Origin of the sequence: Luteolibacter sp. (assembly GCF_039920825.1) — a bacterium.
GTDB lineage: Bacteria > Verrucomicrobiota > Verrucomicrobiia > Verrucomicrobiales > Akkermansiaceae > Luteolibacter.
In genome coordinates, this window is record NZ_JBDSCX010000016.1 from 57,672 (window position 1) to 115,342 (window position 57,671).

Genomic DNA, 57,671 nt, shown 5'->3' on the forward strand with positions numbered 1-57,671 from the left:
GCAGCCACGCTGTCGGTATCTCCACCGCAGGCGATGGCCTCGCTGACAATCGTGACGAAATCCCCGCGATGTCGCAGCCAGATGAATAGAACCATCGTCATCGTGTGAACCGCATATCCGGCCACACCCTTGGAAAATCCCATGCCATCCGCGAACTGCCTCACGCTCGATTCTTCCGCGAGAGCCTTCTCGATTTCTTCTATTGGATGATCCCATACCTCGGACACTCCCAACTCCTTCATGCATGTTAGAATCACATCCATCCTCAACTCTCCGTTGGCGGCGAACGCTGCGCAATCCGCAGCCATCATCGCCGCCTCCACTGCTTTGCGATCCGTGTGGGTCAAACGCGTGGAAGCCTCCACAAACGTCGCACGCCGCTGGCTGTCATTGGCGAAATAGACTCCAAGAATCGGCGCTCTCATCACGGGTCCGTTGCCAGCGGAACACACCCCATTGCCGCCGGGTGGAAATCCGATCCAAAGTTTGATGATCGCCTTGGCCGTGGCCAAACCAATCCCGGCGGGAAGACCCGCGAACCACCATTTCAGTTTCGCCGCCAGTCGCTTTTGAAATGCCTTCGGATCACCCCCGCATGACAGCAACGCCTGCGAGGCAAGAATCGTGTGCTCAGTGTCGTCACTGAGCATCCCGTGTCCGAAGAGAAACCGCTGCTCCAAAGGGCCTTTCCATCTCCTGGCGATGCGGACGCGGCTCATTCCCTCCGAAGGCAGTCCCAGTGAGTCGCCGAGAGCCGTTCCTAGCAGGGAGTGGGTGAGTCGGAGGTTCATGTGCATAAGGCTGGCGGATGAAAAAAGAATCACTCCTCAAAATCGATGAATGCCGCCGGAACAAAATCCGTGAGCCAGACTCCGTTGGTGGAAATGTAAAAGTCATGGCCCGCCACGTTCATCTCACGGGCCCGGACAGTCAGAATAACAGGCTGCCCGCGTCTTTTGCCCACCGTGTTCGCGACATCCAGCGAGACGCTGAGATGGACCTGGTGTCTTTGTCCTTTTTGGATTCCTCCCTCGCGGATGCTCGGAAGAAACCGGGCCACGGTTCCGTGATAGAGAATTTCTGGCGGAGGTGTCGGCTGATAGCCCAAATTCACTTCGACCGAATGCCCCTGATTGGCGCGGATCATTTCGCCATCGTCGCTGAAGGCGAATCGCTTCTTGTCATTGGTTTCCACGACCAGTTCCAAAGTTTCGAAATCAAGATGCTGTCCATGCTTGTTCATCGCGGCGATTAGTTCATCGACATTCGTCCAACCGTCCTCCGCAAGCGTGATGCCGATGGTTTCCGGCTGATGTCTGAGGACCAGACTGAGAAAGCGGCTGATCTTGGTAGTTTGTTGTGGATTCATTTCTTTGTAAAAGTTTGGATGACTTTGATTGGTCCGACGATGTGCCGGTTGAATTCGTCAAGTTCCTCAGCCGGTACCCAGAGTTCCTGGTGCATCTGGCCGCCCACCTGCTGGATTTCGTAACGCGAGAGGAATTCGCTATCGACGGCGAACTCCGTCACATAGCCTGATCCCGAATCGCGAACGTTCCATTCACGAGCGATCTGAATGGCGTAAGCTTCATTGGTGACCGGATAGAAAATCGGCTGGCCCGGCAGTCGTGGAGGAAATGCCTTCCATTCGCTGAGACGGATCAGTTCGAGTTCTTCGGGGCCAACCGGACGATAGAGAATTGTGGCATTCATGGGACTAGCAGTTTTTTGTAAAAGTCCAGACTGTGCGCCGAGAAACAGCAGAAGGTGACGACGATGGGATGAACGGATTGTTCCAAAAAATGTCCCACAGTAGCGACTGCGATCGCCGCAGCTTCTTCCACCGGATAGCCATAGACGCCGGTGCTGATGCAGGGAAACGCGATGCTGGAAAGTCCGTGTCGCGCCGCGAGTTCGAGCGAGGTGCGATAGCAGGACGCCAGCTTTTCGCTTTCCCCATGCAACCCGTCCTGCCAGACGGGGCCGACCGTGTGGATGACGTGGCGGGCAAGTAAGCGGTAGCCCTTTGTGATCTTGGCCTGTCCCGTCTTGCATCCGCCGAGCAAACGACATTCGTGAACAAGATCCGGTCCGGCCGCGCGATGGATCGCGCCATCCACGCCGCCTCCTCCAAGCAGGCTTGAGTTGGCGGCGTTTACGATCGCGTCCACATCGAGTGTGGTGATGTCGGCTTGAATGGCTTTCATGATTTTGTCCTATGGGTTGAGTTTTCAAGAAAATGGTTCGATGGATCTATCAAAGAGATTTTTCGCGAAGTCACAGATGAGATCCAAGAGGGCTATTTTCTTTCTCCAGTCCTCGGGAATCCCCTCGATCCCATAACAGGCGCCGGCGAATTGGCCATAAACCGCACCAGTCGTGTCCGCATCGTTTCCCAAATTAACGGCGAGCAATGCACCATCTCGGAAATTGTTGGTATGTTGGAAAGCCCACAGCGCGGCTTCCAACGATTGCACAACGTATCCCGAACCACAGATGTAGGGCGGTTGCTTCGTTTTGAACGAGCCTTCCGCGATGGCGGCGATCTCACTACAAAGATCCCCTTCATTCCACTTGCCCTTCGCGGGATGAAACTGCGGAGACAGCACGGTTTCCTTTTTAGCTCCATTCAACAAAGCTACCAAAATTCCTCCCATGTAGCGGCATGCGTCGATGCAGATGGTTGCCTGATGCGTTGTCCGAGAGCTTTCACCGGAGAGATGGATCGCCAGCTCGGGATCTTGGGAATAAAACAAGGGGACAGGCGCAAGGCGCATGATGGAGCCGTTCCCTGCATCGAGTTTGTGCGAAGGACCGCTGAAAGGATTTCGGCTGCTTTGAAAATCACCCAAAGCTCTTGAAACGGTCCCGCCGATATCGAAACAACAGCCATTCGAGCTGAGGTGCCCGTTTTTCATCCAGTCGAGGTAGCGCTCGCACTGATCCAGTGGATCGAATCCGGACTTGGCTAACAAGCTCTCCGCAAGGCAAAGGGCCATGGAAGTGTCGTCTGTCCATTGGCCGGGCTCCAAACTGAAAGGACCTCCGCCGACGATGTCGTCGATAGGTTCGAAACTTCCCGGGTTGCGAAATTCCAAAGTGGTTCCCAGCGCATCTCCGGCAGCCAAGCCGACAAGGCATCCGATGTGGCGACCCAGACGGGTGGAACTGGTGTTAGTTTTTTCCATTGATGTGTTGTTCGAGTTGTTCCAGTTCCAATTCAAATCCACCGCTGAGGATCGGCCAGCGGCAGCCGGTCTTCGGGTCGAGGTTCTGGTCGTCGAGGTGAAAGCTCGGGGCGTAGCGCTCGCGCTTCCATTGGTTGCGGGACCAGAGCTGGAAGAAGCGGGTGAGCCATTGGAAGAGTTGTAATTCTGGATATTCGGGGAAATCGTGTTGGAGCAGGATGAGAACATCGCCGGGTCCGCGCTTGTCGCGGATGGCGGCGCGTTCGATGGAATCGAGCACCGGATAGGGCATGAGGTCGCTTTCGTCAGTTTGTTCGGCACCGGCAGGGCGGAGTTCGGCGGTGGGTTGTTGTTGGTTGATCACGGAAAGCACCGGGATGTTAGCGTGGCCGTTTTCAAGCAGCGGGCCGTCGGTTTCCAGCCAGCGCAGCCATTTCCGGAGGAACGCTTTGTCGATGCCGGCGATGGGTGCGAGCGAACCGGAAGTGTCTCCATCCATGGTGGCGTAACCGACGCCCGCTTCGCTCCGGTTGCTTGTGGAAAGCAGCAGTGTGTTGGTTAGATTGGCGATCATCCAGATACCTGGCGAGCGAACGCGGGCCTGGATGTTTTGCAAAGCGATATCGTCCCGCTGCCAGTCGATTTCGCGCCCGATGGCTTTGCCGATGAGATCCAGATAGCCTTGATGCAATGTGGTGACATCGAGTTCGTGATGTTGCGGGCCGATCGCTTCCGCCAGAACAGCTGCGGCCTCGCGGGTGATTTCTCCGCTGTTTTCCGTAGCCTGATAGGCAGTGGTCAGGAGTTGGCGGGTGAGCTCGCGCGCGTCCTTCGTTGCCGTGATGAAATGGATTTTATTCACGGCCTCACCATCCTCCAGAACGAGGCGGGCCATCAGGTGGATCAGGCAGACTACAGCAGCGGAATCCGCACCGCCGCTGAGCGAAACGGTGAAACCGCAGGTGTGGCTTTTCCGCAGGTAGTCGAACAGCGCGAGGCTGACCGCGCGGGTGAATTCCTCTTCCTTGAGGGTCAGGGATTTCCCCCAGGCTTCGGTGACGGGGCGGGCGGAGTTTGTCGCTTCGGGCCAATTGAAATCCACGCGCAGGACCGCAGGGTGGTGGGCGTCAGGCAACTGGATGCGATGGCTGGCGGTGCGTGATTGGGCGAGGCGGGTGAGATCGAGATCCACCGTGGCGATGGTGACAAGATGATCGCGATAGGAAAACCTCGGACCTTCTGCCAGAAGCTCGCCCGCGCCGGCGATGAGAGTTTGTCCGTCGTAAATCGCACGACCCGCTTCGTTTCCTAGCAGATTGGAATAAACATAACTCACCCCGAAGGCTCGGGATCCTTCAATGACGAAGCGGCGGCGGATTTCACGTTTCCCGAAAGCAAAGTGACTGGCACTGGGATTGAGAATGATATCCACCGCTTGCGCCGCAAGATCTCCTCCCGGACGACGGGCGACCCAGGCGTCCTCACAGATTTCAAATCCCAGCCGGACACCGCCCACATCGATCACCAGATCTCCGATGGGGATTTCCTCGGCATTGTCAGGTGCATGGAAAACATCCCGGACCTGCAGCGGCCATGGCTTGAACCAGCGCGGCTCATAATGAATGCCATCGCCCGCGAGGTGGCGCTTGCAAACGAGTGCGACGAGTTTTCCATCCACTGCGAGACCTGCGGCGTTGAAAACCGTGTTGTGATGGAAAACCGGAAGTCCTAACGAAACGACGAGCCCACTCGTGTCCGGCAGAATTTCACGCAAGACGATCCATGCCTGCGCGTGGGTGTTCGGCGAGAGGAATGCGTCCTCGCATCCATAGCCGGCGATGCAAAGTTCCGGTAGGCAGACGATGACAGCACCCGCTGCGCGGGCATCGGAAATGGCCGCACGGATGTTTGCGGCGTTGGATCTCCACGCGAGCGGTGTTTGATTCAGCGCGGTGGCTGCGAGTGAAATGGTTTTCATCAGGGACGGGTTTTCCGGACGAGTTCGATTTTCTTCTGATGGAGTCCGGCTTCCAATCCTGCCGGGTAGTTGTGCGGATTTGCGAGGCGTCTGATGCTGGGATTGAGCGCGGCGAGTTGAGCGAGGCAACGGGCCCGTGAGTCAGCGAGCGTTGGCAATTCGCTAACAAGCCCGCCGTTCCGAAAAAGCGGTTGCAGCAAATCCTCGTGAGCCGTGCCAGCCGGGATCGTCGTGTGACGGAGTATTTCCGCAGGATCGACGATGCTGCATGGCTCGGGACAACCCTGCTCAGCGTCGTAAATCGCATCGGCGATGAATTGTCCATCGCGTGAGAAACGGCGGATCTGTTGGAGTCCGGGCGTGGAAACCTTGATGCCCTGTTCGCTCAGCTTGATGCGGGGTTGCCAGTTTCCGGCGTCGTTGCGGACGGCGGCGAGTTTGTAAACCCCGCCGAGAGCGGCTTGGTCGCCGCCAGTGACGAGCTTGGTGCCGACGCCCCATACGCTGATTTTCGCGCCCTGATGCTTCAGGCTTTCGATGATATTCTCATCGAGATCGTTCGACGCGACGATGGCTGCATCCGGGAAACCTCCTTCATCGAGAATGACGCGAGCCTGTTGGCTGAGCCAGGCAAGGTCGCCCGAATCCAACCTAATGCCTAGCAGGCGGTGACCGGTCTCACGCAGCTTGATGCCCATCTTCACCGCATTGCAAACGCCTTCCAGCGTGTCGTAGGTATCGACGAGGAACGTGCAGTTTCCCGGCAGCGCGGCGGCGTATTGTTCGAAGGCTTCGAGCTCGGTATCGAACGACATTACCCATGAATGCGCGTGGGTCCCCTTGACCGGTATACCGAAAACTTTTCCAGCCAGTACATTCGAGGTGGTTGCGCAGCCACCGATGTGTGCGGCGCGGCTGGCGGTTAGCGCTCCGTCCGGCCCTTGAGCGCGGCGCAGTCCCATTTCCAGCACCGGCTGGCCTTGTGCCGCCTGGCAAACGCGGGCGGCCTTGGTGGCGATGAGTGTTTGGAAATTGATGATGTTGAGCAGCGCCGTCTCTAGCAGCTGGCATTGCAGGATCGGACCTGTGATGCGTAGGATCGGTTGATGAGGAAAAACGAGTGTTCCTTCCGGCAGCGCATCGATGTTCACGCTGAGCCGGAGTTTTCCGAGGTAGCCGAGGAAATCGGGCACCAGCAACTGCGCGTTTTCCGAATCCCGAAGTGTGGCGAGATATTCCAGATCGTCTTCTTCGAATCGGAAACCCTTCAACCATTCCACGGCGCTGCCGAGACCTCCGGCGACCGCGTAGCCGCCTTTGAAAGGCAACGTGCGGAAAAAAAGATGGAACACGGCCTCCTGCTCGGACCGGCCGCTCGCATGATAGGCGGCCGCCATCGTGAGTTGATAGAGATCGGTTAAAAGCGGGTTGTTCGTGTTCATAGGTCGAAGATGAATCCCTTGCGGGTGAGTGCCTGGTATTTGCGCTGGTCGAAACGGAAAAGCTGCGCGGGACGTCGGGAGCCAACGGTGGTGGATTCGTCCAGCGCGACTAACAAATCGAGAGCGAGTAGTTTTTTGCGAAAATTGCGTTTATCGAGTTCCCTGCCGAGGATCGCTTCGTAAAGCGCTTGGAACTGCGAGAGCGTGAATTTTTTCGGCAACAGCTCGAAGCCGACCGGTTGCCAGCGAATTTTCCCTCTCAGCCGGTCGAGCGCGATTTTCAGAATCTCCTCATGGTCGAAAGCGAGTGATGGAGCGTTTTCCACTTCGAACCAAGCAGCCTCGGCGGCATCGGTCGCTGCGGCAGGAAGGTGATCGGCACGACGGACGAGGGCGAAATAAGCGACGCTGATCACCCGCTCGCGCGGGTCGCGTTCGATTTCGCCGAAGGTGTAAAGCTGCTCCTGATAGATCTCCCGGAGTCCGGTTTCCTCCTCCAACTCTCGACGGGCGGCCGCGTCCAACGTTTCATCGGGCAGGACGAATCCGCCGGGAAGCGCCCAGTGGTTTTTGAATGGCTCGATACCACGGCGAATCAACAGGACTTTAAGCGCGCCCTCGTCGAACCCGAATACGGCACAATCCACCGTGATCGCGGCACGCGGGTATTCGTAGGTGAAAGGCATGCACGGCTAATAAGTGTATAACATACACCTGTAAAGCCATCTTTTATAATTCAAGTTTCCCGATACTCTTTTACTCTAGCCACCGCCTTCACCGCGGCGGCGAGCAGGCACTCGTTGAGGGCGGGGTGGACGTAGATGGTTTCCGCGAGTTCGCGGACATCGTTTTTCAGTTTCATCACGGTGATGACCTGATGGATCAGCGTCGAGGACTCGGGGCCGACGAGGTGGCAGCCGAGGATCGAGTAGTCCTCCGGTGAAACTAACAATTTCACCCGTGGGTAGTCGATGCGCATGGCCATCGCCCGCGCGCTGGCGAGCCAGTCTTCGAAGACGGAGACGTAGGGAGTGCCGTTCTTTTTGAGTTGGTCTTCGGCAAATCCAACGGCCGCGACTTCAGGATGGGAAAATACGGCCCGGCCTAACGGAGTTTCGTCGATCGCGGCGGTTTCACCTTTAAGGAATTTTTCGCGGAGAAACTGGACTTCGAAAGCCGCGGCGTGCTGGAGCATGTAACGGCCGTTGATGTCGCCTGCGGCATAGATTCCGAGAACCGAGGTTTCGAGGTGTTCGTCGACCGGGATAAAGCCTCTCGCGTCGGTGGAGATTCCGGTTTGGTCCAATCCGACCATGTCGCTATTCGGAATGCGGCCGATGGCGAATAGCACGCGTTCTGCTTGGAATGTCTCTTCGCCAGCGGTGGTTTCGAAAGTTGCGGTGAACTGTCCGTCGGAATGGGTGAGGTGGCCTAGCTTCGAGTGGAAATGCGTTTGGACGTGTTTGCCGAATTCGGTTTGGAAAACCTCCTCGACCTGTGCGTCCTCCTTTCCTAACAAACGATTCTTGCGGGCGAACAGCGAGGTTTCCACTCCAAGCGCCGAGAAGAAGGCGGCCATCTCCGTGGCGATAACGCCGCCGCCGATGACGAGCAGGCTTTTCGGTGGTTCGTCATTGAGAGGGAAAAGGTTGTCGCTGGTCCACACCGGAAGGTTCGCGAACGGCGGAGGCGTGGGACGGGAACCCGTGGCGATGACAATTTTCTCCGCGGTCAACGTGCGTCCGGCGGCTTCGATTTGTTTGTGTCCGGTAAAACGTCCTTCACTGCGGATCAAGGTCACCCCCGCGTCAAGAACACGCTTTTCGTATCGACCGTCCACTCCACTGACGTAATGGTTCACGCTGTCGAAAATTTTCCGGAGATCCGCGCCTTTGTACTCGGCATTGATGAAATGCCTGCCCGCTTCCCTCGCATGGCGGGCTGCGTCAGCGAAACCGATGAGAAGCTTCGATGGCACGCAGCCGCGGTTCGGACAGGTGCCGCCTAACCGATCACGCTCGACGAGGGCGGTTTTCCATCCTTCCTTGGCCGCGGCGATTGCGAGATTCGCGGCACGGCCGCCGCCGAGCACGATGAGGTCGTAGATTTCGGTCATGGCAGCTTGTGGATCAGACTTTCGAGTTCTTCACGAAATATGAAATACGGATTACGAAAAGCCATGGAAATTCCCGAGGAAAGACGAAACACGCCGGGCCTGGGATTTGAAAGGACGGCAGGCTACGTCACCGCAAACCCATTCACTGAAGTCTCCTGATGTCGTCAAATTTAGGAGTTTTTAAGGTTGATCTTTATTATGCGATTTTATGCAATTTGTGTTCCTGAAACCTGCCATGAACCACTACAGAAACCGCCGAAATTTTCTTCTATCCGCTTTTGCCTTCTCGTCGCTTGCCGCAGCCGGCGAGTCTGTCATCGTACCCTGCGACCAACCGGTGAAGAGCAAAAAACGCGGAGTATGCGTCAACGAAGCCAGCGCCAAGGATTTCATGGCCCTCTCCCCCGGCGTCTCGTGGTATTACACGTGGCACTTCAAGGATACCAACCACGCTCCCGATGCGGCGAAAATCAAATTCCTGCCGATGGCCTGGGGCGACCGCCCTTCAGACCTTGCGGGCCTCGACGAATACCTGAAATCCAACAAGCCGTCCGCCGTCCTCGCCATCAACGAGCCGAACCTGAAGGGACAAGCATTCATCAGTCCCGAGGCCACGGCCGAACTCTATCAGAAAATCAAGGCGATTGCCGATCGTCACGGAGTTCCGGTGATCGGGCCGCACATGGCACTCGGTTCGGCGGAAGGCGACAGCATCACCGCAATGGATCCCATCGACAAAAAGAATGTGACCTACACCTTCATGACGCCGTTCCTCAAGGCGTTCCAGCACTTCGCCGGGAAAACCGAAATCCTCGCAGTGGCTGCCCACAGCTATGGGAACTTCGGAGAACTCAAGTGGATGATTGGAATGATGCACAAGGAATTCAACCGCCCGGTCTGGGTAACGGAGTTCAATAGCTGGCAAGCAAGCGACCCGAATGCGGAAATCGAGTATATGATCCAATCCGTGGATTTGATGGAGCGCGAACCGTATGTCCAGGGCTATGCCTGGTTCAAGGAGCGCGCGAAGGACAACGCCAAGATCAGCCTATTGGGAAAAGAGTCGGGAACTCTCACGGAACTGGGAAATCTCTACGTCAACATGCCGGTCCACGATCCTGACATTTTCTATCGCATGCCTGGCCGCATCCAGGCCGAGTCGTACACCACCGCGCAGGATCCGGAAATCGCCCGGACGAAGGACACCGACGGGCTGTTGGAAATGAAGGTGCTGGATTCCAAGTCGACGCTGGACTATCAGTTGTTCTGCGAGAGCGGCGGAACATTCCCCGCGAAGCTCCGGCTGGCCACCAGGGAAGGCGCGAAGATCGAGCTTCTTTCAGGCGAACGCGTGCTGGCCACCTTCACCGGGACTTCCACCGGTTGGCAGACTTTGAGCACATCAATCTCGCTTCCCGCCGGGAAATCGACAGTCCGGCTCCGCCCCGACAGCGCGGCTCGCTTGAACTGGATCGAGCTTGCCGGCAAATAGCCATTTGATCGACCAGGCAAGCCCGGGCTCGTCTCGGGCTTGCTTTCTTCTCATCGAATGGATGCCTACAGATTGTCCCGTCGCGCGAGGTGCCGATGAAAGACGATCGACCTCAGTTCATATGCTCTGGCGATTCGGGATTGTAGCGCAGCGGAGATAGCCGGAGGCAATCTGCCGTAGCTCGGGTTCAAACGCACAGTCAGCTTATCGATTCCCACATCACCTGCACTTTCATTCGCCGCGGCTGCTGCGACGGGTTGCGAGGTCTTCCCGCATTGTGGTGCAGATGTGCTCGTTCAACCCGTAGAGAAGGAAAAAGGCGGAGAGTAGTAACAACCCAACAGCAGGAATAAGGCTGACGAGTAATAGGATGCCGCGGATGGATTCAGGTGTCTGCTCGGCATTCGGAACATAACCGAAAGCCGAGATCAGGAATCCGGCAAACGCCGCGCCCACGCCCATGCCCGCCTTCTGCGCGCAAGTCGTGGCGGAAAAAACGACTCCCGTGGTGCGGACGTTATATTTCCATTCGTGGTAGTCCGCGGTGTCGGCAACGAGGGCCCAAAACAATGTGGCGTTGATGCCGGTGACGATCATCCCCAATATCATGAAGGCATACACTAGGGACGTCTGGTCGGGCTTGATCCAATAAAACGGAATCGCGGTCAGCGCCACCAATGCCAGGCTGGTGACGAACGACCATTTCTTGCCGATGGCCTTCACTGCATACTTGGTCATCATCGCACCGAAGATCATGGCCAGCCCGCTGACGAGAAAATACGTGCCGATACGATCGCCGTCCCATTTCAGATAGTTCTTGAGATAATAGATGTTCGCCGTGCCGCGAACGACGGCGAAGGTGATGTTAATGATGCCGGTGACGAACATCATGATCCAGTGGCGATTCAGGAAAAGCGTCTTGAGATCCTCCGTCAGCTTCGTCTTCTGGTCCGCCGGCGGATGGATGCGTTCAGTAGTAGTTAGAAACGAAATCAGAAAGAGCACCACGGCGATGGCACTGAAAAGCATGACGGTGCGTTGTGCCCCGAGCTGCTGGCTGCCGCTGCCGAATTTCACGATGAGAACCATGAAGGACGAGTTTGCGATGATGCCGCCGATCTGTGCGAGAGCCATCCGGTAGCTGTTGAGACTGGTGCGTTCCAGCGGATCATCCGTCATCACTCCGGACAGCGCTCCATAGGGAATGTTGATCGCGGAGTAGAGCAGCATCAACAGATTGTAGGTGACCCATGCCCAGACCAGTTTGCCCGCAGGACTGATATCGGGTGTGGTGAATGCCAAAACAAACACGATCGCCAGCGGCACGCTCAACCAAACCAGATAAGGACGAAAGCGGCCCCATCTGGACGTGGTGCGGTCGGCCATCGCGCCGATGAAAAAGTCCACCACGCCATCCGTACTGCGTGCGAACAACAGCATCGTTCCCGCCGCCGCAGCAGTGATACCGAAGATGTCCGTGTAATAGAACATGATGAAGTTCATCATGAGCGCCCACACGAAGTTGCTGGCGGTGTCTCCGAGGCCGTAGCCGACCTTTTCCTTGATGGATAGTTTCATGGGTTCAATGACGGACAATCCGGCTTTCGGAAATGATCACACTTAACCGAAGGATCCGGCCGGATCTTTCGAAAAGTTCCCGGCTTTCCGCAACCGGCAGATGCGATCCCGCGTGGCGGGTGGTGGCACCGTCATGCCACTCGACGGAGATGGACGGCGAGTGGCCGATCTGATAAAAAACCGGAACTTGGAACAACGTGAAGGCCAGTGTCCGCGCCACCAGATTCGAATGGTGGACCCCGCCATCAATTCCGACATGTTCGAAAACATGAGGAGCCGCGAAAAACTCGTCGGGCTTCAGCAGCGTGGGCTCGAAGGAGAGCGCGCCACCGGTGACCGAAACACCGAGTTCGCCCATCCGGGTGAGGATCTCTTCCTTCACCTGACCGGTCATCCCCGGCTGTTGCGCTCCCTGATGGCGAGGTGAATGGGAATAGGGATCGGTTGGAAACGCGCCGTAAGTCCGTGCGTCCTTGGTGAAACCAAGCCCGTTGCGGATCGCTTCATAATCCTCCGCCAGACCGGACGCCGCGGGGTTCCTGCGGGTTTCCTGAACGTGCAGCTCCTGCACAGCTAACAACAGCTTCGCTATCATGTGCCAGTAGATGCTGCCGAGTCCTTCGAAAGCAAACATCGCACCGCTGCGGCCGGTGAATGCGTGGTGGCGGAAGACCTCCTCCCACAGGGCGAGCACCGCTTCCCGGTCGCGGTTCACGGCGCTTTCCCACTCCGGATTGCGGGCGAGGCGGTCGAGGGTTTCACGTAGGTCCCGCTCGTTGGTTAGATCGGCGTTGAAATGTGCGTTGCCTTCCCCGTCGACTCTCACAAGGCTGTATTGGCCCGCCGCCACAAGGGTTGCAAGCAACGGGGCCGTCCGCTCCCAGCCAGTCGGCAGCATATTGCGGTCGAGGAAAGCGGCGACCTTCTTGTCCGGATAGAGCAGATAGCTGTTCTGATCCTCCCGATAGATCTCACTGCAGCGCATTCCGGTGAGGAGCTGGCTGGCTTCCTTCGGATCCAGCAGTCCGCTGCTGAGAGCTGCGACCTGGCCCTCCAACATGATCTGGAGGTGGCTGACAGTTGCGGACTCTCCGACAAGACCCAGCAGATTGTAGCTGTGGAACAAGCCGTCATCGCGGCGGTTCGCCACCAGTGTGACATCGATGGCTTTCAACGCGGCGGCGATAAAAGCACGGACCCGCGGGATTTTCAGACTGCCTTTGGCGAACGGCTTTCGCTGATAGACCTGCTTGCGATAAACCTCGCCCGCCCGGCCCAGAGCCACGACACATTTGAAACGTGCGGCATCATCCAGGTCGACCGCGGCATTCGGAAGAACGGATGAAAGCTTGTCCAACAGCTCGATCACCGGCTCTGAAACTGTCACAGCGTCCAGCGGACAGTGATCCAGAAGGGTATCGAGAAATCCGAGATAACGGCGGAGATAACAAACCGTGACGACCGACAATCCCCAACCGGCAAGCGCGTTGTTGGCATCGTTCCATTCGGGACGTTGGGTATTGAGCCAGATCCCTCCACCGGGCACGAAATTGCCCAGCTTCACTAACAGCGGAACGAGCAGTTTCTCGGCAAGGGTGACGTGCTCCGGTCTGCCATCCGCACCGGCGAGAAGCTTCCCGTCGCCGCCGATCTTCGACGCGCGGGCCATCAGATGTTCGTGAAGCGGTTCATTGAAATCGATGGAATGCCGAGGGTCGCGCATCAAGTCGTCGAGACCACGGATCTCGTAGGGCACGTTGGCATACGCATAGTGGCTGTCGTTGAGGGATGACGCCAGTTTTCCGGGCTGAAACCGCTCCTGCCCCTCCAACAGCCGGAGCAGATAGATAATCTGGTGATCGCCCCAGTAACCGATGTGGCTCCACGGGTCCTTGGGATTGTGGACCTCCCAATCGATGCCCTCGCGGGTGATGCGGTAGGGATTGTATCCGTCGGCTGTCGACGCGTTGAGGAACACCGAGATCATCGAGCCGAAGCACAGCGGATAGCTGTGGGCGAGCGTTTCCCAGTTTTGGAAAATATCCCGCCAGTTTCCGGAGTATCCGAGCAGCGGCTGGCCGTCGCCATCCTTGGTGTGGATTTCGAAGCGGTTCCACGGCCGGCTCGGATCACCATGGCGGCGGCTGAACGAGAGCGGAAGGTATTCGTTCGCAAGCCTGACGAGCTGCGGATCGCCGAAGTTGGCGGCCGCCTCTTCAAGCCGGGCCAGCGTGTCACGCTCGGGGAGTTTTGATAGATCCTGCTGGTGGCTCTCCAGCAACTGCGAGTTGCGGGATTTCAGATAGGCGATGAAATCGGTCCGCGTGAAATGATAGCCGTCCGCCAGAATGCCGCCGCGCATGCTGTTGAAAAGCACGTTGGCGAAATGATGGACGCTCGCGGCGCGATCCGCAGTCTGTTGGAGACCGTCTGCTCCCGCGATGCGCTTTTTCAGCCCTTCGAGATTGGCATTCATGTCCGCGCGTAGCCGGATGGCGAGCTGGGCCGGGTTTGCAAGAAGTTGTTTGAGTTCGACGACTCCGGCATGGTCGAGGGACCCGGCCGCCACGGCAAACCACTTGTAGCTACCGCTGCCCGCGAGTTTGAACTCGGTAGCGACCAGATGAGCCCCGAACTCGCCGCGCACTTCCTTCTCGGCGACGACGGCCTGCCCGCGACGGAACGGATTGAGCTGGCGATCGGATAGTAACAGAACCGGTTCGTGATGGCCGAGTGTCCACGCGCAGGTGACTCGCAGGGACTCGCAGGGTTCCGCGCGGTCGGTGATACCGCAGTTCAACGTGTAGATGCCAAGGCCCGTCCCCGGCACCACTTCATGGCGCATGTAAGCGGACGCGAGATAACTGTAACGGGCGTAAATGTCCTGAGTGACGCCAGCGGGAAGCAGGTGATGCCAACCGTCCAGCATCCGGATCGTGCGGGAGTTCTCATGCAGGTTCTCGAGCACGCATGAGCGGATCAGTCCGAATTTTTCACCGTTTTCAAGACTCCAGCGCAACCGCAGACCGAGGCGGTGATGGATTTCCTCAAACACCACTTTGGTACCGCAGGCGTGTTTGTAAAGATGGCGGCTCACGTCCGCATCCGCCGGCCCGTTAGACCATGGCACCCAGCTGTCGTTGTCGACGAGGATGACCGTCATCACTCCGGCGGCGCGCGGTTGGGCGAGAATCCTGTCGGCGGTCTGATAGGGAAAAATCGCCTGGTCGGGATTTCCACGTCCTGCGGTGAAACCGCCATTGCTGCCGACAAACAACCAGCCATCCGAATCCGAAACCACGCTCATCAGGAATGGCGGCATGCGGTCCACATCACGGATGCAGAGAAACGGTTCGCCATCGATCTGGACGAAATCCGGATCAGCCTGCCGGGTCCGGGTGGAAACGGATGAGTGGGGTGCGCTGGCTTTCTTGGTCGAGGTCGCTTCACTTGTGTGGCCCCTGGCCGGAGCGACGGAAGCGGCTTCGATAGATAGACTTTCAGGATTCAATTCGATGCAGGGTGTTAAATTGGAAGATGGGGGAATCTGGCGGAGCGTGTGTGCCAATCCATGCGGGCCGCAATTCGCTTAAAATCAAAGCTGACGAACTGAATGGGCTTAACGATGGAACGCATGTTCAACTGAATCTGATCTACGGAATTGTAATCTCCGCGGTGGTAGCCAGCAAGCGTATTTTTGCATAAAGTTGCACGCATTTTATCAAATAATCTTTGATGTAATCGGCAGATTTCCAGCGTTTTGGCTGAGCGAAATAGGCCGTCATTCGCAGGGTTTTTCAACGGGGTAAGGATGCTTGGAAACCTTCGCTGGTGAATCGGAGCGCTTCATAAGGCCTTTATTTTTTCGTTAGGGTGAAGGAATCGAAATTAACCCCTGCCTGGCCGTCGAGATGGACGGTCAGCACGTAAAGGCCGGGGACCAGTTTCACCTCGCCGAATGGGTCGAGCGTCTCCCAGACATGATAGACCTCGACTGCGGGCTGGAAGCCTGCCGTCGTGGGGATCTCAAGCGGCCCGGTGGAAGCCGCCGCTCCGGCATTCTCCAGCGGCTCGAGTGTAGCAGTGAGCATCGCTCCTTTGTTGCCTGCGGCACATTTCACTCCGAAGTTATAGGTTCCCGCTTCTTTAACTTCGACAGTGTACTTCCACCAATCGCCGACGTTCGTCCATCCGACATAGGCCCCGCCATCTTTCTCCTTCGCGCCTGCCGTGCTGACATGATCCGCGCCGATCGCCCCCAAGCCGATGCAATCACCTGTTGCACGCGCGGAACCCGGCTTGGGTGTGCCACGGCGGTTGTAGGCGACCCCGTTGGCGTTGCCCGGCGCGACATCGTGCCATTCCGCCTGGATGATGCCCGGAACCTGTTGCGGTTTTCCGCCGTAAGGCTTGCCGGTGTAGGCCGGCCCGGCGGCATGGGAAGTATTTGCGAGTCCCGCCATGCCCCAGAAGGCGGCGATCATGATTTGAAAAAGCGGCGGACGGGATGTTTTCGGAAGACTTGTCTTCATCGGGTAATCAGGGGTTGAGCTTGATTCTATAGAACGCCTTACCGGCTGGCGGCACGGTGTCGGTGAAGCTGGCCATGCCAGCGGTCCCGGGAAAGGACGAGTTCAGCACCTGCCACGAAGCCGCAAGATCGGTGCTGCGCTCGATCGTGAACGTCACGCCCACCGCGCTTGGCCACTGGATCACTCCTGCCGTGCTTCGGACGGCGGCAAACATCGAAGTGCCGCTGTTCGGGATGAGTCCGAGGCGAAACTCCGTTAGATTATTGGTGCCGTCGTTGTCAAAGTCTCCGGTAGCCGTCTGGTTGGTGTTGCCGAAATAAGTCATTTCCCAAGCGTCCGTCATCCCGTCTCCGTCCGCGTCAGGCGATGAAACCGAGGCCTCGATCACGAATACGAAACCGCCTACCTGGCCTTCGTTTGCGGCCCCCACCCCACCCGCTCCGTTCAGGGTTCCGGCAACCATCCCGTTGGCATCGGCCGTCGCCGTCCCAATCATCGTTAGATTGGCTTGCGTCGGATTGGTCCCGGGATTGCCAATCGTCTGAGCCTTCACGCCGCCCGCACCGCTGTCGCCGAAGACGACATAACCGCCATTGTTGTTTCCATCCCACGCCGCACAGGCATAGAGGCTGACCACCTGGCCGGAGTTCAATCCCGCCAGCGTGAAGGGATGTGTGTTCGCGTTGTTTCCGAAGGTGTAGAATCCCGAACGAGTCAGGGGTTGTGCGGTATCCCCGTTGTCGTAGGACGCCACGTGGGTGAATGTGAAGTCGTAGCCCGAAAGACCGATGTTGGTAATATTGATCATCGTGTCCTGCTGCTGGCCGGCGAAAGCGGGACTCCAGCCACTCACATAGCCGGTCCCGGAAGCGCCGTCGGTTTTGGCGAAATCGATGTAAAGCCGGGCCCGGTTGTCGAAGCTGGCACTGATGGTGTGGGGAGCGGTGACATTGGAAAATGTGTAACTTCCAACCGGGCCGACCGAGGAACCATCCACCTGCACGTCCACCACTTGATAGCCCGAGGCAGGCGTGAGAGTGAAACCCTGGGTGCCACCATAACCGACCGACGTCGCTCCGTTAGGACTGATGCTGCCGTTTGATCCGGCACTGGCGGTGATCATGAAAGTGTCGATGGCAAAGCTGGCACTGATGGTATGCCCTGCGGTGACGGAGGTGAATAAATAGCTGCTCACCGGGCCGACCGGATTGCCATCCACCAGGACATTGGCGACGTGGTAGCCCGTAGCGGGAGCAATGGCGAAGGCCTGGTTGACTCCCTGAAACACACTAGTCGCACCGCTCGGACTGATGGACCCGTTGGCACCCGCAGTGGCGGTGATGGTATGGCTGACCGTATCGACGGCAAAGCTGGCGCTGATCGTATGGCTGGCAACGACATTGGTAAACGTGTAACCACTCAACGCGCCGACCGAGACACCGTCCACCAGGACATCCGCCACGTGATATCCGCTGCTGGCGGTGAAGGTGAAATTCTGGCTATTGCCGGAAGTCACACCGACCACGCCACTCGGACTGATAGATCCATTGGCGCCCGCTGAGGCGGTAATGCTGCGGATCGGAGGAGCCTGGATTTCAAACACGAATGCTCCCACCTGCCCTTCCGCATAGCCCGTAGTGATCTTGTCGCGGCCGTAAAGCGCTCCGGACACCACACCGGTGGCATCGGCGGTGGCCGTTCCGATCGTAGTTAGATTCGCCAAGGTCGGACTGGTGCCGGGATCACCGATCGCCTGGCCTTTCACTCCGCCGGCACCACTGTTTCCGAAGACAACATAGCCTCCAGCTCCGGTGCCATCCCATGCAGAACAGGCGTAGAGAATGACCGACTGGCCCGGAATCAATCCGGTCAGCGCGAACGGATGGGTATTGCCGCTGTTTCCGTAAGTGTAGAATCCTCCTCGCGTCAGCGGCTGGGTGGCACTGGCCTTGTCGTAAGCCGCGACGTGGGCAAAGGTGAACCCCAGACTCGACCCGCCGACATTCGGGACATTGACCGATGTGTCCTGCTGGAGGGTCGCATACACCGGAGTCCAGCCGTTCGTGGTAACTCCATTACTCGGCGCGAAATCCAGATACAGCCTTGTCGTTAGGCTGTCGAAGCTGGCGGAAATGGAGTGATTCGCGGTGACATTGGTGAACGTATACGAGCCAACCGCGCCAACCGGGCTGCCGTCCACCAACACGTTCGAGATGTAATAGCCCGAAGCCGGCGTGAGGGTGTAACTCTGGTTCGCCCCGGAATTCACCACGGTTGTCCCGTTGGGGCTGATGCTTCCGTTGGTTCCCACGCTGGCCGTGAGCGTGTAGGTGTTGATGGCGAAGCTGGCACTGATGCTGTGGTTCGCCTGGACATTGGAAAAAGTATATCCGGTCACCGGGCCGATCGGATTACCGTCCACCAGGACATTCACGACGTGGTAGCCCGTGGAGGGAGTGATGGAGTAGGATTGGCTGTTCCCCTGTGTCACGCTTGTCGCACCGCTCGGACTAATGGAGCCGTTGGCTCCCGCGCTGGAGGTCAGCGTGTAGGTGATGGCATCGGCGGCGAAACTGGCGCTGATGGTGTGATTCGCCTGGATATTGGTGAACGTGTAAGCACTCACCGCACCCACCGAATTTCCGTCTACCAGGACATTCAGGACATGATAGCCGCTGTTGGCCGTCATGGTGTAACTCCGGCTGCTGCCAGCGGTCACACTGGCCAGCCCGCTCGGACTGATAGAGCCGTTGGCTCCCGCGACCGAGGAGATATACAAGCCTTCACCCGGGAGAGAGAAGGCGCTGGCCTCATTTGAAACGGCGCTTTCCCCGCCCGGATCGACTGCGGTCACTTTGTAAAAGTAAGTCTGTTGATCGATCACGCCGATGTCCGTAAATCCCGGGTCGGTGAGATTGGTGGCCATTGGCGTCGAGTTTTCACCGCCGGGAGAAATTCCCCGATAGACGTTGAACGTCAGATCGGCCGCATCCCCGTTGTAGGACGGCGGCGTCCAGTTCAGAGAGATCTGATGCGCGCCTCCGGCGGCAACCAGATCGGCAGGAGGAACAGTTAAGGTTGCCGTCGAGATCCCGGCGAAATCCGAATATCCGGCGATGTTCGAGGCAATGATGTGGAAGTCGTATTCCGTGCCCGGTGTCAGCCCCGTATTGTCGAAAGCGACAGTATTCGGAGGAAGACTCGGGGCGATCACAATGAAGGTCTGTTCCGGGGCCGCTCGAAGGATGCGGTAGTTGTCCTCATTGTCCGCATTGTCCGTCCAGGCCAGGTGAACCGAGGTCGTGGTGTTGCTCGAAGGATAGGCGCCAGTGGGTGTCAGCGGCGGCACAGGAGTCAGGAGGTGCGCCTCGTTGGAATAGGTGGAGTTGCTCGCGAAATTGGTGGCCGTCACGCGATAATAATAGTCGGTGTTAGGCACCAGGCCGCTGTCTGCAAAGGTCGTTACATTCGGCAGCACGGACCCGACGACCGCATAGGTTCCGCCGCTCCCCGCCTTGCGCTCGACATCAAAGCCGGTTTCGTTAGAAGAATGGTCCTGCCAGTTTAAATTGAGCTGCGTGCTGGCGGCGGCTGTCAGAGTCAGGTTGGTGGGCGCGCCCGGAGCGGTCCCCGAGTAGATCTGCGCCTGCGGGATCGCCTGCTTGACCGTGGATGCGCTCTCCCATGACAATTTCGCCACCGCTCCGCCTACATCTTCGTAGTAATCCATGACAAACGCATATTGCTGTCCGGCGGATAGAGTGATGGTTCCGGAGTTTTCGGTATTGCCGTGGTTGGTCCAGTTGTCCACCAGCACGACACCGTTGACCGTCAGACGAACGCCGTCGTCGGAGTTGGTGTAAAACGTATAGGTCTGACTGTATTGCGCCTGGATTTTACCGGTCCATCTCACGGAATAAGTGTCGATTCCGATCGGTGCGCCGGGTGATGTGTTGCCCCAATCGAAATTGATCGTCGGATCCACCCGCGTGAGGGCCGGAGAACCACTGAGATGCACACCTCCCACATCCATGAAATACGCGGCGGCAGCACCGTCACCATTTCCGTTAGGTGGAGCCTGCGGAGTCGTGATCCCGGCCACGTTCGAATAGGCCGAGTAGGAATTCGTATTGAAGGCATTGTGGGAACGGACGCGGTACTGATAACTGGTGGTCGCCAGCGTGGTGAAATCCGTGTAATCGGATGCATTGGCGCTCGCATTGACAATCTGCGTCCAATTGCTTCCGCCGTTGCTGGAGCGCTCGACTAGGAACGAATCCTCGTTGCTCGAATTATCCACCCAGCTCAGGGTCACTTGGTTGAAGGCAACCGCAACCGCCGCCATTCCGGAAGGTGCCGCTGGTCCCGCGGTGGGTGGCACCGGCGGACCGTAAACTGCTAGGAATCCCGAAGCACCGGTCCCCGATGTCCCTGCGAACACCTGGCCGTCGGCCACGGTGGGCACGGCGAATTTCGTGACCGCCCCCGGCAGTTTGTCGCGGTTGGCCGCCGCTGTGGCGCTCGTCCACAAACGGTTGGCGAGGTTGCCCGCGGTATAGGCGCGCAACTCGCTCGCTCCGCGGTCCAGCACCCATGCGATGCCGTTGTTAGTTCCATTGGCGCTGATGCTGACCGTTCCGTCAAGCGCTCCCATGTTGTCAGTCGTGTGGCTCGTGTAAGCGCTCGAAAACGCCGCGTTGCTGATCGAGTAGGCGCGCCCATCTCCGCCATAGCCGGGGAATGCGAAGAGAGTGCCGTTGAAAAACGCCGGGGTATTCACCACACCATTGATTCCAGTGGTCGCGGTCTTGCCCCACTCTTGGACAATGTGGTCGGTCGTGGGATCGAATTTCCCCATGTTGGCGCGATCCAGCAGATAGAAGGTGCCGTCCTTGCCGCCACCCACGGCGAGTTTGGGATGGACCGTGCTGCCGGCGGAATCAGGTAACAACACCACTCCACCCGAACCGAGATCGGCATCGCGACCATCGATGTCATGGTTGTTCAGCGGGGAGAAATAATCCGCCACCCGCATGCCCCAACCATTGGCGTTCTGGTTGGTAATGCCGCTGTATGGATCGTCGGTCAAACGCATGAAACAGTCGCCGTAGTTCGACTTGTTGGGAAATCCCTGGGCATCGAGGCCGGTTCCGTTGTTCTGTCCGTCGAAGGTGCCGTTGCCGGTAACAACATACAGATCCCCCACTTCATCGATAGCAGGAACACCGCCCGACATCCATATGCCGGCACCACTTCCGTTAGGGCTGGCATTGAGCGCACCCGTGAGATCGAGCGTCGCGGCGTCGTGACGCAGGACCCAGCCGTGATAAGGGCCGTTGTCACCGTGCGAAGCGGAGGCGATGTAGATGCTGCCATTCGCCAACACCAGACCGCAGCGGTTGAATTCCCGCATGGCATTGAAATAGACACGATTCTCGCCGCCAACGAGGATCGATCCCGCGCCATTGCCGAGACCGTTGCCGACGGTGTAGGGATCCGTGCCGGTGCCTGTATCGGTGGTTCGATAGGTATAAATGCCATTCGCATAAAGCGTGTCGGCGACGATCGCGCTGTCGAGCACCAGACCGCTTTGGCTGCTGATCTTGAAAAGCGTTTGGACGAAATGCGCGCCGGTGACGCCGGTCTTGGTTTGTTTGCTCTTGGTTAGAACATACAGGAATCCCTGGGCGACATCGATCACCGGTGTGGAGGTGATGCCGATTTCCGGTCCGAGGTCGGCGGAACCGCTTTCGCCCTGGGGCATCGGGATGATCGTATCCGTTCCCAGCAGATTCACCAACGGGTTGACAGTGTCGAGGAGAGTCGTGCGCCAGAGGATGTTGCCGCCGTTGGAATCGATGGCGTAAACGCTGTTGTGCTCCGTCGCGACATAGACGGTGTTGTGAATGCCGGGTTGGTTTCCTCCGGTGATGTTCACTCCACCGACATAGAGCGGCTGCGCGTAGATTTGCCCGTCCACCGGTGTGGAGAACTGTTTTTGAAATTGCGTGGTGTTCACGCTGCTGGGTGTGAGCAATGTCTCCCGCGCGTTCACTCCGTCGCTGGTGAACGTGTTGTGATACTGCGGCATGTCAGTGGAGGCGGGCATCGTCACGTTCACCGACACATCGCCACTCACCACACTCAATCCGCCCGCGTCGGCGACCGTTACGTGGAAGGCATAGGTGCCGGAAGCCGTGAAAAGGACCGTGGCCCTTTTCGTCGCGTTCGTGCCGTTGGCCACAAACGACACCGGAGCGGGCGGCGTGCCGGTGGTTGCCCAAGTGTAAGTTAGATTTTTTCCCTCTCCGTCATCCGCACCGGACGCACTGAGCAGCGTGCGGGTATCGGTAAACGTGGCAGGACTGGCGCTTGGAGCGACGGCCACTGTGGGGGCGGCATTTGGCAAGACCGAGACATTGCTGAAATTACTCGTATTCAACGTTCCGCTGACGTGCGAAGTCACTGCGAGTCCCACCAACGCGGGAGACGCCATCGCCACGGTTTGCGGCCGGTTGATCTGTGTCCATGAAACTCCGTCCGCACTGAAGAATGCGCAGAACAAATTACCCATGCGGGTCAGCTTCACCCATTTGGGAGCACCGATTCCTGTTAGTTTGGAACTCGAAGCTGTTCCACCCGGAGTCGCGCGCGACTGGAAAAGCACGCCGGATGACGGCGTCACCATCACACTGGCGAATGGCGATCCCGCCGCGGTCGAATCGCGGAACATCAGCCCGGCCTTCGCGGCGGTGTTCGTTGCCTCGACAACGGTCACCCGCGCGATGGCCACCGCGTTTCCAGTGACGGATTGCTCTGCGAAATTAAACTGATCCGCCGTGCCGCCAATATCGGTTCCGCCACCGGTGATCGTCCAAACACCCGTGCCGGAATCGAATTCACCCGTCCCCGTGGGACTCGGGCCGCCGATGTTCACATCCGTCCACCCGGCGGGCAGGGCGGCGGATGCCGGCATCGCGACCGCGAGCAGCAAAACCGCACCCAGCGACAGACTGGAGAGACGGCAGAAATCGGATAGGAGACGCATGTTTTGAAAATGTCAGATTTTTATTTTCCGAAGGAGGACATCAATTCACGAGAATTGATGTCCTCCTTCGAAAAAGGGAGGCCCGGCAGGCCTCCCTTGAACTGGTAAGTTCCGAGTCACTCCGATCGATTTCCAACCGACCGGAGCGATATCATTCGACCGGCAGGATCAAGGGTTGAGCTTGACCCGATAGTAAGCGTGACCGGCTGGCGGCTCGGGATCGGTGTAGCTCGCAGTGCCGGCGGTGCCGGGGAACGATGCTTCCAGAACCGTCCACGAACCGGCGGCAAGTGTGGTGCTGCGCTCGATGGAGAACGTCACTCCGACGGCGCTCGTCCACTGGATCAGACCGTCGTTGTTAAGGGACGCCGCAAACATCGAGGAGCCGCTGTTCGGGATGAGACCGAGACGGAATTCGGTGATGTTGTTGGTGCCATCGTGGTCGAAGTCACCGGTGGCGGTTTCGTTGGTACTGCCGAAGTAGGAGTTTTCCCAATTATCATCCATTCCATCGGCATCGACGTCCACGATCGGGGCCGCAGCCTCGAGGACGAAGACAAACCCACCCACCTGGCCTTCGGTTGCGGAATTCACGCCGCCGGCTCCTTGGAGGTTTCCGGTAACGGTTCCAGTGCCATCGGCCGTAGCCGTCCCGATCAGGGTCAGGTTCTCCAGAGTCGGATAGTACCCCGGATTGCCGAGGGTTTGAGCCCTCACTCCGGCGGCACCGCTATCGCCAAAGACGAGGGTCGCGCCACGTGCGTTTCCATCCCAGCCGGCGCAGGCATAGAGGTGGACGGCTTGCCCGGAGGCCAATCCTGTCAGGCCGAACGCGTGGGTATTGGTGATGCCGCCGTAGTTGAAGAATCCCGAACGGGTCAATGGCTGGCCGGAAGTGTTAGCATCCCAGCCGCTCACGTGATCCGCGGCGAATCCATAGGCGGAGCCGCCTACGTTGGCAACATTGACCATCGTATCCTGTGGCGCGGCACCTCCCACGCTGTTGCAGTAAACCGAAGTCCAGCCGCTTGTCGTGCCGCCACCGTTCTGGGCAAAGTCGAGGTAGAGCCTGGTACGATTGTCAAAGGTGGCGGCGATGGTGTGGTTCGTAACGACGTAGTCGAACGTGTAAGTTTCACTCGTGCCGACAGGGACACCGTCCACTTTCAGATCCGCGATGTAATAGCCGGATGCGGGTGTGATCGTGAAGCTCTGAGAACCGTCATAATCCACCGTAGTCACGCCGTTCGGACTGATAGATCCATGGGCGCCGGAGCTGGCGGTGATGGTGAAGGTGTCGATCGCGAAGCTTGCGCTGATGGTGTGGTTCGCCTGGACATTCGTGAACGTGTAACCGGTCACGGCACCGGCCGAGTTTCCGTCCACCAGAACATTCGCAACATGATAACCCACGTCGGGAGTGATGGAGTATGGTTGATTGACTCCTTGGAACACGCTCATCGGACCGCTCGGGTTGATGGTGCCGTTGAACCCTGCGCTGGCATTGAGGGTGTAGGATACCGTATTCACGGCGAAGGTGGCACTGATGGTGTGATCCACGAGAACATTCGAGAAGGTGTAGGAAGCCTGTGCTCCTACGGAATTTCCATCCACCAGGATGTCCATCACATGGTAACCGCTGTTAGCTGTAACGGTGAATTCCTGGCTGCTGCCGGAAGTCACACTGACCGCGCCGCTGGGAGAGATGGAACCGTGAGCACCCGCGCTGGCGGTGATCGTCCGGATCGGAGGAGCCTGAAGAGCGAATACGAAACCACCGATCTGTCCTTCGGATGCGGTGCCGACTCCGTTGGCTCCGTGCATGGTGCCGGAGACGATTCCGTTGGCATCGGTCGTTGCCGTTCCGATCAAAGTCAGGTTGTCCAGGGCCGGGCCATTGCCGGGAGAGCCGATCGTCTGGGCCTTCACTCCGGTAGCGCCGCTGTCACCGAAAACGACGTAGCCGCCCTTGGCGTTACCATCCCATGCGGCGCAGGCGTAGAGACCGACCACCTGCCCCGGAATCAATCCTGTAAGAGTGAATGGATGGGCGTTGGCAATATTTCCGAAATTGAAAAATCCGGAACGCGTCAGGGACTGGGCGGTATCGCCATTGTCATAGGATGCAACGTGGTCGAATGTGAAATTATAGCCCAGACCGCCGACACTGGTGATGCTGACCATCGTATCCGCCTGTTGGGTGGCGAAGGCGGGATTCCAGCCACTCGTGTAGGCACCGCCGGTTTTCGCAAGATCGAGATAGACCCTCGTCCGGTTGTCGAAGCTGGCGGTGATGGTATGGGTCGCGGTGACGGCGTCGAACGTGTAGGTCTCGATCGCTCCCAAATTGACGCCATCCACTTTCACATCAGCGATGTAGTAGCCCGAAGCAGGCGTGATGGTGAAGGTCGGAGAGTCGCCATAATTCACAGCCTGTCCGTTAGGACTGATGGTCCCGTTGGCACCCGCGGTGGCGGTGATGGCGTAGGTGTTGACCGCGAAGCTGGCGGCGATGGTGTGGCTTGCCGCGACATTTGAGAACGTGTAGGTGGCAACCGCGCCGACCGAGCTGCCGTCCACCAGCACGTCGGCAATGTGATAGCCGGTGTTGGCCGTGATGGTGAAGGGCAAATTAACCCCTCCAAACACGGTGACCGCACCGATGGGGCTGATGGAGCCGTTGGCGCCCGCGCTGGCGGTGATGGTGTAAGAGGTGGTATCGGCCGCGAAGCTGGCGGCGATGGTAGAGTTGGTGGCGACACCGCTGCTGAAGGTATAGCTGGTGACCGCTCCGACCGAAACACCGTTCACCAAGACATCCGCGACGTGGTAACCGCTGTCAGCCGTGATGGTGTAACTGGGAGTCGCGTCGGCATACGCGTTGCTCACGCCGCTCGCACTGATAGAGCCGTGGGTACCCGCACTGGCCGTGATCGTCTGGGTCGGGACAAACATGAAAGCGCCGACTTGGCCTTCCGCGTAGCCAGTTGTGATTTGATTTCGCCCGTAGAGAGCTCCGGAAACCATGCCGGTGCCATCCGCCGTTGCCGTCCCGATATAGGTCAGGTTGGCAACAGTCGGGCTGGTGCCGGGAGTGCCGACTGTCTGAGCCCGCACTCCGGCGGGAGCGTTGTCGCCATAGACGACATAGCCGCCAGCGCTATTTCCATCCCAAGCGGCGCACGCATAGAGTTTGACCGGGAGGTTGGGATTCAATCCCGTCACAGCGAATCCGTGGGCGTTACCCGAGTTTCCATAGGTATAGAAACCCGAACGCGTCAAAGGCTGGGCGGCACTGCCGTTGTCATAAGATGCCACGTTGGCAAACGCGAAACCGTATCCCGATCCACCGACGTTGGCGGCGTTCACCTGCGTGTTTTGTTGTTGAGGGACAAAAATCGGGTTCCAACCGGTGGCATAGTCGACGCCGGCGACTCCTGCGGGAGTTAAGGTTTTTGCGAAGTCCAGCTTGAGTATACCCGCCTGGACTTGCTGCGCGGATATGCCAAGAGCGGCGAAGATGGGAAACGCCAATGCGGCGTATTGCCAGGCCCGGGACGGCCCGGGAATCTGGCGGATGGAATGATTGTGGGATGGCGACATGGGGTTCATGATTCGGTTGATAGGTAGAGGGTCCGCAATAACCGGACGAAGGTTGGGTCTTGGAGTGGGCTAACCGGAGATGGTGAAACGGGATGGATCTTCAACTTTCGCGCGGAGTCGGAAACACGGTTCGGTTCGGCCGGGCTTTTCCAAATGGGTTTCGACGCGACAGTCGTGATTCAGGAAATAGAGGCGCAGATCCCTCATGGCAAGCGCCATTTTGCACAAATTTGCATTAATTTTTGAAAGGAATGAATAGAACGGAATTTTTGGAAAATAGCAGGGACAAGCCGTCACCCCGCGTGCGGCTTCACCGTGAAATCGACGAACCGGTTTTCAGGGACGTGTGACCTTGAGCCGCATGAAACGGTGCCCCCCGGGAGCCGCCGGCATGGGCACGGTATCGAAAACCGTGACGTTTCGTGAGGGATTGTCGCCGCCGTCGTATGGGACTGACGCGCTATTCCAAATTTCCGCCCAGCTCGCTAAATTGCCGGTGGCCTCGACCCGGTAGGTAACGTCCGTGGCGATCCGTTGGCGGTTGAAAGTGAGAGTGAGGAAGGTGCCGGATGTCGCAGGCCCGGGCAATCCGGTGGTCGACGACTTCGCCGGATCAAGTCCTAACGCATATTTCATGAGATTCGAGATGCCGTCGTGCATGGGCGTCGCCGTATCGCCGGCCAGCGGATCATTCGGGTCGATCGTGCCGAAATGGGCCTGCCGCCAGTTCTGAAGCGGGCTGAGCGGCATTGCGGATGCCTCCGACGAATCGGGGCTTTCTCCCCCGCCGTTCAACGCCGAAACGACGTAGTAGCAGACAGTCCCGTTAGTTACTCCCGGATCGACAAAATTGCCGGATGTCGAAGTGCCGATGCCGGTGTAAGGCCCGCCACTGGCCGCGGCGCGTTTGATCTTGTAGCTGGTTGCACCGGACGAAGTATTCCAAGCCAAGGCTACCTGCCCGCTGCCGGAAGTGGCGGCCAATCCCGTCGGTGCAGGGGACAGCGCTTGCAGAATCTCGATTCCACAACAGAGGGCATTGTCCTTCACATTGGAAAATTGAACGACCACTTGGCCACCGGCATTAACCGCCGTGCTGAACTCCTGGATATTTGCCATGAATTTGGCACCGCTAACAGCGAAGATGTCGAAATTCGTCAGCACCGACGTGCCATTGATCGCAACATTGAACAGACGCGAGTTGGCAGCGGTGAAATATGTTTCCGCAAAATGCAGACGCACATTGCAGTTTGTTCCCGGCGTGAATCCGCCCATGGTATAACCGAAAGCTCCCAGTCGATAGGTTTGATAGACCGCCATCGGAGCGGGATTCGTCACGCCGCTGATATTGACCGTATTTGTCTTTGAGTTGGTGGTGCCACCCGAAAATCCCCAATCGGCGGCAAACCGTCCGAGGGCCGGTCCGGCACAGTTCGCAGCCGAGACCATGATGGTCGTGGCATTCGCCTCGTTGGAGCTGGCGCTTTCACCGGTGGCGTTCGTTGCGGAAACCACATAATAACAGGTGACTCCATTGGCGAGACCGGTATCCATGTAGCTGGTGGTGGCCGGCGTCGCGATCGTCGTATAGGGCCCGCCGCTGACGATGGAGCGTTTCACCTGATAGCCGGTCGCTCCGCCCGAAGCACTCCACGCCAAGCCGATCTGGCCACTGCCCGGAGTGGCCGTCAGGGCCACCGGTGCCGCGGGTTGCGTCGTGGTGGCGGTGCCAGCCTCGTTTGAATTGGCGCTCTCACCGGTGGCGTTCACTGCGGAAACCACGTAATAGTAGGTAGCTCCAAGGGTAACGCTGGAATCCATGTAGCTGCTAGCTGTCGGCGTGGCGATCGTCGTATACGGGCCGCCGCTGACAGTGGCTCGCTTGACTGCGTAACTTGTGGCATTGGATGAAGCCCCCCACCCCAATGACACCCGTCCGCCCCCCGCGGTGGCGGTCAGCGCGCCCGGTGCGGGCGGAGCTGCGCTTCCCGGAGCCACCCCGTTGATGGCCATTTCATAAATCGATGCCCAGCCCCCGCCGCCTGACACCGTGACTTTGACATATCGTCCGGCATTGGCTCCGGAAACGGGAATGCGGTATTCGTTCACTCCGAATGCGGTGTTCAAACGCATGTCGAGCGAAAGGTTGTAGGTCACATCATCGTCGCTCAGCTCGATCTGATACTGATAGTTCCGGGTCGCGTTGTTGTACCAATTGAATTGATAGCCGCCGATCCGGCTTTTTTGTCCAAGGTCGATCTTAATCCACTGCGGATAGGTTCCGTTGGACGCGCTCCAGCGGGTAGTAGCAATCCCGTCAATCACGTTGGCGATGGGATTGCCGCCCTCGGCACTGCCCGCAACAATGACTTGCGAGGGTTTCTGCAAAGAAGTCTCCGCCCATTGGACGAACACCAGGTACATGTTGCCGTTCGGGTCAAAGTTGGCGACCTCGTGGCCGTTCGTGGCGAAATAACAGTTTTCATACGGTGCCATCAAGCGGCTCTTGAAAACATTCATCGGACGCCCGTTGACCGTTACCTGCCCGGGCAACTGCTGCCACTGGTAGCGTTCGTTGTTCTCGTGAGCAGGCATGCCGTTGGCGGCGTCGATCAACTGATAGACATAGGAAAACCTGGAAAGGTTGAACTGGTATTGATCGGTGGAGGAACTTTCACCCGCATCGCCCAAATACGGTCTGATGTATTCAGCCCCCGTCAGGTAAGCGGGCAGCGATCCGAACACAATACCGGTGCTGTCCATGTAAACCCTCTGGCCCGCCTGCACGCTGCTCACCACGGCCGCATCCGTATTCGCCCCGGAATAGGCGAAGTCCACAATGCTGGTCGCCGGTGCAGGCGGCTGGGCCGGCTTCGGCGGAGGCGGCGCAACGCCCTCTTTCACCGGCGCGGGTTCAGCTCCAAGCGGCACGGTGTATTTCTGCGGCCAGATCGTCGAAAGACCATTGGGGTTTGGCACGGCAATCGAAACAAGAGACGCGCTTGCGGGCGTCAGGGCTGTGCCGGTGTAAGTGTTGGTTCCAGATACATTCAGCGTGAAAGTCCCCGTCGTCCGGGTGGAACGCACCAGCACGCGATTGATGCCGGCTTCCACGTTGAACGAATACGAGGATGGGTTGACGATCCCGTTGTTATTCACGTTCGTGCTGTACCGGACGCCGCTGTTGTATCCGCCTAACAAAACTCCTTCCCCGCTGCAGGTGAAACTGACCTTATCTTCATAGGTTGGGCAACGGTTGCCGTTGGCATCCACCACTTCCACGTCGAACATGGTCACATCCGATCCATCGGCCATGAACTGTCCCGACGGACCGGGCACCGGTGATAGCCTCAAGGCCACCGGCCCACCCGCCGTCGATTTCTGCTGCACGGCCACTTGCGTGCCGCCCGATGTGTAGCCTGTGGCTTTGATCATTCCCGGCTGCCATGCCACGTTGGTGAACTGGAAAACATAGTTGTTCACCTGGTCGCCACCGGTTGGCAGGATGCTGGTGGGAAAGAAGTTCTTGGTGCCATAGCCGTAATCATGAAGCAACGTCCCGTTGGTATCGAAGGTTTGCAATTTGACCAGAGCCGTATTGGCGGCGACATAGACGGTTTTCACAGTGCCAACTGGATAATTCCAGTGACCCACCACATGAACCTGCGGATTCGAGTTATGCGCCACTTGGAGACCGTAAAAAGTTTCCTTCGGCAACCGCACCCCGTCCACCGCGCCGCTCACCCGCGTCACCTCCAGGTCATGCATTCGTCCGTCGGTCACCGAGTCCGACCAGATGATTTTCGCTCCACCGACATTCACTCCCTTGCTCACGTTGGTTTCCGGCGTCTGCACAAAAACACTGCGCTGATACCGCGCGTAGTATTTTGCCAGATTCTGTAAAACCATATCTTCCGAATTCTGCAGCCTGAAGTAGGCGTGCGTCGGGTTGCCGGTTGCGCTGCTGATCACATACAAATAATCCCCGATGAAATCCGAGACACCGCTGTTCAGCCCGAGCGCCTGGTGATAATCCGACGCGATGGAAAAATAGCCTCCTGTGAGATATTTGTGAATCGTATCTCCGGGCGTGCCGGCCGCCGGTGCCGGATTTGAATCCATCCCATTCCAGCGCTTTGAATTCAGCATCGGCGTGTAATTGTCCCATACCCGCCGCGGGGCTTCGCCACGGGCGTATTCGGCGTCCCAGAGTGGTGCGTAGAGATCGTTTCCCGCGCCATCCATGGTGCTGGAGAACTCGCGAATTCCCTGCGTGGTATTCGTATCATTGGATCGCAAACCCGCGAGGCGTCCGCCACTCGGATCCCATTGCAGGCGCACGTTCAACATGTCGGTCATATGTTGCGCTGATAGAATCTGATTGCATGCCTCATAAAACAACACGCTTGGATTGTTCCGGAAATAGATCGTCACGTCCCGCATGATGTCCAGACGCTCCTGCCACTTGTTCACGTCGGTCTCGTCCCCCTCATTGTTCGCCGCCGGACAAACCATGACGATGCCGAACTTGTCCGCCGCCTCCACCTGCACCTTGCGCGGGGCGATGTGCATCGGGCGCACGAAATTCGCGTTGTTCTCCTTCATCAGCTTGAAGTCGAATTCGTTCATCCAGTCCACCGGTGTTCCCACGCCCGGCCACTCCATCGAGGTCCGGGGGGCGTAACCATTGAGGTAAATCGGGTGGCCGTTCACCTGGAGTCCGTAGGTCGAGCTGAAAGAATACTTGCGAATTCCCAACGGCGTCTTTCCTACATCGACCGTCACTCCACCGATCTTCACGGTCGTGTAAATTTGATAGATATATGGGTAGTCGGGGCTCCAAAAGTGGATGCCGCTCATGCCACCCGTCAGATTGAAAACGCCCTTGGCTCCCGGAGCGATCACCTGTTGGCTCCCGGTCAGCGTCAGCAACGGATTACCGCCGGCATCCACGACCACCGAGCTGCATGAAATCGTCTGTGCCGTGAGATATTCGTTTTTCACCTCCGCCTGAACCGTCACGTTTCCGGTTTTGGCCAGCGTGTCGATGTTCGTGACGTAGTTATAGGTCCCTACAGTTCCCAAGTCTCGATAGAGCGGATACGTCAGATGGGCCAGGTCACAAATGTGCAGCGTCACGTCGCGGTTCAATCCGCCGAAGTTCGGATTAAACGGCTGTCCGTAGGGAAGCTCGACTCCGGCATAAGTCACTGTCTTGTATCTCTCGTCGTTGTTGACCTGCACCGCGATCACGTTGTCGACGCCGAAATTCACCTGGTTCGTGATATCCAGCCCGTAAGGAGCCACGCCGTTTTCATGCAGGCCCACCCATGTTCCATTGATATAAAAATTCGCCACCCTTCCTATCCCTTCGAATTCCAGAATGATTTTCCGCCCGCTGTATGCGGAATCGATTGTGAAATGCTTGCGATACCAAGCCTTGCCATAATAAGGACCGGTTTCCTGTGCGGAATCATTCGAGGTGGCACACCATTCCCGGAACTTGTTGTCGTCGTAAGTATGCGGCAGGCTTACCGGCTTCCACGCGGTATCATTAAGGGCTGACACGGCGGCTCCCGTAATGTCCTTTTTCCCGCCGAACAGCCAGTCATAGTTGAAATTGAAACTGATCCGGTTGTTGGCGGGAGGAACATAGGCATCCGCGCGGACCGTCGTTGCAATCAGGCCGGAAAGCAGCAACAGGCCGAAAATCCAAGTGAGGACATTCAGGCAGGTCGAGGAACGTTTCATGAAGCAGAGATGGATGAAGCCGATGGCAGGGATCCTTTGATGAAAGTCCTCTGCCCGATAGACCTCGGCTCACGGTTGAACTGCAATGACCCGAGCAAACTTCTTGGCACCGGCGGCTTTTGGAATGGTAACGACAATGATGTCGAGCGCACTGGTTTCATCAACGGTGTAGGACGCTCCCGTAGCACCGATGGGACCCGTATCGCTGACAGGACCGATGGCGATGTCATTGCCTGCAGGCCAGCTTCCGAGATTGTCGCTGACCTGAAGTTTTACCGCAACGGCAGGTGGCAATTCCGAGACATCCGAACGCTTGAAGGTGATCACAAGATCGGTGCCGGAAGCGCTTGCGACGGACGGCACGATCGGCGGAGTGTCGTTGATGGTGGGGTCGCCGCCGAGGACGAATTCCAGCAGGTTTTTGGTTCCGTCGCCATCGGGATCCGAAACCCCGGCGGTATCGGTGAATGGGTTGGCAAACGGACCAAGAGCCCAGGTCTGATAGGGAGACAAGGCGGGGACGGAGGTGACGTTCAATTCCACACTATTGCCATCTCCGGATAGCTGGACGTTGGCAACCCAGCCGGACGGTAGAGAGGCAATGGAAGGAAGTATCCCGGTGAGACTGCTACCGGAGATCAGAGTATAGACTCCGACAGCGGCGCTGCTGTTACCGGTGATTTTGAGCGAGGAGCTGCTGCCCAGATTGAGCGCACCCAGGACGTCCAGTTTGAAATGGCTGTCAGCATCGGTAATCAGATTAAAAGTCAGTGCTCCGCCGGCATCAATGGTAGTGTCGCCACCGATAACCCCACTGCCACCGAGCGTAGCACCGGTTGCCACTTGCGTTGCGCCTGTGGCTCCCGATTGGTCGCCATTGATGATCAGCGTGCCGGCGGAAACCGTTGTGACGCCGTCATATGCATTACCTGCCGTTAGAACAGTTGTTCCGCTGCCAGCTTGCGTGAAAGAACCGGTGCCATAGATGCCCGCGAACGAACCCAAGTCGCCGGATTGGGAAAATGCGTCGCTTCGGTTGATGGTCAGGTTGCTGTTGTTGTTAATGGTGCTGGTGGCGGTGAGTCTTCCAGTGGTGCCGCCATTGCCAATCCGCAACGAACCACCGTCAATTGTCGTAATGCCCGCATAAGTGCTTGTGCCGGTCAGGGTGAGCTTGCCCGCTCCGACTTTCGTGAGGGAGCCCGTCACCGGGGCATCGACTATTAGATCGCCCGCTCCTCCGATGGAACCGGTGCCTCCGAGATTGACCGAGACCGCGTTTGCAGTGGCGGTAGCCGCGCCGGAAGCGAATGAGACCGTGGGTAGTAAGGAGGCTCCACTTCCAGCTGCGGTCATCTGTAGGGCGGAGACCACGAATTTATCTCCCGCAGGGCTCACCGAGAAGCCTGGCCCCGTCAAGCCTGCTCCAGCACCGAGTGTTACGGTTGGGGTAGAGGTATATCCGAAGCCGGTGGAACTGATGCTCACAACGCCTGTGGTCTTGTCCACCGTGGCAGCGGCACCCGTACCGCCACCGCCTGTGATGGTGATGGTAGGAGAGGTCGTATAGGTGCTGCCGTTAGCTGATAATCCGATCGTGTCGACCGATATGCCGAGCAGCGCGTTTGCGGTCGCTCCGCCGCCGCCGTTGATCGTCACGGCGGGAGGCGAACTGTAGCCGCTGCCAACGGAACCAACTGCAAGCTGACTGACTCCGCTGCCAATCGTCGCGGTGACGCCCGTATTGCTATTGATCAAGGCTCCGTTGCCACCGACACCGCTGCCGTTGACGGTGATGACTTCTTCAATGCCGGTCATTCCGTTGAGGTCGAGAGTGCCTCCCGACATCACGGTCGTACCTCCCGCCACGGAGGTCGCTCCTCCAAAGCCGAGCCCGTTGGTGTTGCCAAGCTTGACCGTCTGTCCGCTCCTGATGGTTGTTAGTCCGGAGTAGCTGTTGTTGTTGTTGAGTTCGACCGTACCCGTACCGTTGAAATCGATAATACCGTTGAGCGAACCGCCGTTGACGACCGGCCCGGTAAACCTGGTGGAACCCGTACCCAAAAGGGTCAGCGTCCGCTGCGCCGTGGTGTCAGTAATCCCCCGGAGGGTAAACGTTCCCGCGAAGGTCGTCGTGCCCGCGTTGCTCACCGTCAGGGTTTGTGTTCCAAGCCAGTTGAGCGGACCGTTAAAGGTCAGGTCATTGCTGCCATTGATGGTGTAGTTGTTCGCGTTGGCGAAATTAATCGTCGCCGCCGTGGAGCGCGCGCCACCGACGGCTTGTATATTGCCCGACTGGAAGGTAACCGAGCTGCCAGCGAGCGCGTTGTCATCCCCAAGTCCGAGTGTTCCGTTAGTAGCAACGGTCGTCGCTCCCGTGAAATTTTGCGGAGCATTGATATTCACCGTGCCGGAATTCTGGGCGGTGACAGCCGTCGCACCGGTTGCGGAGTTCGTGCCGCTGATATTGATCACGCCACTGCCGTTCGCCTGATAAACGCTGGTCGCCGTCGTTCCGGTGATTATTAGATTGCCGCCATTGCCGAAGGTGGTGCCGGTGTAGGTATTGGTGCCGCCCAGAGTCACGGTGCCTTCACCGCTCTTGGTGAAGGTGTTGGTTCCCACGTTGGCGAACTTGCTATTGATCGTGAGACTGTCGCTGGAGGTATCGGCCCGCACCACGTAGGCGACGCCGGAGGCGGTGGTGATCGTGCCGCCGCTGATGGTGGTGGAGCCGCCGCCGGAACGGAGAATCCCGCTGTTAGTATTGAAGGTAAGCGTCGTGGCGGCGGTCTGGGTGAGATCGACCGCTCCCGCGCCGCTGAACTTCAGGGTGTTGACAGCGGCGTTTCCCTGACCGGTGATTGAAGCGGCGATCGAGTTGTGAGCACTACCGATAAGACTGGCTCCAGCAATTGAAAAAGTCGCATCAGTGCCATAGACAGGAGCCCGCATGTAGGTATTCGCTCCGTTGCGATAGGCATAGTCCGCGCCGTTGAAAAAGGCCTGTTTGTTGACAAAGCCCGCGCCTCCCGCAGTGTTGATCATGTTGTCAGTGCCGTTGGTGCCACCGCTCACCACGTAATTGAGCGCCCCCCCCGCCGTGTATGTCTGGGTCGTAAAAGTGAGACTTGAGTTTCCAACATTTCCGCGAACGGAAGTCACCGTCGCATCCGAGCCCGCGGCGGCGGAAATGGTACCGAGCCCTTGAATGATACTTGGAATGGATGAGGATCCAAAAGTGAGCTTGCCCTGTGTAAGGGCAGTATTTCCGGTATAGACATTCGTTCCTAGCAAGGTCGTTGTGGTCCTCGGAGCCTTCACCTCCAGGATAATGATGCCACCGGTGCCTCCGTTGCCGATGGCTCCGCCGACGGTAACGCCGCCCAAGCCCACGCCGAGGGTGTTGCCAAAAGTCAGCGTTTGAGTGCCAGAGACGCCACTGCTCGTAATGCCATTGGCGAACGTCAGCAGATTGCTCGAATTGTTCGTATATTCTCTGCTGGAGTTTGTGGTGAGGTCCACCTTGGCGGCCACATCTCCAATCGTCACGGCACCGGCACCGGCGTTCACGACAATCGTCCCGGTTAGGGCGAGGACATTAGCGACCGGAGAGCCAGACGCCCCGCCGAGCAGGGTGGTGGTGCCGGTATTGGCGAAGATCAAACCCGCGGACCCTTGGTTGCCATTCAAATAGATTGTTTCGTTACCATTGATTGCCGCCAGGTTGAATTGCGCGGTATCGGTGATGAGGGGGACAATGGAACTCCAATTCGCGGAGTCGCTCCAATTGCCATCGGCCGCCGTTCTCCAGGACAGCGTCGCGGCCTCGCCGGTGTAAACCAGAACGAATGCGGCGGCGGCGACGATGCCATAGCTGAACAAGGGGGAAATGAAGGAGTTCCTTAGGTTTGTTTTCATGGATTTACGATCAGATGAGGGTTTGGACGGGAGTTCTATCAATCTTGAAAAATTTCGGGGCGCTCGACGGCAAAGAGATCTGAACAGGGTTTCACCGCGGCAGTGAATTCGTGGGTTTCGCGACGCGTCATCGGAGCCGCAGCCGGCGACGATGAGGGCATCCATCAGTAAATAGGAATCGGCGAACGGTTTGGCAAGAACAATAGTGCATAAATTTGCATAATACAAATTTATGCACTTCCCGGCCCGGCGGAACGGCAAACCACATCAGATCCGAAGTGCGATCTCGAAACCTCAAAAAATGGTTCAGCGGGCAAAGCGTAACGGAGTATTGTCCGCACTGGTACCGCCCTTGCCATCGCGGACGATGACGAAAAGGCGGGAGTTTGGATGGTGGCCATTCCGTTTTCCTGACTGACGATGGAGCCAGACACGACGGACGGCGCGGCCTCGGCATCGCCACCGGAACGACGGTCGGTAATTTCCTCGCAAACAGTCCATTCCCACGTCATCCCAACGCTTTCCGGATCCTCCGCCGCGACGTTGACGGCGACAGTTTGGCCTGGAGTTCGGCTAGCTTCCTTGAGCAGGGTTTCGAACGTGGTGATTCTCGGCACCCGGCAAAGAGCGATTAGTCATGCCTGCGCCGACGCAGCAGGGTGAACACTCCAAGACCCGCCAACAGTGCAGCGGCCGGTTCCGGAACCACCGTGTAGGAAAGCACCAGGTCGTTTCCTACCTGACCGAGCGAGAAGCTGCCAGTGTAGGTGGGGCTGGTTGTGAAGCCTGCCGTGTTCAGAGTCCAATTGGCGGCATCGAAGCCGGTGAGGCCGGAGGAGGTGAGAATGGTCCAGGATTGGTCCACATCGGAGAAGCCTCCCACATTTCCAGCGGTATTGGCACCGGTTAGCGAAAGCAGGTTGAGGATGTAGTTGCCGGTGCCGCCGGTGAGGGAGAGGTTGCCGGTGATGCCGATTTGATCGTAGTCGGTGCCCGCGACGGCACCTACGAAGTTGTTGACCTCCCAATCATAGCTGAATGAGTTCCAGGATTGGTTCGGCGTGAAGGTCTGGATGCCCGGGCTGTTGCCGGGAGAGAGTGTGTCTCCCGGGTTGTCGAGAGTCAGGGCGGTGTTGATGGTGCCGGTTCCGCCGAGTACGGCGCGGCTACCGGTGCCCGCGCCGTTCAGCGTGGTCCCAACAGTTAGCGAGGTGCTGCTGTTGTAAATGAATCTCGAACCCGCTGCCACGGTCACGGCGCTGCTGGTGTTGATGCTGCCGGTGCTGCCAACCACGAGCTTGCCGGCACTCACCGCGGTCGCTCCGGAATAGGTGTTGGTGCTGTTCAATGTCAGCTTGCCGTTGCCGACCTTGGTGAGTGCGTTACCCCCACTAACGAAAGCGTTGAGAGTGATGTCACCAGCACCACCCATACTCGATGCGGCGTTAAGAGTGACTGAACTGGCCGCAGTAGTCAAAGTTGCGGTGCCAGAACCCGCGCCCGCACCTGCCGGAAGGGTTGCTACCGGGTTCGATGTATAGCCGCTGCCTGCGGAAGTTATCTGCGCGGAAGTAACAATACCAGCCAGAATGGTCACATTAGCCGCAGCACCCGTGCCGCCGCCGCCCGTAAAAACGACGGAATAGGTTCCATCTGTATAAGTGGTGCCAGCAACTCCCACCCCGATGGCAGCAACGCCGTCGGAGACTACCGCTGTGGCGGAAGTGTTGCTGTTAATCAAGGCTCCATTGCCACCAACGCCTGTGCCGTTGAGGACGAGAGGCTCCTGGATGCCTGTTTGGCCATTCAAATCCAAAGTCGCACCCGAGTTAACCGTGGTCGAGCCTGCCACTGCGGAAATACCGCCAAATCCAAGGGCGGTCGAACTGCCAATCTTAAGCATAGAGGCGGAACCAGCGATGCCGACGGTGTTCACACCGCTGTGGGTGTTGGTGCCGGACAACGTCGTGGTGCCTGTGCCGTTAAAGGCAAAGATACCGTTGAGAGTGGTCCCGTTGGAGACGTTGCCGCTGATGAGCAAATCCCCGGTGCCATTGAAGGTCATAGAGCGTTGCGCTGTCGTCGCTTCACGCATGATGAAGGAGCCACCAAACGTTGTCAGCGCGGTATTGTTGATGGTGAGAGTGCCAGAACCCAAGTTATTGAATTGGCCATTCAGCGTGAGAGCGTTGGTGCCGCCAAACGTCGAGTTTGCGTTGCCTTGACTAAAGACATTCGTGATGGTGCGGGCTCCTCCTGAGGCGGTGACGGTTCCGTTGCCGAGGACAAGGGTGCTAGTGCCCAGCGCACTGTTGTTACCGATGCCCAGCGTGCCGCCATTTGCGTTGGTATTGGTGGAATACGTATTGCTCGCGCCAGTGATGTTTAACGTGCCAGCACTAACTGTAACGCTTCCACCAGTAGCTGTACCGCCGGTTCCATTGTTTTGGATGACTCCAGAAACAGTAGTAGTGCCAGTGCCATTAAATGTGGCAGCGTTAGTGGTGGCGTTGCTTGAGAGACCAAGGGTTCCGGACAAGGTCAGCGTTCCTGCAGAAATATTGTTTGTGAATGTTCGTGCTCCTGTATCTGTCAGCGAACCACTTAACTCAATATTATTGGTTCCGGTAAAGGTATTGTTGCCACCAATGGTCGCTGTGTTGGCAACGGCATTCGCGCCACTCAAGTCTGCGCTAGCCGAAATAGTGAGACCATTGATTCCAAGAGTGCTGGTTCCCAGAGAGAGCTTGTTTCCCAGACTCAACGTTCCCGTGGAAAGCGTTGTCGCGCCACTGATCGTGTTGGCTCCGGCCAAGGTTAAAGTCGCAGCCGCAGCGTTAAGGGTGATAGTGCCGGTGCCAAAGTTGTTGTTTTGCGAAAGATTTACCGAACCGCCAGTGACCGAGAGGTTGACGGCGGAAGTCGCGTTAATGGCGTTCGCGGTGTTTTCCGTTATGGAAGACAAGGCGTTATTGGCGGTGAGCGTGCCCCCACTGATGGCCGAGGCGTTGTTCAGATTCAGTGTGGCCGCATAAACGGTAGTCGAGCCGGCGCCGGTCTGGGTGCCGGTAATCGTGAGGGTTCCACCGTCAACAAAAGTCGTGCCTGTGTAGGTGTTGGTGCCGCCCAAGGTCAGAGTGCCAGCACCGCTCTTGGTGAGGGTGTTGGTTCCGTTGTTTTTGATGTTACTGTTGATGGTCAGGCTGTCGCTCGATGTGTCCGTGCGGAACACGTAGGCAAGTCCGCTACCTGTGGTGATGTCTCCACCGCTGATGGTGGTGGCACCGCCTCCGGAGCGAAGGATGCCGCTGTTGGTGTTGAAGGTGATTGCCGTGGTCGCAGTCTGCGTGAGATCCACAGTGGAGGAGGTGCCGAATTTCAGTGTATTGACGGCGACGGCACCCTGACCGGTGATCGACGAGGTAATCAAATTATGTGAGGCAGCGGTCAGGCTGGAACCCGCGGTCACAAAGCCTGCATCCGTCCCGTAAACCGCCGCCCGAACATAGCCGTTGAGGGAATCCATGTAGGCGTAGTCCGCTCCATTGAAGTAGGCCTGCTTATTCAGGAAGCCAGCAGCGGCGGTCAACTTGATCTGATTGGTGGATCCGTTAGTTCCGCCGGACAACGCGTAGTTGAGCGTGCCGCCAGCGGTGTAAGTCTGGGAGGTAAAAGTTAGACTGGAGCTGCCGACGTTGCCAAATTGCGATGTCACCGTGGCGTCGTTGCCAGCACTGACCGCAAGAGTCGTCAAGGTCTGGCTCACGCTTGCGGCACCGGAGGAACCGAAGGTGATGGAACCCAGTGTAAGCGAGGTGGCACCCGTGTAAGTGTTCGCTTTGGTCAACGTCAGCAGTCCATTCCCGTCCTTCGTAACACCAAAAGCAGTGCCGCTGACCACGCCACCGATCGACAGGTTGCCACTACTGTTAGTGGTGAAAGTGCGCCCCGCAGTCAGAGCCAAATCAATGTTGATCGATTGCGCGTTGCTGCTGTTGTTGACAATGTTCCCACCCAGTGAAATGGCATTACCGCCAATAGTGAAGGCGCTGCCCCCCGCATTGAAGGTCAGGCCGTTGACGGTGAAGGTGCTGAAGTCGTTGTTTAACGTCGTCGTGGCCGAAGTTCCGAAGATCCACGCATCCGTTGTCACCGGAAGGGTGTCCCAGTTTCCTGCCGTGTTCATGTTGGTGTTGGCGGCGGTGGCGGACCAGTTCCGGTTGGCGGCAAAGACAGGCTGAATGGCAACGCCCCCCAAGAGAGCACTGAGAACCACGGAATAGCGCAGCGCAAAATGCCGACTGACGAATTGCCCTTCCAAGCTTTGAAAGCGGGCGATTCCTGCGGCGGAGGAACGAAAACACGAAAAAACGCTGGGTTTCATACAGAAAAATGGATTCCCCTAACTGAAAATGAGTGGGTTTATTGGAAGGCGAAAACCCGGACGGTTCACGCCAGCAAAGATTGCCGCGCTTTTTAAAGCGACGATTCACCGCATCTACACAATTCCGTTGAGGAATGACAAGGGATTTTGCACAAAATTGCAAAATCCCTTCACTTTGAGAAGATCCCGCCGGGAACGGACTGGCCTTCGGCTGGAATTCCGCCATCCGTTCGAAGCCAACGGACCTTCGCAAATGCCCCCGATGCCCCCGATGCCCCTGATGCCTCAGCGAGCGACGCGGAACGGAGTGTTGTCCGCACTGGCGCCACCCTTGCCATCGCGGACGATGACGAAAAGGCGGTAGTTGCCGGGTTTGACGGGAGTCTTGATGGTAGCCGCGCCGTTTTCCTGGCTGACTATGGAGCCGGACACCGCGGGTGGCGCGGCTTCGGCATCGCCGCCGGAACGGCGGTCGATGCTTTCCTCGCAGACGCTCCATTCCCAAGTCATCGTGTCGCTTTCCGGATCCTCCGCAGCAGCGGTGACGGTGACGGTTTGCCCCGGAGCAACGGTGGCTTCCTTGAGCGGGGTTTCGAACGTGGTGATTCTGGGCGCACGGTTGTCAGGCCATTTTCCGGTCCATGCGCGGCAGACGGCATCCACGGTGGGGAGTTTTTCTCCGGAGGAAAGAAACATGCCATACCAAGTGGAGGTGACTTCCTGTTTCTGACCCCAGAGGAAAACGTAACTGCCGAGGCAGATGTCGGTGTTTTCCGCCAGCAACGAAAGGGTGGCATAATAACTGGCGGCCTTGTTCCGACTGGTGGGCTCGATCGGCGCGTTCCATGAGGTCTTGGAAACTTCCCAATGTCCCTGCGGGCCGAACTCTGTTAGCACGAAGGGCTTTTTCCATCCCGCCTGCTTGACGGCGCGGATCGCACCCGAGGCACCGGCGTAGGCGTTCACTCCGAGCACATCGATGTTAGGATAATTTCCGAGAATCCCCTTCACTTTCGATTCGGCGGCTCCCGCGATGACGGTCATGACCGGGTGGCCGGGATCCTCTTCCTTCACAATGGCTGCGAGCACATTGAGTTCCTTCCAGATCCGCGTGTCCTTTCCATCGGACTCCGGGCCTTCCATTTCATTTCCCAGCCCCCACATGAGCAACGCCGGATGCCCGCGATATTTGCGGACGGCTTCGCGGACCATGTCCCGTTGTTTTTTCAACTGGGTCTCGTCCGAGTAGTCGAACCCATGGCGCTGGTGGCCGATCCAGATTCCGGCCGTGACGGTGATGCCAAGCTCCTGACAGTAATCCAACAGTGGCTTGCCATCGATTTTCTCATCGAGAGAATCGATCCCCCAAGTGCGGATCGAGTTGCCGCCGTATTTGACCAGGTCCTTCAGATGGCTGCTCCCGCCGGCACCGTGAATGAGGTAGGGCTCGCCGTCGCGAAGCAGGGTGAAATTCCCCTTGTCGTCCTGCCTGATAGCCACCGCAGGTGGCGTGGCGGCGAGGGCCGGTTGGCAAAGCAGGGAGGCGGAGAGCATGACATGGAAAAGGTGGCGTTTGAGAGGGGTCATCGGTTCTGATCGAGGGTTTCTGGAAAGAGTTTGCACAAAATTGCAACAGCGTGCAATTCCTTTTTCCACCGATCGAAAAAGGAGCGAAAAATCCCTGATTCCAGCGGAAAATCGATAAAAGAAGACTTCGGCAGCAGGGTCATTACGTATTTTCGTGCATAAATTTGCATTTTTTATTTGACCTGCGAATTGAGGCGCGGTTGGTTGGTTGGACTATGAACCCACGACTTACCATTATCCCGATCGCGATCGGCTTTCTCATGACCGTGCCAAGCCTCAAGGCGGAAGACGCAGCTCCTGCGGCACCGGCCACTCCAGCAGCGCCCACCACCACGCCGGCTACTCCAGCAGCTCCCGCTCTTGATTTCGGCAACTTCAGTTCCGAAACCATCACTGGCAAGGCTTGGGAAGCATACAACGCCAAGAACTACACCAACGCGAAGGCCTACGCCCAGAAGTGCATCGACATGTTCAAGGACAAGGCCGTCGAAATGCAAAAAGCTCTCAGCGCACCCGCCACTGAGAAAGAGGAAGTCTTCAAGAGTTGGGCGCTGAATGATGTCGGCGTCTGCTATTACATCCTCGGCCAATCGCTTGAGGCGGAAGGAAAAGGCAAGGAAGCGATCGTTCCCTTCAAGTTCCTCGTCGACAACCTTTCCTACACCCAGTGCTGGGACGCCAAGGGCTGGTTCTGGAAACCCGCCGATGCCGCCCGCGAACGCGTGAAAGCGTTGGAATTCGACGCGCTGAAATAAGCCGTAACGGGGCCTTGCCCGCCTTCGCCTCCGGTCACCAGCCCGACGCGAGTCCGCAGCAGGAACAAGGCCCCTGCCCCACTCAAAACGGGGACAATCCGTGGCGCTTCAAACCCGGGCTGAAGGTTTTCCGAAATTGTTTTTCGGATAGAATCCAACATTCACCGCCACTTTTTGTCTCCGAATTGAATTTGCATGAATTTACATCTATTAAAAATCCCGTCCGATTTCATGAAAAACCCGACTTCTTTCCCAACATCCATTCTAGCAGCCGCCATCATGGCCACCGTGACATTCGATTCCCAAGCCGCGTTGGTGATCTGGAGCGGCGGTGACGGCCAATACACCGACGATGCCAACTGGGTGGGCGGCTCCGTCCCTAACACCAATGGCGGCGACACCGCTCGGATCGATTCCGGAAACGTGACCTACACCCCGGGCGGAGACCTGCATGTCCACAGCGGCGGCTCGCTGGTGCTCACCGGCGGCAGTTGGACCCAAGTTACCTCCAACTCATGGATCCAACTGGCAGGCGGCACGTTGAGCGTCGCCGGCGGCACTTTCAATCAAGGCACCGCCGACAACATCGTAAGGGACAATCTAACTACCATCAACATCTCCGCCGGGATCGCGAATTTCAGCGGCAATTTCCTCAATCAAACGAGCAACGGCACGTTTTCCATCAACGGTGGCGCGGTCAACATCGCCAACGAATTCAAGCCGATCGATTCGTTCTCGATGACCGCCGGCAGCTTGAGCGCGAATCTGATTTCCTTCGCCGACGGCCCGGGAAGCATCAATTTCTCGGGCGGCAGCATTTCCGTCAACGGAGCGGGTGCCTACAGCGGCTTCTATGGCGGCGGCACCAAGTCGCTCAACTTCACCTCGGGTTCGACCGGCTCGCTTTTCATCAGCAACTACACGCTCACCGACCTGACCTCCGACGCCTTCCTCAGCAACGGCACCATCCAATACAACGGCGCGGCCTCGCTCTCCTCCTTCACCGCAGCCGAAGCGGATGGCGGCGTATATGTGACCCTCGCCGCAGTGCCGGAACCTGCGAGTCCGCTGTTTTTGTTAGGCAGTATCGGCGTCATGTTGATTGTCCGCCGCCGCAATCATTGACGGACGGAAAATTGATTGTGAAAGTTGACCCTATGAAACGAGCACCCCGTCTGCTGGCCTTCGCCATTCTCGCCTCCGCGCCCGGCGCGCATGCCCAGAAGATCTCTGCCGCTGGCTTCAGCTACGAGCAGATCCACTCGGGCAACGGCATGACGGCCTTGGATTTCGACAGCTCCGGACGGATGTTCGTGTGCGAAAAACAAGGCCGTGTGCTTGTTTTCAATCCGGATGGAAAAGGCGGATTCAAAGCTCCCGGCGTTTTCGCCGACTTCCGCAAGGAGGTCAATCCCGACGGCGAGAGCGGATTGTTAGGAATCGCCGTCGACCCGCAGTTCACCACCAACCATTTCCTCTACGTCTTCTACACCGGCAACACCGATCAGCGCCTCGTCCGCCTCACCGCGGATACCGGATTCGCCCAGGCCACCGCGGGTTCGGAGCTCATCCTGCTGAAGGACCTGCCGCGCACCGCCACCAACCACAAAGCGGGAGACATCCACATCCATCCCAAGGATCCGAAGGCGATCTATCTGGTCCTCGGCGACGATACCAAGCGCGAGCTCTCCGCCGATCTCGACTATTTCAACGGCAAGCTCCTGCGCCTCAGCACCGCCGATGGCAAAGGCCTCGCCGACAACCCGTTCTCTAACAGTGATCTGGATTCCGTCCGCTCCCGCGTCTGGGCTTGCGGATTCCGCAATCCATTCCGCTTCACTTTCGTTCCCGGTCAACTGCCGGACAGCGTCTATGTTTCTGAAAACGGCGACGGCACGGATCGACTGGCCAAGGTGAAACGGGGAGCCAACGCCGGTTGGGGACGCGATGGCGACAAAGGCCTGATCAGCCCTCCAGATGCCAACACCCACGTTCTCTTCACTAGCAAGCCCTGTCTAACAGCCGTCGCGATCGCTCCCAAAGGACCATTCGCTCCGGATGGCCCGGTGATTTATTCGGAAAACTGGTTCAAGCAGGAGATGGTCCGGTGGAAACTGGACGGCAATCAATTGGACCAAATTTCACCCATCCCCGCCGACCAGAACGCAGCGTTCATGAACACCTTCATGTGCGTCCAGGCCACCTTCGGACCGGATGGAGCGCTCTACATGACGCAGACCTACTACTCGGCATCCGAGGGCAACAATCACAAGCTCGGACGGATTGTTTTTAAATCCCCTCCAAAGCCGTAAGCCAATCACTTCAGCTTCGGCGCGGGACCAACAGTCGCGCCGGGCTTGAACGGGCAGTCGATCAACACGTGTTGGGTTGAGCCGAAACGTTTCTTGATCCGCTCGACAAGGCGTTGCGTGCCCGTCGCTCCGATCTCGCGGAAAGGAATCTGGATGGTCGCCAGTTCAGGGCAATCCGCAGGCGCCTCGATGCCGTCGAAACCGGTAACAGAAACCATCTCCGGAACGCTGATCCCGCGGGCGCGCAGGCCGCGAACCAGATCGTAAGCCTGGTGATCCGCCGCGCAGACCCACGCGGTGACTCCGGCACGGGTGCGCTCCGCGGCGTAATCGATGCTTTCCTCCTCGTTGCGTTCACGCGCTGGGAAAACGTTGATGATGTCCTTGGAGGAAACCGGCAGACGCAGCCTGACCATCTTCTCCATGAACGCCGCATAACGCCGGAACGACCAGCTCGCCTCCACCTGATAGCGCCGGGTGAAGAAACCGATCTTCTTGTGGCCGCGTTCCGTCAGATGCTCCACGGCGGCGGAAATCCCCTTGTAGTGATCCACATCCACGCAATCGATGCCGGTGTGGTCGAACTGCTCAACCAGGGAAACCAGCGGAATCAACGGTGAAAGCTGGTCCAGCACGGAATCCGGAAACGGATAGACAAGCAACAGCCCGTTCCAGCGGCGGCGCAGTTTCTCGATCTTGAAATAGCTCGGATCCGCCAGCCTGCGGGCCTTGGGATCCACCAGATGGACTTCCACGCTCGCCCCGTTCAAGTGCGAACACTCGGTGACCCCCGCCAGGATCTGCTCGCTGGGATTCTGATAGTCCGTGCGATAGTATTCCTCCTCATCCGAACAAATCAGAACACCGAAGGTCATCTTCGCGACCTTCTTCTTCGTGCTGGTCGTCCGCATTTCCAAGTGCGCGTATCCGATCTCGGCAGCCACCTGGAACACCCGCGCTCTCGTCACCGGATTGATGCCCGGATGATTGGTGAAACAACGCGAAACCGTGGCTCGTGAAATTTGCAGGCGTTCTGCGATCAATTGTTGGTTGATTTCGGCCATAATGTCCCTGCCTCGGGTAAAGGCAGAGTCGGGCACCCGCCGTCCTTTGATCAAGCAGGAATTGCATCAATCTGATTTACCCACCCCGATAATGGGAAATTCCGAACCCGAAGTCCGAGATGCGGGAGCGCCAGCCGAGGCCATCAACCCGATAGAATTGCGTCTCCGGGCGGCGAGAAATTTCAATACCTCACATTCACCCGGATGTATCTTTTGGCACCGCTCGCCACCAGGATATTGTCATACACCGTAACGAACTCCGTTTCCGCGTCGCGTGAAACGACGGATGCCTCTGTCGTGTAGCCCAATCCGGAATTCCAAGTGCCGAGATCGCCGGAGACCTCGACCGTATAGGAGATATCCGTAGAGGACTTCCGGCGAATGTAGGTGATTGTTAGGTGGCCGCCGGCCAGTTGGGCGACGGGCAAGTTGGTCATCGCGCCATCCCATGGATTGACCGCAAAGGCATACGAAAGGATATTCTTGTTGCCGTCACCGTTCGCATCCGCGGACGGTCCGCTAACGAGCGGGTCGGCAATCTGTCCGGCGGTGAAATACGTTTGTTGAAAATCGGCATAGCCTGCGATCGGTGTGGCGCTGACGGTAGCGGAAGCGGGGCCTTCTCCGCCTGAATTGATCGCGGACAGGACATAGTAAAACGGCGCGACGCCCGCGAGCCCGGAATCCGTGTAGCCGGTTCCCGTCACACTGGCGAGAGTGGTGAAGGGACCACCCGGCGAGCTCGCACGTTTGATCAGATAGTTCGTTGCCGATGCGGTGGCGCTCCAATTCAGCACCACGCTCGCCGCGCCACCCGTGGCGGTTGCCCCCGTCGGTGCGGCAGGCAGCGGTTCGCGAAGCTCGATGCCGTTGCACTGGGCGTTGTCGATCACTGTGACGAACTGGACGATGATCTGCCCGCTGGCATTGGCAACCGCATTGAACTCGCGGATGACGCCTTTGAAACGAGCTCCCGCTTCGGCGAAAATATCGACGTTCGAAGCGACGGTCGTGTTGTTGATCTTGATGTTGAATGTCCGTTTGCCGGCGGCGGTCCAGTAGGCCTCGGAGAAATGCAGGCGGACGGTGAGAATCTTGCCCGGCGCAATTCCGGTTAGAGTGTAGGTCGAGTTTCCAAAGCGGTTCGACATGTAAACCGATTGCGGTGCGGGATTCACCAGCCCGGTGGTATCGACGGCGTTGTTCGTCGTGCTCTGCGTGCCGCCGACGAAGTTTCCATCCGCCGCGAATTGTCCGCTGGCGGTTCCTCCACAATTGACGGCCATGACCGGAGCAGGAAGAACGGTCACGCTGATTTCCGAAGTCGGCGCGCTTGCACCGCCCGCGTTGATGGCCGCGATGACGTAGCGATAATTCAATCCGGTAGACACCGAGCTGTCAGTATAACTGGTGGTCGCCGAACTTCCGATCACCGAGTAGGGACCGCCCGCCGTCATCGAACGTCGGATTTCATAAGAGCTGGGATTTCCCGTGGAGGCCGTCCACGTAAGGATGATCGTGCCGCTGCCAAGCTGGCCGGCGAAATTGGTCGGCGTGGCGGGAGGAGAGATCGTGCTAACGGAAATAGCGGTGGATGCCACACTGTCACCACCGGCGTTCACCGCGATGACAGTATAGGAGTACTGCGTCCCAGCAGCGGCGGTCAGATCGGTGAACGCATTCGTCGTCGGTGTGCCCACAACGGCATAAACACCATTCACGGTGTTTGATCGTTTCACTTTATAGCTGCCGATTCCGGCCGATGCGTCCCACGTCAGCACGGGATGTCCGGCGGAAAGCGACGCAGCAAGTCCGGTGGGCGGATTGGCGATCGTCGTCACGGATAGAGATGAGGAAAACGCGCTGGCTCCGACCGAATTCACCGCGCTGATTGAGTAAAAATACGTCTGGTTGGCCGTCAAACCGGTGTCCGTGTAGCTCGCGCTCCCAACGGTGGCGATCGTGACATAGCTCCCGCCAGCGGACGGCGCGCGGTTGACCACATACTGGGTGGCCATGGGCGACCCAATCCATGACAGCGCGGCCTGATCCACCGTGGTGCTGGAAGTTGCTCCCGTCGGCACCGGAGGCACCGTGCCGCTGAAATTGGGATTCTGCGTCGAGACAGTGACATGTGCGGGAACCGTCATCGTTCCAGCAGCAACCCCGTTGTGATAGACCGTGATGGACTGGGTTGTGCCCTTCGGATTATAAACCAGATAGGTTCGAACTCCGGTGGTCGCATTGAAATAGATCGAGCTGGTCGGCAGGCTGGTGGTGTAGCTGAAATCCTGATCGCCCAAAGTCCGTAGCGCGTGGATGAGATAGTAAGTCGCGCCGCCCTGACCGTTTTCATTGGCGATGGCTGCGTTTGCCGTGAAATAGCTGTCGAATTGCGCGGCGGAGTTATCGTGATCCCAAAGCGTCTGATAGGACATCACCACGTGTCCCGGGGAATCGCCGAGAGTATCGGTTTCAGGCCGGCTGCAATCCGCTTCGAGGTTCCATTGCGCACCGGCTTGGCCAGGTGCCACGCCACCGGCGGCGAGGGCCACCTTCGCGGAATAGATGCGGTCGTTCATGTGAACCCATGTGCCTTGGGCGTAAGCTGTCGCGCTGTCCCACATGGCGCGGTCGTGGCACCAGTTGAGCCGCTCCGTCCACATTGCCTGATACTTCGCCGCGACGGTGGCGGGTTCGTAACGGGTCATGTAGTTGTTCCAATGGTGGGCGGGCGAATATTGAATGCCATAGACCCATGCCGGATCGCCGCTGAAATAGGTGCCGTAGGCGTATGAGTCCGCACCGAGGATACCGTTACCCGCGCGGTTATAGCCGGGAGGAAAGTTTTCCTGATGGATGTCCTGCCAGTATTCGTTGACCGCACAGGTTTCCATCGAGAAACCCATCGCTCCCGCCGCCGCCATGCCGTCATCACCCATGACGCTGCCTAGCAGAAACATGCCGGCCCAGGATTGCGTGGCCTCTGAGCTGGATTCCTGGTTGTTGCCGTTTCCTCCGCTGAGTCCGCCCGCGTTCGAGTGCCCTTCCCAAATGTCGAACGTGCGGAGAAACGGCTCGCTGGTGTCCGTGCGGTCCCAGTTGCCATAGCACTTGACGATGGCGCGCAGCATCGGCCCATAGTCGGTAATGAACTGTGAGTCATGCATTCCCAAAATGGCCCCTGCCACCGCGAAATAGCCATAATGGAAATGCAGGTCATTGAAGGCCTGCGAGCCGTAACTCGCATCCGAGCCGATGAAGGCGTGCCACTTCGGATAGGGTGCGAAAAATCCTTGAGTCTCGCCTGGCGTGTAGGTCAGCCAGTTGGTCATCGCGGTTTTCAGCGCGGACTTGAGTCGATCGTAGTTCGCGGTGTCGCCGACCTGATGCGACCTCGTCATGAAATCAGCGCAAAGGGCGAGCGCCTTGCCCGACCAGTAGGTGTCCCCGATCATGGTGCCGGGGCTGAACTTTTTCAAATAGTTGAGCATCCGCGCCGGCTGATAGGGATTCACCACCGCGGCCACCGTCGGCGCGGGAAGCACGGGCGCGATTCCTTTGAATGGAAACGCGATTTGGAAACTGCGGCCCGTGGTGCATTTCATGACGCCGCGAGGAGTCAGGTAAGTGGCCCCCGTAAACGGCAGCGCATGCTGCGTCGTGCGATAGTGGTGGGGCAGCCAGCCTTGAATGGTATCGAGGTTGCCGCCCTTGAGCGGCGTGGTGGTGATGTTCCACGTTGTGTTCACTAGACCCTGCGCCGGATCGTGCGTCCAACCGATCTTCGTATCGGTGGGCTTCGCATAGGCGAGCGCGGCATAGACGGCGAGATCGGTGGTGGCGGGCAGATAGCCGACCACCATGTAGTTGTTCGCTCCGCCGAGTTGCGGCCGAGCCTCCCCGTTGCTGACGTTCACCACCGTTGAATCCGGCAGAAACACTCCGAAGGATTTCCCCTGATAGACAAAGGAAAACGCGCTGGCGGTGAAACTTCCGCTGCTCACGTTGATCCCCACATTGTTCGTTCCGTAAAACGTCGTGGCACCGGTGAGCAGGCGCGGTTGGACACTGCCGGTCCACGTCGTCCAGGTGAAGGGGACGCCGCGCGCCATCGTCACGCCGATCGAATTTCCGGAGGTGTCGGGCAGTTTGAAATCCACGTTCCAGTCGCCCCAGTTGGTGACGATGCTCGACGTCGCGGCCATGTCACGGCCGTAGCGCCCGACGGGCGTGCTGGCATCGCTCTCCACGATCTCATCGCAGAGGATAAAGCCCCATCCGCCGCTGGACGTATCGACGATTTCCAAGGTCGCGCTTTGATTCAGATAGGCGGACACATTCCAGCTCGACCATGTTAGGGTAGCATTCTGATTGCCTGTCGCCGACGCGACGATGTTACCCGCCACTTTCAGACGCACCACGAGATTGGTGAGATCGTTACCGCCGCCGACCAGCAGATGGATGAAATTTTTCTGAATCGTGAATGCCGGAGAGGTCAGGATCCCCTTGCGATTGTCGCCACCGGAACCGGAGGCCGTTAGAAATGTATTGATGTAGCCGCTATCGAGATATCCCGCCGGTGTGGGTGCCTGGCCGGTCCAGGTCGAGCGGGCCGGACCGGTTGGAAACGCGCTGGGAGAACCGGCAATGGTCGTCACGGTCCATCCCGCCGGATAGGTGGCTCCTTCGAAATCCGCGATCAGGATATCATCCGCGGGATTTGAAAACCCACGGTCGCCCCGGATTTGAAGTGCGGTTCCTTTTTCAAATCCACCTTGTGGACTGCCGTTCGCGTTAGCGGGTTTCCAAGCGTTCGGGAAATAGAGATCCAGTCCATAGCTCTTCGGCGCGAGCATCCCCGGATAGAACCACATGTTGCCACCGAATGCATCCTGTTGCATCGCGTGTTGCTCCGTGCCGTTGATCAGATAGGAGCGATTTCCCGCCAGCAAATCCGTCCACCATTGGTTCGTCGGAATCGGTTTCCCGGCCAGTGCCGGATCCAGACGCAAGCTGTCGAAAAGCGAAGGGACTCCGCTGATCAACGGCTCCACCTGAGCCGCCGGCAGACCGAAATAGGCATCCGTATAATGTTCCGATGCCGGAACCACACTCGCATACGAACCCGCACCTAACGGCACGGCGGTCTGAGCGGCAAGTTTCCCCGCGCCCATGCAAAGCACGGCGGAATGGATGACGAGCGCGGCGTAGCGCTGGAAGACGATTTTCATGACGATGAATTTTCCCCCGGAATCGGAGGAAATGGATTATGGCTTGAATACGAGAGTTTGAAGGGCTTGGCCCGGGATGGAAATCCGCTTTTCCGGAACATCGCCCAGATGGACGGTAAAGCTCTTGTCAGTTTCCGTGAGATTGAAAACCACGGCAACGGTGGATCCGTCGGGGTTCTTGAATGCGGTCGCCATCAGGCTTTCATCGGCACCTGTCAGCGCGATGCGCTTCGCTCCGGGACGGATGAATTTGCTGAAATGGCTGATGGCGTAATACAATGGAGTGTAGAAAACGGAATCCCTGCCGGCATCCACCATGACCGGCGCCACGCAAAAGTTGCGCGCGTGGTTAGGACCGCCGCGGGCGTTGAGGGCAACGTTCCAATCGATCCAGCCGACCAGGCCCGCATTGAATCCTCCGATGAGATCGCGGGCGTAACGGAAGAACGGACGGTATTTCGGATGATCCTTGCGATCCTCCGCCGGAGCCCAGACGTAACCCCAGTCCGTCGCGTCCTCGCGCCAATACCAATCATCCTGAAGCCACGCACCCACCGGCTCGTCATCGCCCGCGGAGTCGATGCAACCTTCGGTGTGGAGCATCGGCTTGTCCGGGTGGGACTTGCTAACAGAGGCGAGCACTTCCGGTCCGACGTCCCGCGTGCTCTGATACCAATGCACGGCGAGACCGGTCACGTAACTCGCGGCTTTTTTGTCGGCGAGGATGGTGTCGGCCCATTCGATGAGGTTCTTGTCGCGGTTCTGATCGTAAGCCCAGAGCGTGGTGCCCGGCACGGAGGCGGCGAGCGCGGGACCAAGGTGGCCGCCGATGAAATCCCGCATCTCGGGAGCGGTGAATTGCATGCTGTCCCATTGACCGCCGTTGCCGAGAGGTTCGTTTTCCGGGGTGATTCCCCAGATCGGCACGCCCTCCTCCTTGTAGGCCTTGATGTAGCGGACGATGTAGTCGGAAAAAGTCTGATAGTGTTCCGGCTTGAGCGAGCCCGCGTTCCATTTTCCGTTCGTCTTCATCCACGGCGGCGCGGTCCACGGCGAGGCGAGGATCTTGAAATCCGCGCCGGGCACTTGCAGCGCCTGCTTGATCATCGGCAACAGATACTTGCGGTCCGGCTCGATGGAGAAGTGCTCAAGCTTCACGTCGTCCGGCACCGGATCGTAACTGTAGTTCGTGACGGAGAAATCGCAGCTTCCGATGTGCGTGCGGGTCAGCGAGAAATGGGCTTTTTCAGGGGAGAAACACGCCTGGATCACGGCGTCATGCTGCTTTTTCGAAAGCTCGCTGATGGCCTGCGCGGAGGATTCCGTGAGCGCGCCGCCAATGCCGATGAGGATCTGATAGGAAACAGCGGGATCAAGTGAAAGCGAGTAATCCGCCTTTCCCTCCGCAGTGGAGGGAGTGACGGCCGCAAGCCGGTCACCCTTGCGCGTGGTCTGATAGACTTCCAGCTTCTGGGCGAAGAGGGAGGAAATGGTCAACGGAAGAAGGCAAAGGGCCCAGCGCAGCGAAGTGCCGGATAGCTTGGGTGATTTCGTGGATTTTAAGATCATCTTGTTACGGGATCCGAGTGTGAGGAGTCGCGGGTGCGAACCGTCTTGGTGGCCTTGGTAAGGGCCTCAGCTTTATTTTTGGGTTTGGCGCGGATCAGACTGAAAATGGGTTTCCCACCAGAGACCACGCTTTCATGTGCATAAAATTACATAATTCTGAAGAGCGTCAAGGAGATATTTTTAGACCCTGCTCCACGGCCAGAAATCCACGTTTCAGCCACTTCAAAAAAAGCGGCTCCCATCCCTTCGCGGCCAAGATTTCAACGGAAAAAACTCCCAGCTTCCAGGCGTCACTGATCAGAATTTTCCGTTAGATAACATCAGCGGAGACATTTTTGGACAAGGAGAGTGGTGGCTGAACTCCATACAAACTGTCCACGGCCGGAGATCATGGCGCGGAGGCCGCCATGTGCGTTGTTTGGCACAGCTCGCAAGCTTTGCACGGGCAAACCAGCCGTTTCCCCTTGCCGCACACCACAGGGCTGGTGAATGGCCGTTTTACTGCTAGTCAGCCGGGTCATGCGCCCCCTTTCAGCTTACTTCCGGCACACTAAAATCATCGCCACCCTCGGTCCTGCGACCGAGTCCAAGGAGATGCTGGATGTGAAAGGCCCGGAAATCCGCACGGGCAGGGTGGATGCGCCGATCGAACTGAAAATCGGGGACCAATTTGAGTTCCACATCGAAACCGCCACCCCGACAGGCGGCGTTCCGGCGGTATCGGTGAATTACCCAGGGCTGCCCGGCGATATCGAGGTCGGTGCCATCGTGCTCGGTGCCCTGCGCGCCCGAGGTTTGCCGATCTACGCCTTCACCGACATCGAGCCCGTCTTCCACCAGCTTCTGCTCCCGTGGGGTGTCGAGCCTTTCCTGATGGAATTCTCCGACGATGCCGAGCAGACAATCAAAAACGCCCTCAACACCCTTAATGCCAGGCAGTGGTGTCAACCCGGAAGCTGGCAGGTCTTCATCACCAACGCCCCCGCCCACGACAAGGTCATCGACATCCTCCAACTTCGCCAGGTGGAGTGACAGTCGAGGATCGCGGGCGATACAGCCGATCGGTTATCAGCATGGGCGGCTTTTTACTCCGAAGGGGCCGTCTTTGCAAACGAGCAATGCTTTGAACGAATCGGCCATCGTCTTTCCGGCGCCAACTTCACTGCAGGGGGCCATCACGTGGCAAATCGCACCCGATGCCTCATCTCTCAGCGCAATGGAACCTGATAGTCCGAATGTGGATCTATCAATGCACGTTTTCAAGGACTGGTACCATTCGAATAAATGTCAGGCATACAGCACGAGAAGTCTTGAAGTCCGTGTAATGTTCTGAGTGAATGAAGGAGCGCGTTCCGCTTCTCATGTCAACATCTCCAGTTCTCTCAGAGGCTGCGCTTGAGCAGCGTTCGTTGTTCCAGCGGTTGTCCGATTGGCTTTTCGGGCGGGATTATTTCATATCTTACCGCTGGAGCGATGGAAGGGACTACGCCTTGAAGCTCGCGACCCGGCTCAGGGCGGAAAACTACGACTGTTTTTTGGATTCGGATTCCTATCTGAAGGGCGACGACTGGAGAAAAATCGGCCGCCGCGAATTGCGGAAAACATCCCGTCTAATCTTGGTGGCTTCACCCGAGGTCCACGGATCGGAACCGGTGGCGAGGGAGTTGGAAATTTTTGGAGGGAAACAATCTCGGATTTTCGCGATCGAGTTCGGCGAATCCCTTTCTTCCAGCGCCCTTCCGGAGTCCGCGGTCCTCCGGTTGCTGGGCAACGACATTCTCCGGCAAAGGGAGCCGGAGAGCGCGTTGAACGAAGAGCCTTCGGAAGCCGTGATCGGTGAATTGCGGCGCACCTTCACGATGGAAACCACCGCCGTCCTGCGGATGCGGGTGATCAAAGCGACTGCCGTGCTGTTGTTTTTTCTGTTTGTTGCGATGTCAGTGGCTGCAGGATTGGCGCGCTGGCAGTACACGCGGAACCTGAAGAACTCGGCTTACGACGATGCGCTCCGTGCGACGTCGCTTGCTGAAGAGAAACGAGGGGCTGAAGCAGTAGCATATTTTTCGCGATCACTTTCAAGAAACCCGAATGAGCCCTTCGTGTTCAGTTCCATGCTCCGGCTCATCCAAGAGCAACCGCCGGATCAACCGGAGCAGATCGATGCCGCAGAAGCCCAATCCGTTTCCATCAACGGTGCGGGAGACGTGATTCTGATTTTGAACAAAGACGGCAGCGTTAAGCTTTGGAGGGATGGGGCCGGCGATCAGGCGAATCCTATCCCAGAAGCAAAAATGTCGGTTGTAGCGCTCTCGCCCGGAGGCCGGTTCGCAGTGGTCGCGGAAAAAACCCGATGGAAACGTTTCGATCTCACAGCTTCATTTCACGACGATTCTTGGAACGAGGGAGTTGGCGTTATCACCGCGCTGTCGATGGATGATCGAGGTAGCACCGTTTTCGGTAACGATGATGGGGAGGTTTGGCTGGATGAAAAAGGGGATGGTGTCGCGTGTAAACGGGGCGGGCTTCCGAAAGCCATCAGCGAGGTGCGATTCCACGACAATCCTTGGCGACTCGCCGCGAAGTCTCAATCCTCCGAAGTCCGGGTGTGGCAATCGGAGAAAGACCGCAGTCCGCTCGAATACCTTTTGGATGAGGAGAATTACGATTGGTTTTTCGGTGACATCGCACTCTCGAACAGTGGTCCATTGTGGATCGCGGAGTGTGTCGAAAACTTCGAAGCCGGCCAAGAACGGTGGACCACTTTTTCCCATCGGCTGGATAAAGACACCGAGGCATCCGTGCAAAAGCTGCGTTCAAGGGACGGCAGCGCGCTGGAGGGGATGATGACGGGTTCCGATGGGAGTGCATGCATCGCTTGGCTCTCTTCGCAGAGGCTCCTCAGCTTCGGGGTGCGTGAAAGTGAGAAACTGCTTCCGGGGCTCGCCGCGTGCGCCCTTTCCGCCGATGGCTATTTGGTGATTACCGCGCAACGGACCGGGGAATTAAACCGGTGGCTTGCCGATGGTCTACAGCCGGTCAGCTCGGGTTTCACGGCGATCGGTATCAAGAGCCTCAAGGCGAATGACGATGGATCGCGGGTGGTTGCGACGGGACCGAACGGGACGTTTCTATTCCGGTTTCCGCCGCGTCTGCGCGCTGACGCTACCCAATGGTCGGAGCTCTCCGTCTTGCCCGCCTCATTTGTCCCGGTTAAAAAGTCCGACGGCCGAATTCCTGCATCGGAAGATTGGAAAATCGAAAGGCGGCCGGATTCCCTCGAGCAGGATGGGAAATGGTTGTTGAAATCATCCGGCGTGACAATCCCTGTGGTCCACCCCATGACCGAAGAGGAGGCGGAATACTTTTGGGATGCTGCCCCCAAGTCCTATTCGGAGGCGGCCTACACTGATTATGCCGGACCGGTCACCCTCGCGGTGGTTTCGACTAACAAGAATCGAGTCATTACTGCGGCGGGATCGGAGCCACTTCAGATCCGAAGCATTCCTGATTTGAGTATCCAGAATAAACTAAAGCCGCCTGACCCACCGTTTGGCAAGTGGTTCACCAAGGATCTGATCCTGTCGGAAGACGGCGGGCGTATTCTCGTGGTTTGGGTAAATTCGAACAATTCGCACATAAGGTGCTACCAACTTTTCGACATGGAGACCGGCGCACCCCAGGGAGGGGAGCAGATCTTTGATCAAAGCGAAACGGTTTGGGACACTACCGCGGACTTGGGTCGGATGCTCGTGAGCGCGAGCGGTGAACTTTCCGTGAGGGACTGCGCGACAGGCCGGTTGATCGGCAAACCGGTCAGTCTGCCAGCTCCTTGCTGGCAAGCGTTTTTCGATGTGACGGGAAAATCGTTCGTCGGGGTCACCCGGAGTGGGTTTTTCAGGGTGTGGCGAAGTGCGGATGCGCTCCCTATTTCCTCTGAGATTTGTTTCGATCCGGAGCCGCATGAGGAAGGGGAAGAGCATCGCAGATTGGACTCCTATCGAGTGGCATTCGCGATCGAACCCGGATCTTCGCTGCAAGCACCTTTCTCGCGTATCGCATTTCTGATAGAAAACAACAACACCACCGAAACGGTTCCGCCTGTTTACCGTGTGTTTGA

At 58.0% G+C, this 57,671-nt stretch carries 27 protein-coding genes (2 of these 27 cut by a window edge); 6 read left to right on the forward strand and 21 right to left on the reverse strand.

What is annotated here, in order from left to right; genetic code table 11:
* The 9 genes in view from ABIQ96_RS03995 to ABIQ96_RS04035 are tightly spaced (at most 50 nt apart) and all read right to left on the reverse strand, a layout consistent with a single transcriptional unit that may run on beyond the window.
* Positions 1-791, reverse strand: the 5' portion of a protein-coding gene (locus ABIQ96_RS03995; protein ID WP_348213259.1) for an ADP-ribosylglycohydrolase family protein. It extends 244 nt beyond the left edge of the window; 791 of the gene's 1,035 nt are visible here — the first part of the coding sequence; its start codon is at positions 789-791; its stop codon lies beyond the left edge, outside the window.
* A gap of 29 nt (positions 792-820) precedes the next feature.
* Positions 821-1,369, reverse strand: a complete 549-nt coding sequence (locus ABIQ96_RS04000) for an RNA 2'-phosphotransferase (protein WP_348213260.1) — start codon at positions 1,367-1,369, stop codon at positions 821-823.
* A complete protein-coding gene (locus tag ABIQ96_RS04005; RefSeq protein ID WP_348213261.1) occupies positions 1,366-1,713 on the reverse strand; it encodes a hypothetical protein in 348 nt (115 codons plus the stop codon). The genes ABIQ96_RS04000 and ABIQ96_RS04005 overlap by 4 nt, the downstream gene beginning before the upstream one ends.
* Complete coding sequence (locus ABIQ96_RS04010; protein ID WP_348213262.1) at positions 1,710-2,207, reverse strand: O-acetyl-ADP-ribose deacetylase; 498 nt, start codon at positions 2,205-2,207, stop codon at positions 1,710-1,712. The genes ABIQ96_RS04005 and ABIQ96_RS04010 overlap by 4 nt, the downstream gene beginning before the upstream one ends.
* 24 nt (positions 2,208-2,231) lie before the next feature.
* A complete protein-coding gene (locus tag ABIQ96_RS04015) occupies positions 2,232-3,188 on the reverse strand; it encodes an ADP-ribosylglycohydrolase family protein (protein WP_348213263.1) in 957 nt (318 codons plus the stop codon).
* Positions 3,175-5,166, reverse strand: a complete 1,992-nt coding sequence (nadE, locus tag ABIQ96_RS04020) for an NAD(+) synthase (RefSeq protein ID WP_348213264.1) — start codon at positions 5,164-5,166, stop codon at positions 3,175-3,177. Before nadE ends, ABIQ96_RS04015 begins: the two co-directional genes overlap by 14 nt.
* On the reverse strand, positions 5,166-6,608 hold the full coding sequence (locus ABIQ96_RS04025) for a nicotinate phosphoribosyltransferase (protein WP_348213265.1): 1,443 nt from the start codon (positions 6,606-6,608) through the stop codon (positions 5,166-5,168). Before ABIQ96_RS04025 ends, nadE begins: the two co-directional genes overlap by 1 nt.
* Complete coding sequence (locus ABIQ96_RS04030) at positions 6,605-7,294, reverse strand: NUDIX domain-containing protein (RefSeq protein WP_348213266.1); 690 nt, start codon at positions 7,292-7,294, stop codon at positions 6,605-6,607. The genes ABIQ96_RS04025 and ABIQ96_RS04030 overlap by 4 nt, the downstream gene beginning before the upstream one ends.
* 50 nt (positions 7,295-7,344) lie before the next feature.
* Positions 7,345-8,724, reverse strand: a complete 1,380-nt coding sequence (locus tag ABIQ96_RS04035) for an FAD-dependent oxidoreductase (protein WP_348213267.1) — start codon at positions 8,722-8,724, stop codon at positions 7,345-7,347.
* A 235-nt stretch (positions 8,725-8,959) separates the two neighbouring features.
* Here ABIQ96_RS04035 and ABIQ96_RS04040 point away from each other — a divergent pair, with 235 nt between their 5' ends.
* The gene (locus ABIQ96_RS04040; protein ID WP_348213268.1) at positions 8,960-10,216 is read left to right on the forward strand and encodes a glycosyl hydrolase; all 1,257 of its coding nucleotides are present in this window, start codon (positions 8,960-8,962) and stop codon (positions 10,214-10,216) included.
* Between the two features lie 231 nt (positions 10,217-10,447).
* On the opposite strand, the gene ABIQ96_RS04045 is transcribed toward ABIQ96_RS04040, so the two are convergent.
* From ABIQ96_RS04045 to ABIQ96_RS04085, 9 genes are all read right to left on the reverse strand, one after another.
* Positions 10,448-11,794 (reverse strand): MFS transporter, encoded by a 1,347-nt coding sequence (locus ABIQ96_RS04045; RefSeq protein ID WP_348213269.1) that lies wholly within the window; start codon positions 11,792-11,794, stop codon positions 10,448-10,450.
* A 4-nt stretch (positions 11,795-11,798) separates the two neighbouring features.
* Positions 11,799-15,305, reverse strand: a complete 3,507-nt coding sequence (locus ABIQ96_RS04050; RefSeq protein WP_348213270.1) for a hypothetical protein — start codon at positions 15,303-15,305, stop codon at positions 11,799-11,801.
* Positions 15,306-15,651: 346 nt separating this feature from the next.
* Positions 15,652-16,278: a carbohydrate-binding protein gene (locus ABIQ96_RS04055; protein WP_348213271.1), complete on the reverse strand. Its 627-nt coding sequence runs from the start codon at positions 16,276-16,278 to the stop codon at positions 15,652-15,654.
* Positions 16,279-16,333: 55 nt separating this feature from the next.
* On the reverse strand, positions 16,334-23,374 hold the full coding sequence (locus ABIQ96_RS04060; protein ID WP_348213272.1) for a PA14 domain-containing protein: 7,041 nt from the start codon (positions 23,372-23,374) through the stop codon (positions 16,334-16,336).
* Positions 23,375-23,542: 168 nt separating this feature from the next.
* Entirely contained in the window at positions 23,543-26,986 is a 3,444-nt protein-coding gene (locus ABIQ96_RS04065; RefSeq protein WP_348213273.1) for a hypothetical protein, read from the reverse strand.
* Positions 26,987-27,313: 327 nt separating this feature from the next.
* Positions 27,314-32,728, reverse strand: a complete 5,415-nt coding sequence (locus ABIQ96_RS04070; protein WP_348213274.1) for a malectin domain-containing carbohydrate-binding protein — start codon at positions 32,726-32,728, stop codon at positions 27,314-27,316.
* 69 nt (positions 32,729-32,797) lie between these two features.
* Positions 32,798-36,649, reverse strand: a complete 3,852-nt coding sequence (locus ABIQ96_RS04075; RefSeq protein ID WP_348213275.1) for an autotransporter-associated beta strand repeat-containing protein — start codon at positions 36,647-36,649, stop codon at positions 32,798-32,800.
* Between the two features lie 631 nt (positions 36,650-37,280).
* Positions 37,281-41,033 carry an autotransporter-associated beta strand repeat-containing protein gene (locus ABIQ96_RS04080; RefSeq protein ID WP_348213276.1) on the reverse strand — a complete coding sequence of 1,251 codons (3,753 nt, stop codon included), beginning with the start codon at positions 41,031-41,033 and terminating at the stop codon, positions 37,281-37,283.
* A gap of 285 nt (positions 41,034-41,318) precedes the next feature.
* Positions 41,319-42,620: a glycoside hydrolase family 2 TIM barrel-domain containing protein gene (locus ABIQ96_RS04085; RefSeq protein WP_348213277.1), complete on the reverse strand. Its 1,302-nt coding sequence runs from the start codon at positions 42,618-42,620 to the stop codon at positions 41,319-41,321.
* Positions 42,621-42,880: 260 nt separating this feature from the next.
* On the opposite strand from ABIQ96_RS04085, the gene ABIQ96_RS04090 reads away from it, so the two are divergent.
* From ABIQ96_RS04090 to ABIQ96_RS04100, 3 genes are all read left to right on the forward strand, one after another.
* Positions 42,881-43,375, forward strand: a complete 495-nt coding sequence (locus ABIQ96_RS04090; protein ID WP_348213278.1) for a beta-glucanase precursor — start codon at positions 42,881-42,883, stop codon at positions 43,373-43,375.
* A gap of 231 nt (positions 43,376-43,606) precedes the next feature.
* On the forward strand, positions 43,607-44,500 hold the full coding sequence (locus ABIQ96_RS04095; RefSeq protein ID WP_348213279.1) for a hypothetical protein: 894 nt from the start codon (positions 43,607-43,609) through the stop codon (positions 44,498-44,500).
* 32 nt (positions 44,501-44,532) lie between these two features.
* Positions 44,533-45,687, forward strand: coding sequence for a PQQ-dependent sugar dehydrogenase (locus tag ABIQ96_RS04100; RefSeq protein ID WP_348213280.1), 1,155 nt, complete (start codon positions 44,533-44,535; stop codon positions 45,685-45,687).
* A gap of 5 nt (positions 45,688-45,692) precedes the next feature.
* Here the strand turns inward: ABIQ96_RS04100 and ABIQ96_RS04105 are convergent, their stop codons facing one another.
* The 3 genes from ABIQ96_RS04105 to ABIQ96_RS04115 all read right to left on the reverse strand — a co-directional run bounded on the left by ABIQ96_RS04105 (position 45,693) and on the right by ABIQ96_RS04115 (position 53,554).
* A complete protein-coding gene (locus ABIQ96_RS04105; protein ID WP_348213281.1) occupies positions 45,693-46,751 on the reverse strand; it encodes a LacI family DNA-binding transcriptional regulator in 1,059 nt (352 codons plus the stop codon).
* 182 nt (positions 46,752-46,933) lie between these two features.
* A complete protein-coding gene (locus tag ABIQ96_RS04110) occupies positions 46,934-51,985 on the reverse strand; it encodes a glycosyl hydrolase (RefSeq protein WP_348213282.1) in 5,052 nt (1,683 codons plus the stop codon).
* Between the two features lie 36 nt (positions 51,986-52,021).
* A complete protein-coding gene (locus ABIQ96_RS04115) occupies positions 52,022-53,554 on the reverse strand; it encodes a glycoside hydrolase family 30 protein (RefSeq protein ID WP_348213283.1) in 1,533 nt (510 codons plus the stop codon).
* Between the two features lie 519 nt (positions 53,555-54,073).
* Between ABIQ96_RS04115 and ABIQ96_RS04120 the strand changes: the two genes are divergently transcribed.
* Positions 54,074-54,586 (forward strand): pyruvate kinase alpha/beta domain-containing protein, encoded by a 513-nt coding sequence (locus ABIQ96_RS04120; protein ID WP_348213284.1) that lies wholly within the window; start codon positions 54,074-54,076, stop codon positions 54,584-54,586.
* 329 nt (positions 54,587-54,915) lie between these two features.
* A protein-coding gene (locus ABIQ96_RS04125; RefSeq protein ID WP_348213285.1) for a toll/interleukin-1 receptor domain-containing protein crosses the window boundary here: on the forward strand, positions 54,916-57,671 show its 5' portion. Its footprint extends 244 nt past the window's final position; 2,756 of the gene's 3,000 nt are visible here — the first part of the coding sequence; the start codon lies at positions 54,916-54,918; the stop codon falls past the right edge of the window.

Bases quoted from the DNA above. Each gene is read 5' to 3' on its own strand.
- ABIQ96_RS04000 (WP_348213260.1), bottom strand. From the start codon at position 1,369: ATGAATCCACAACAAACTACCAAGATCAGCCGCTTTCTCAGTCTGGTC.
- ABIQ96_RS04005 (WP_348213261.1), bottom strand. From the start codon at position 1,713: ATGAATGCCACAATTCTCTATCGTCCGGTTGGCCCCGAAGAACTCGAA.
- ABIQ96_RS04010 (WP_348213262.1), bottom strand. From the start codon at position 2,207: ATGAAAGCCATTCAAGCCGACATCACCACACTCGATGTGGACGCGATC.
- ABIQ96_RS04015 (WP_348213263.1), bottom strand. From the start codon at position 3,188: ATGGAAAAAACTAACACCAGTTCCACCCGTCTGGGTCGCCACATCGGA.
- nadE (WP_348213264.1), bottom strand. From the start codon at position 5,166: ATGAAAACCATTTCACTCGCAGCCACCGCGCTGAATCAAACACCGCTC.
- ABIQ96_RS04025 (WP_348213265.1), bottom strand. From the start codon at position 6,608: ATGAACACGAACAACCCGCTTTTAACCGATCTCTATCAACTCACGATG.
- ABIQ96_RS04030 (WP_348213266.1), bottom strand. From the start codon at position 7,294: ATGCCTTTCACCTACGAATACCCGCGTGCCGCGATCACGGTGGATTGT.
- ABIQ96_RS04035 (WP_348213267.1), bottom strand. From the start codon at position 8,724: ATGACCGAAATCTACGACCTCATCGTGCTCGGCGGCGGCCGTGCCGCG.
- ABIQ96_RS04040 (WP_348213268.1), top strand. From the start codon at position 8,960: ATGAACCACTACAGAAACCGCCGAAATTTTCTTCTATCCGCTTTTGCC.
- ABIQ96_RS04045 (WP_348213269.1), bottom strand. From the start codon at position 11,794: ATGAAACTATCCATCAAGGAAAAGGTCGGCTACGGCCTCGGAGACACC.
- ABIQ96_RS04055 (WP_348213271.1), bottom strand. From the start codon at position 16,278: ATGATCGCCGCCTTCTGGGGCATGGCGGGACTCGCAAATACTTCCCAT.
- ABIQ96_RS04060 (WP_348213272.1), bottom strand. From the start codon at position 23,374: ATGCGTCTCCTATCCGATTTCTGCCGTCTCTCCAGTCTGTCGCTGGGT.
- ABIQ96_RS04065 (WP_348213273.1), bottom strand. From the start codon at position 26,986: ATGAACCCCATGTCGCCATCCCACAATCATTCCATCCGCCAGATTCCC.
- ABIQ96_RS04070 (WP_348213274.1), bottom strand. From the start codon at position 32,728: ATGAAACGTTCCTCGACCTGCCTGAATGTCCTCACTTGGATTTTCGGC.
- ABIQ96_RS04075 (WP_348213275.1), bottom strand. From the start codon at position 36,649: ATGAAAACAAACCTAAGGAACTCCTTCATTTCCCCCTTGTTCAGCTAT.
- ABIQ96_RS04080 (WP_348213276.1), bottom strand. From the start codon at position 41,033: ATGAAACCCAGCGTTTTTTCGTGTTTTCGTTCCTCCGCCGCAGGAATC.
- ABIQ96_RS04085 (WP_348213277.1), bottom strand. From the start codon at position 42,620: ATGACCCCTCTCAAACGCCACCTTTTCCATGTCATGCTCTCCGCCTCC.
- ABIQ96_RS04090 (WP_348213278.1), top strand. From the start codon at position 42,881: ATGACCGTGCCAAGCCTCAAGGCGGAAGACGCAGCTCCTGCGGCACCG.
- ABIQ96_RS04095 (WP_348213279.1), top strand. From the start codon at position 43,607: ATGAAAAACCCGACTTCTTTCCCAACATCCATTCTAGCAGCCGCCATC.
- ABIQ96_RS04100 (WP_348213280.1), top strand. From the start codon at position 44,533: ATGAAACGAGCACCCCGTCTGCTGGCCTTCGCCATTCTCGCCTCCGCG.
- ABIQ96_RS04105 (WP_348213281.1), bottom strand. From the start codon at position 46,751: ATGGCCGAAATCAACCAACAATTGATCGCAGAACGCCTGCAAATTTCA.
- ABIQ96_RS04110 (WP_348213282.1), bottom strand. From the start codon at position 51,985: ATGAAAATCGTCTTCCAGCGCTACGCCGCGCTCGTCATCCATTCCGCC.
- ABIQ96_RS04115 (WP_348213283.1), bottom strand. From the start codon at position 53,554: ATGATCTTAAAATCCACGAAATCACCCAAGCTATCCGGCACTTCGCTG.
- ABIQ96_RS04120 (WP_348213284.1), top strand. From the start codon at position 54,074: ATGCGCCCCCTTTCAGCTTACTTCCGGCACACTAAAATCATCGCCACC.